Genomic DNA, 55,139 nt, shown 5'->3' on the forward strand with positions numbered 1-55,139 from the left:
CGTGGTGGCCTGCGCGGTCGCGGCGGCACGCATCCGCGCGGCGAGTTCCGCCGCGTCGGCGGCGCGCCGCTCGGCCTCGGCGCGCAGTCGCTGCTCGGCGCGGACCGCTTCGGCCAGCTCGTCACGGGCCTTCTGGGCGCGTGCCTCGGCGGCGGCCTTCTCCTGTTCGATGCGGTGGCGTTCGATGGCCAGGGCCGCGGTGCCGGCGAAGACGCGGGCGAGGGCGAGGTCGGTCTCCTGGGGGACGCGCGGCGTGCGGTGGTACATGGCGAACGTGCCCAGCAGGCCGCCGTCGCGGGCCAGGATCGGCATGGACCAGCAGGCGGCCACGCCGGCGCGGTCGGCCAGCGCGCGGAAGTCGTCCCAGAAGGGGTCGGTGGCGATGTCGGTGACGATGACCGGTTCCCGCCGGTGCGCGGCCGTGCCGCAGGAGCCGACGCCCTCGCCGGTGGCGATCCCGTCGATGGCCTCGTTGTAGAAGTCGGGCAGGCTGGGCGCGGCGCCGTGCCGCAGGTGCCGGCCGTCGGAGTCGGCGAGCAGGACGGAGACGAACAACTCGTCCGGAGCCAGGTTCTCTATGCAGCGGGCCATCCCCTCCAGCACCTCGGTCAGGGGCGCCTGGCGGGCGATCTGCTCCACGAGGGCGCGGTGTTCGACCATCAGCCGTTGGGCGTGCTTGAGCTGGGTGGTCTCCACGCCGAGCACCCGGATGCCGGTCACGATGCCGGCGGCGTCGCGGCGTGGCTCGTAGGTGAAGTCGAAGAAGGCCTCCCGCGTGTGCGGACCGGTGCCCAGCACGACCCGCTCGTCGCGGCCGATGTAGGGCTCTCCGGTCCGGAGGACCTCGTCCAGCAGCGCGATGAACCCCTGCGTGGCCAGCTCGGGCATCAGCTCCGCGATCGGGACGCCGGTGCGGGCCCGGTCCTGGCCGCCGATGGCGGTGAAGAACGCCGGGTTCGCCGCCTCCACCACGTGCGCCGGTCCCGTCAACGACGCGAAGACGGCGGTGGACTGGCCGAACAACGTCCGCAGGTCCTCTTCCGCCGTCCGTCCGACGACCGCCGGATCGGCAGCGGAGAGGCGCTGCCCTGATGTCGTCGTCATGGTCTGGTGTGCCTCTCATCTGCCATCGAGGGCGGGAGATCGATGACGCGCCGTCCGGGGACGGTGCGGTCGGGCTTCCTCGGCGGGGCCGTCCTGCACCTCGCCCGGGTGGCGCTCAAGGCCGCTGGTCTCCGGCTGCCTGGAGCGGGGTGTGGTCGTCGTGGTCGGCGAACACCGCGAGCAGTTCTTTGACGAGATGGTCGGCGTCGGCGGGGTGCCGGAACGGCCGGTCGGGGTGGACGCTGTAGTGGGTCCGGCGTCCGATCCGGGTGCGGGTGAGGTAGCCGCCGCCCTCCAGATCGTTGACGATCATCTGGGCGGCCCGTTCGGTGATCCCGATCGCGTCGGCGATGTCCCGCAGCCGCGACTCCGGGTGGCGGGCGATCATGACCAGCACGCGCGCGTGGTTGGTCAGGAACGTCCATGGCCGTTCGCCGGCGCGCTCGCCGCCCATGTGGTGTCCTCCCTCTCCGCTTCCCTGTTGCCGGGCCCGGACCGAAGCCCATTTACCGAATACTATTTCATGAAAGCTCGGCCGTGCACACTCCCCGCTTCCCGCACCGGGACCAGAACCTCTGTTTTGGCTCGGAGGGTGAACACGGACGGTCCGCCGACTCGGGAGGCATCCGGGCCGGCGGACTCGGCAGTGGTCCTCAGGGCAGGATCGGCGTCACGGGGCCGCGCGCCCCGCTCGGCGTATTTCGGGCACCTGCCGACCGCCCTAACCTTCCGGGTAGAAGAGGAACAACGTGCAGCCGTGGTGGTCTGCGGGACGTGCGAGGATCCGGCGGGCGCATGGATGAACGTCCCGGCCGGGTAGTCGCGTTCGCCGTCGTTGAAGGTGCCGGACACCACGAAGACCTCCTCCGGGCCCGGCTCGTGGACGTCGATGCCCTGCCAACTCGTGTTCGCGTCCATCTCCAGGACGGCGGCCTTCGCTCCGGCGTCGCCGGTCCAGAGCAGACGCAGGCGGATGCCGGGGAACAGCTCGCGGACCGGGACGTCCCGGAGGTCGGCCCAGGTGAAGGCGGAAGCGCCGTGTTCTGTCGTCATGCGGCCAGAGTGGCCGGTGGGGCGGTGTCCCGCCGAGAGTCTGAAATGACATCAAGCGGTACATTTCGGCCATGCATCAGGTTGTGGCGCTCGTCCGTACCCCGCAGTCGACGTTCGAGCTCGCGTGCGCGGCCCAGGTGTTCGGGATCGAACGGCGCGGCCTCCCGACCCGCTACGCCTTCGCCGTCTGCACGGAGCGTCCGGGGCCGGTGCGCACGTACGCGGGGTACGACATGGTCGTGGACGACGGGCTCGACGCGCTCGGCCGGGCGGACACCGTGGTCGTGCCGGGCTGGCTCCCCGCCCACGAACCGCCATCGGACACGGTCGTCCAGGCGTTGCGCCGCGCGCACTCGCGCGGGGCGCGCGTGGTCAGCATCTGCTCCGGCGCCTTCGCGCTGGCGCACGCCGGCCTGCTCGACGGGCGTCGCGCGACCACCCACTGGGCGCTGGCGGACGAGCTGGCCGCGCGCTTCCCTGACGTCCAGGTCGATCCGGACGTGCTGTACGTGGACGGCGGGGACATCGCGACCAGCGCCGGGGCCGGAGCGGGGATCGACCTGTGCATGCACCTGGTCCGCCGCGACCAGGGCGCCCGGTACGCGGCGCACATCGCGCGGACCATGGTGATGCCGCCGCACCGCGAGGGCGGCCAGCTGCAGTACTCCGCGCCGCCGAGCCCGGTGCAGATCGACGGGACGCTCGCGCCGCTGCTGGAATGGCTCGACGAGCGGCTCGGGGAGCCGGTGACCGTGGAGGACATGGCGGCCCGCGCGGGCCTGTCGGCGCGCACCCTGACCAGGAGGTTCGTCGACCAGCTCGGCACCAGCCCGGGACGGTGGCTGCTCACCCGGCGCGTCACCGCCGCCCGCGACCTGCTGGAGTCGTCCGACCTTCCGGTGGACGCCATCGCGCGGCGCGTCGGCCTCTCGTCGGCCACCAACCTGCGCAGGCGTTTCCTCGACGCCGTCGGCACCACGCCGGGCGCCTACCGCCGCTCCTTCCGCGCCTCGTCTCCGCAGCGCCCGGCCCCGGAACCGCTCCCCGCGTCGGCCACGTGACGGCGGCGCACCGCATCCCGGTCGCCGCGGCACGGTTGCAGCGGGGGCTTCTGGGGGTTGGCTACACCACGCGAACACGTGCCGGCCCGGTGTATCGGCCGCCCCTCAGTGCGCAGGCTGGACGGGTCAGGCTTTCCCGACCGAAAGGGACCACCCCGTGTCCGCTTCCACTTCCGTGCGCCGCCATCTGACGCGCGCCACCCTCCTCGCCCTGGCTGCAGGCGCCGCGGGCACCACCGTGATGGCCGGCAGCGCCGGCGCCATCGTCAACGGCACGGACGCCACGGAGCGCTACCCGTTCATGGCGTCGATCCCGGTGTCGGCCGACGAGATCCAGTTCAAGGGGGTCTGCGGCGGTTCACTGATCGCCCGGCAGTGGGTGCTCACGGCGGCGCACTGCCTGGTCGAGACGACAGCGGACGGCACCGTCCGCATCGGCAGCCTGAACCAGAGGACGGGCGGCACCGTCCGGGCCATCAGCCGGACGGTCGTCCACCCGGGATACAGGTCGGGCGATCCCGAGAAGGGCGTCCCGAACGTCGACGACGTGGCGCTGGTCCGCCTGGATCGTCCCGTCCGCGAGAAGCCCGTCCGCATCGCGCACGAGCCCGGACGGGCCGGCACTCCGACCAGGCTGCTCGGCTTCGGCACGGTCGTCGAGTCCCCCGACCCCGCCAAGTGGGTCTTCTCCGAGCGGCTCCAGCAGCTCGAGACCCGCAGGGGCTCGGTCGCCGAGTGCGCGCCCGGCTACGCCGACCGGACCAGGCTCTGCACGGTCAGCCGGGTGCCCCGGGCGATGGCCTGCAACGGCGACTCCGGCGGCCCGCAGATCCGGAAGGGCAGGGACGGGCGCTGGGAGCTCATCGGCGTGACGTCGGGCCCCGGCGTGCCCGGGGTGGCCTGCTCCCAGGGGCCGGGGCTCTACAGCAGCGCGCCGGCCTTCGCCAACTGGATCAAGAAGACCATCGGCAAGGACGGCTGAGCGCCCGCGTTCCCCGCGCCCGCCTTCACAGGCAGCACGGGGAACGCCTCTTCTGGCCGCGTGCCACAACGGACTCCGTGACCGTCGGCCCCAGGAGAACCGACCCTGCCGGACGCCTTGGGCCGGGGCGGTCAGCCGCGGGCGCCGTGCGGCGCGCTGATCAGGCCGTAGATGATCAGTACGGCCATCAGGATGTTGATCACCGACCAGACCGGATAGGCGGCGAGGAAGGTGAAGTGGCCGATCATCGCGAGCGCCGCGAACACGACGCCCGCGGCGCGCGCCCAGGTCTGGCCGGCCAGGATGCCGACGCCGACCGCGATCTGGATGAGGCCGACGATGAGCCAGATCCATCCCCAGGCGGTGAAGCCGAACACCAGCAGCCGGCCGCTGTTGGTGAGGAAGAAGTCCTTGTTGAACAGCGCGACCAGGCCGTCGATGACGTTGAACACGCCGAGCAGGACGCCGAGGACGCCCGCGAAGCCGAGCCAGCCCGAGTGGACGCCGTGCGGCGTCGGGCTCGTGGAGGTCGGAGTCCTGGGAGTCGTGGCCATGATGGCTCGCTTTCCCGCAGGACCGTCCGGGACCGGTCGTTCGGGCGGCGGAATCGGGGGGACGAGGCGCCGCTGGAGCGGCGGTCCGGTCCTGCGTGGTCGGTGGAGAACCGGACGTCGCGGTCCGCCGAAGCGACAGGCCGCGGTCTCTTATCTCACGGAAAGTCCCCGCTCCTCCGTTTCGGAAAACGGGATCGCCGCAGGCCGGGGCCGCGCTTGGCCGTTTCTTCAGCGGGACATTGCCCACCGCCGAGAAGGGCGATGGCCGTTGACCCGGTCCTCTCCAGCACTCATCCTGACATGAGGAACTACGCAGGGTGATCGGCGGCCGTCCGGCGCGTCACTCCGGTGGGGCTCCACGTCCGCCGGGGGGCTCCGCGTCCGCCGTCGAGATGCCTGCCCCCGACGGGTTCAGCGTCCAGAAGGAGGCCGTTCATGGGAGATGCCGACGATCACGCGATCGTCATCGGCGCGGGCGTCACCGGGGTGCTCGCCGCCAGCGCCCTGGCCCGCCGCTTCGCGCGCGTCACCGTCGTCGAGCGGGACACGCCGCCGGACGAGCGGGCGTTCCGTCCCGGACTCCCGCAGTGCCTCCAGATCCACGCGTTCTGGAAGCACGGCCTCGACTGCGCCGAACACCTGCTGCCGGGCCTGGTCCAGGAGCTCGTCGACCACGGCGCCCACCGGCTGACCGTCCCCGAGGACTTCCTGTGGCTGAGCCCGGTCGGCTGGTTCCCCCGGGTGGCGGGCACCGCCGACATGACGTGCAGCCGGGTCCTGCTCGACTGGGTCCTGCGCCGGAGGGCGAACGCCGATCCCCGCATCGAGGTCCTGGAGGCGAGCCGGGTCACGGGCCTGGTGCCCACGGCGGACGGCGAGGGCGTCCAAGGCGTCCGCGTCCGGACCGACGGAACCGCCGGACCCCGGACGCTCATGGCGAGCCTGGTCGTGGACGCCGCCGGACGCCGGTCCGAGGCCACCCGTTGGCTGACCGAGCTCGGCCATCCCGTGCCTCCGGTGGAGCGCTACGACGCCGGGTTCGGCTACTCCAGCCGGTACTACAAGCTGCCCGACTCGACCGGACGCGACTGGAAGGCGATCTACATCCAGACGAGCCCCGGCACACCGCGCGGCGGCGTGCTGGTCCCCATCGAGGACGGCCTGTGGATCGCCACCCTCCTGGGGTGCGGCGACCACGTCCCGCCCACCAAGGACGACGAGTACCTGCGCTACGCGCGCAGCCTGCGCAGTCCCGTGCTGCACGACGCCCTCCGCGAGGCCGAACCCCTCTCCGACGCGCAGGCGTTCCGCAACACCGCCAACGAGTGGCGCCACTATGAGTCCCTCGATCGCTGGCCCCGCGGCTTCCTCGTCCTGGGCGACGCCCTGTGCCGCTTCAACCCCGTCTACGGCCAGGGCATGACCGTCGCGGCCATGACCACCAAGGCCGTCGCCGACGCGATCGACGGCATGGATCCGGCGCGGATCCACCGCGACACGGCCCGCCTGCAGCGGGTCGCCGCCGCCCAGTCGGCCGACGCCTGGGGGCTCGCCGTTGGAGAAGACCTCCGTTTCCCCTGGACGCAAGGCCGTCCCCCGGGAGCGAAGGTCAAGTTCCTGCACCAGTACATGAACCACGTCGTGGCGGCCGGGAACGTCGACCCGGCCACCTGCCGGACGATCTTCCAGGTGTTCGGCATGACCGCGCCGCCCGCCGCGCTGCTCAAGCCGTCGGCCGTCGCCCGCGTGGTGGCCCGCTGGCGCGTACCGACGGACTCGCCGTCCGAGGTCTCCGCCCCTCCCCCGTCACCGGCCGGTTGAGCGGGGCGGGGGAGGGGCGCCGTCCGCCCTCCCCCGCGTCCGCCCTCCCCCGCGTCCGCGCTCCCCCGCGTCCGCGCTCACTGGATGCGGATACCGCGGGCGACGGCGCCCACGGCTCCGAGCCCGGCGATATCGCTGGAGGGGATGGAGACGTCGACCGTGCTCACGTCGGCCGGCGGCTTGAACAGGTTCCAGACCGTCACGCTCTCCCCCGGACGAAGCGTGTTCTTCATGCTGACGACGAACAGTGAGCATTCGCACTGTCCGTAAGAGGTGTCCAGGGTCCAGTAGCGCATCTTGGCGGCGGGATCCTCCAGCATCACGCCGCGGGTCGAGGGACCGCGCCACCCCGGGGCGCTTCCGTACCGGAGCCAGTTGCGGTCGAAGTCGAGGCTGCTCTGCACGGAGGTGCCGGCGTTCTTGATCGTCCAGACCAGGACGGCCAGGCCGTCGCCACTGCGGTACAGCCCGTTGATCTCGTACCGCAGCCCATGGGTACCGCTGATCTCTCCACTGCTGACCACCGTGGACGAGTCATAGTTGACCGGTTTCCGCTCGGCGGGCGCGGCGGTCTGCGGCTCCGGCGGCTTGGGGAAGGTGACGGTCACCCGCCGGTTGCGGCGGCGCCCCTCCTCGCTCCCGTTGTCGGCGATCGGCTGGGACGAGCCGTGCCCGGCGGGCTGGAAGGTGACGCCCTGCCGGGTCACCAGCGTCTTCAACCGGTCGGCGACGGCCTTGGCCCGCCGCTCCGACAACGGCTGGTTGATCGCGTCGTTGCCCGTGTTGTCGGCGTGCCCGTCCACCTTGATCGTCGTTCCCCTGGACGCGTCGATCTGCTGGGCGACCCTCCGCAGCACCGCGTCGGCGCGCGCGGTCAGATCCGCCTTGTCCACCGCGAACAGCACATCGGACTGCAGGTTGACCGCCCGCTGGTCCCCCTTGTCGTCCACCCCCATCTCCAACCCGGTGGAGGTCACCACCAAACTGGGAACACGGGGGCTTCCCGTCGGCGGCGTCGAGGCATCGACCGTCTGCCCCGGAACCGGCTGCACAGGCCCCGTCCCGATCGGAACATCCAGGATCGGAGCGGCCCCCGGCGAGGTCACCGTCACCCGCTGCACCTCGGCCGAAGGCGCCGGGAACACCGCGAACATCTCCTTGGTGGCCCCCGGCGCGATCTGGGCAGGCGCCTCCGAACACAGGCAGTCGTACCCCTTGGCCAACGGCATGTACATCTTCTGGTTCCTGGCGTCCACCAGCCCCAAGCCGCTCAAGGACAGGATGTTCCCCGCATCGGGATCGTTGAGCTGGTCACCGAGCGCGCCCGAGATGTGGATCGGGCCGTCCCCCTCGTTGACCACGGCGAAGCGGCCGGTCACCGTCGTCGGCGTCGTCCGGCTCAGCGCGTGCAACTCGAACCGCGCCTTCCCCGCCGCCAGGGAGAGGGGGACCGACCGCCGCCCCGAAGCGGCCGGCTGCGAGGACGGCGCCGGAGCACCGGTCGGGAGACGATCGACGATCGTCTGCTTGTCTTCGGAGCATCCGGTCAGCACCAGTGACCCCGTCAGGAGAAGAGCCCCCGCCGCAGCCCGGGGCGTCCTGCTTCGACTCCGTGACGCCACCCTTCGTCTCCTTCTCGTCGTGATCAAGAAACGAGAAACAGCCTAGGGCGCAGTGGAGAACAGAACACGCTATATCTGGGTTTTTCTCTTACGACGCTTCTGTCGCTTCGTCATCCGGGAGTTTCGAACCCGGTTGTCCCGTGTGTAATTGCTGGTCAACCGCTTTGGGGACGAAGCGAGGCAGCCGCGTGCCCGCCCGGCCGGTTCAGGACGGGGACAGGGCGCGGAGCTTTCCGTCGAGTTCGCTGCTGTAGAACTCGAGGAAGCCTTCCGGGTCGGGGCCCCAGTTCGTCATGACGAGGTGGTCGGCGCCCGCGTCCACGAAGGTCTGGGCGCTGGACACGTAGCTCGACGGATCGGACCCGCAGGTCATGGCCTCCCGCATGTCGTCCTCGGTGACCGTCTGCGAGGCGGCGTCGAAACTGGGCGGGTTGGGCAGTTCCGCCATGACCGGCCAGCCGCCGGTCGACCAGCGGGCCGCCTTGTGGGCCGCCGTGACGGCGGTCTGCTCGTCCTTCGCCCAGGACAGGGGCATCTCCGCGTAGTGGGGGCCGCTGCCGCCGTGGCTGCGGTACGCCTCGGCGAGGGACGGGTCGGGCTCGGTGGTGAACAGGCCGTCCCCGTGCTCGGCGGCCAGCCGCGCCGCGCGGGGGCCGCCGGCCGCGACCGCGATCAGCGGCGGCCGGTCCGGCAGGTCCCAGACGCGGGCGGAGGCGAGTTCGAAGTGCTTGCCCTGGTAGGAGCGGTAGCCGCCGTCCCACAGCATCCGGATGATCTCCAGCGCCTCGACCAGCATCTCGTGCCGGACCTCGACGGACTCGGGGAACCCGAAGCCGACGATGTGCTCGTTCAACCGCTCCCCCGAGCCGACGCCGAGGGTGAACCGGCCGTCCGACAGGACCGCCAGCGTGGCGGCGGCCTGGGCGATGATGGCCGGGTGGTACCGGACGGTGGGACACGTGACGCCGGTGGCCAGGCCGAGCGTGGTCGTCCTGGCCGCGATCGCGCCCAGCACCGTCCAGGCGAACGGCGAGTGCCCCTGCTCGTCCACCCACGGGTGGTAGTGGTCGCTGATCTCGACGAAGTCGAACCCGGCCTGCTCGGCACGCACCGCCTGCGCGACCAGGTCCTTGGGGCCGTACGCCTCGGCCGCGAGTTTGTAGCCAATCTTCATATCGGGCCGCCTACCCGACCCCGGCCAGGCCATACACCTCTCGCATCACTCATTACGATGCTTGTCGGAGTTTGGCCAATCTCGATGCGCCGATCGTGGCGCCGGGTCCAGGATGGCCGCAATCATGGAGCCCTGGGCACTGCTGGTGTTTTGTGCGTAATGTGTGCGGCTGCCGTTGAGCCGCGCAGGAGGTCGAAGATGGATTCGGTGACCGGTTCTTTCCGCACGTCCGGGGGCGTCACGCTCGGCGTCGAGCATTTCGGTGACGCGTCCGCGCCGCTCGTCCTGCTGGCGGGCGGGACGACGATGCTGTCCTGGCCCGACGCGCTCTGCGAGGCCCTGGCCCGCGGCGGACGCCATGTGGTGCGGTACGACCTGCGTGATTCCGGCGCCTCGACCACGGTGGACCCCGAGGCTCCCGCCTACACGCTGCGGGATCTCGCGGCGGACGCCGCTGAACTCGCGCGGGGACTGGACGAGCGTCCGGCGCATCTCGCGGGCGTCGGCGTGGGCGGCATGGTCGCCCAGGTCGCCGCGTTGGACCACCCGGACGCCTTCTCGGCGCTGACGCTGGTCGGCACGCGCCCGGTCGCGCCGGGCCCGGTCGACGCGGACCTTCCAGATCACGACGGCGCGGTGATGGGACGCCTGTTCTCCGTGCCGATGCCGGACTGGTCGGACCGCGCGGCGGTGGTCGCGTCCGCCGCGGCCAAGGCCGAGGTCCTGGGGAACGACCCCGAGGCGGCGCGCACGCTGGCGGGGCGGATCTTCGACCGGACGCCCGGCACCGGGCCCGCCGTCCAGATGGCGAACCAGATGGGGATGGTCTTCTCGCGGCTGGACTGCGCGCCGCGCTGGCGCGAGCGCCTGGCCGAGCTCGCGGTTCCGGCGCTGGTGGTGCACGGACGCCGGGACCCGTTCTTCCCGCTCGGCAACGGTGAAGCGCTCGCGCGGGAGATCCCCGATGCACAGTTGCTGGTGCTCGACGACGCCTCGACCGCGATCCCGGACTCCGCGGTCCCCGAGGTCGCCTCGGCCATGCTGGCGCTGTGATCCCGGGCCCCGTGCCGAGCGTCTTCAGAAGACGATCAGCTTCCTGTCAGGCGGTCGTCAGGCTCCTTGAGGCGGCGACGAACTCGCGTTGAGGGTGAAGATGAAGAACCAGTCCCCTGCCCAGGACTGCCCCGATCCCCGGGAGGTGAAGAACGCGGAAGAGTTCGTTGCGGCCATGAGGCGCTTGAGGGCCTGGTCGGGACTGACCTTCCGGCAAGTGGAGCGGAACGCCGCCGATGACGGCGTTCCCCTGCCGCACAGCACCCTGGTGACGGCCCTGCGGCGGAAGACCCTGCCCAGAGAGGAACTCGTCGCCGCGTTCGTTCGCGCATGCGGCTGCTCGGCCGACACCGTTTCCCTCTGGGTGACCGTTCGCCGTCAACTGGCCATGGAACAGGCGCAGGCCGCGACCGCTGCGGCTCCACCGCCTGCCGCGTCCCCGCAAAGTTCGCGGACTCCGGTCCCGGCTCCGACTCCGGCGCCGGCAGCGGTGGCGGAGGCGGGCGCCAACGTGCCTGCGGCAGCGACCGGTCGCGCGCGGCGCGTTCCGAACGGATGGCGCCTGCCGAACGCGATGCGCTTCCAGGGGGCACGGCTCACCAGCATTCGCTGGGTGCTGCTGCTCCTGGCGGTCGGGACGTTGCTCGCGGGAGCGAGCGCGCCGCCGGTTCCCACCGCCCCGGCGCTGCGGGACACGGCCGCGTCGGATCCCGCACGCCACACGTTCTCGGGGAACAGCCGCATCCGATCGGCACGGACGAACCGCTGCCTGTCGGCACGCCGGGATGTGGACGGCCGGATCTTCCCGATGCCGTGCGCCTACGCTTTCCCGTCGAGGTCGCTCCAAGAGCAGCCGGACGGCAGCTACGTGATCGCCACCCAGCACCCGGACCTCGGCTCGGGCTGCATGGGTGTCCGGCGCGTCGAGGTCCGCAGCGGAGTGGACGACGATTTCTGCGGACGTAAAGGCGCCAACACCGCTGACCGTTTCTGGCTCGTGCATTCCACGGCCCATCCCGGGGCGTTTCAGCTCCGCATCGCCCATACCGAGCTCTGTATCGAAGCACCCGCGAGTGCCGGTCGTCCCGTTTTCCTGGCCGCCTGCGCTTCCGGCAGGCTCGCGCAAGCATTCACGATCGAGGCCGATCCGCGCCCGGGCATCTAGCCGGCCGCGCTTCGTCCAGCACAGTCGTCCACCGCTCCCCCGGACGTAACCGCACGTCATCTGGGGTCGACCAAGATCGACCAAAGCCGACCACCGTCCCCTCTGGCCCGTCTCGGAGCGCACGGCCAAGCTGTTCCAGAGCGCAGCAAGGGGCGGCTTCGCCTCCTCTTCCGAATGGCCTAGGAGGAAATGTCGGCGTCCATACACATCCGGCACCGAAATGACATGTACGCATGCGGTCCGAAGGAGCACGAATGAGAACAAGGAACGTCTCCAGGCTCACCGGGTTCGGCCTGGCGATCACGACCACCGCAGGGCTTTTCACGGTCGCGGCTCCGGCCGCGTTCGCCACCCCGGACGGCTGCTGGTCGCGCATCACCTCGTCCGTCCGCGGACGCGGGGCGTGCACCGACATGTCCGACCCCGGCTCCTGGCGGCTGGGCATCCGCTGCAACGGCCAGAACTACTACACCCCGCGGAAGTACACCTCCACCCCGGCCAGCAAGGACTGCCCGTCCGGGACGACCATCAGCCACGTCTGGATCGACACCTTCCCGACATGAAAGTAGGACACATGCGAAAGCCGGCCCGACTCGGCATGCTCGCCCTCGTGGCGGCGGCCTCCGCGGCTCCGCTTCTCACGGCCGCACCGGCCCAGGCGACCGTTCTCGGCAACCCCACGGGGTGCCACGCCTGGAAGGAGAGCACGACCAGCGGCATGGGGGTGTGCACGGCGGCCAACCGCGGTAAGTGGCGCGTCGGCGTGTCCTGCACCGACCGCCACTACTACTACAGCCAGTGGACGGGGTACACGGAGCCCAGGAGGGCTCGCTGCGGCGGCGGCACGCTGACGCCGGGCGTCGACCCGTGGATCGACACCATGGAGACCTGACCCCGGTCGGTCGACACATCCCCAAGGGCTCCGACTCCGAGCGGGTCGGGGCCCTGCCCTGCGTCGCGCTCTCCGAACCGCCCGAAGGTGGTGCGGTGGCCGGAATGGTCACGAGGCCGTGAGCAGCTCGGCCGTGCCTTCTTTTCTTCGCCTGCTCGCGCGGGCACCGAGAAGGAGGAGGGCCAGCGCGGCCATGGTGGAGACCAGCACGCTCAGCGTGACGACCAGGGCGGCGTTGCCCGGCCCCTTGACTTCGGTGAGGGGGCCGACCAGCAGGAGTCCGACGGGTGCCAGGGCGTAGGCCGGAAGGATGCTCCAGCTGTTCACCCCGGCCAGCGTCTCGACGGGGATGGTCTTCTGAAGCCGGGTGATCCACAGCACGAGGCAGACCGCCTTGGCGACGCCCGACGCGAACATCCCCGCCGCGATGAGCACCGAGGGGCCCGCCGCGCCGATGACCGGCAGCGGCGCGGCAGCGAGGAGCAGCAGCACGACGGCGACGAGGGCGGGGTGACGGGGCGTCCAGCGGACGGCCAGCACCGCTCCGGCGAGGGCTCCGAACGCCTCGCACGCGCCGATCACGCCCCATGTGGTGGCGGTGCGGCCGTGCTCGGACATGAACAGCGGGCCGATGATCTCGGCGAGCGTCGCGGTGGCGATGACGGCGCTGGTGAACTGCAGCGTGATCGCCCACAGCCAGGGGTGCGCGGCGAACAGCCGCCAGCTGGCGGCGAGGTCGGAGATCGGCCCCGGCGGTCTCGTCCGGTGCCGGGGCACGCTGAGCCGCAGGAGCAGCACGGCACTGACCGCGCACATCACGGCCTTGAGGAACGCGGCCGACGGCGCGCCGAGTTCGCTCACCACCACTCCCGCGGCAGCCAGGCCGACCAGGGCGCCGACCGCCTCGGTCTGGCCGACGAGCGCGTTCGCGGCGTGCCGCTGCTCGCCCGGGAGGAGGTCGGCGACGATGGCGCGGACGGTCGGCATGAAGATGAAGTAGGCCGTCCCCGAGAACAGCGCGAGGACGCACAGCAGCGCGGCCGGCGCCCGGCCGTCGAGCAGGCACGCGCCGATGGCCAGCCAGGTGACGGTCGCGCCGAGCTCCGCGGCGGCCAGGACGTGGTGGCGCCGGAACCGGTCGCCGAGGACGCCGCCCGCGAGGATCAGCAGGGCCGGCACCGCCTTGCAGGCCGCGACCAGGGAGATCGCACCGGCGCTGTAGCCGTTGGCCCTCATCCCCCAGACGAAGGCCACCTGACCGAACCCCACCCCGGCCGACGAGATCACTCGTGCCGCCAGCAGCGGGGCCACGGCGCGGTTGGACAACAGGTCCAGCGTGGTCACCGGCACCCCCGCATGACGATCTGCTTGCTCGGAGTTGCGCAGCGTAACAGGACGCGCGAGGACGGGGCGGGGCGGTGACAAGAAGGGACGCGCCATCCGTCCGCCGCCTCGGAGAGACGCCTTGCGTCACCGCTCCCTCGGGCCGGTGGCCGGTGGCCGGCGGACGTTCAGGACGGCGGTGGCCGAGGCATGATCGGCAGGGCCGGGCCATCAGGTCCGACGCACACGCGGCCGGGCCCGCGTTGCCCATCGACGGTGCAGGGAGGACGGCATGACCGACGATGTGACCCCCTTCGAGCTCGACGTCCCGGAGGCCGCGCTGACCGATCTGCGCGAACGCCTGCGGAGGCCGCGCTGACCGATCTGCGCGAACGCCTGCGCGGCACCCGATGGCCGGAGGAGGCGACGGTGGACGACTGGTCCCAGGGCGTTCCGCTGGGCTACCTGCGCGAGCTGTGCCGGTACTGGGCCGAGGAGTACGACTGGCGGGCGACCGAGCGGCGCCTCAACGCCCTGCCGCAGTTCCGCACGTCGATCGACGGACTGGGCATCCACTTCCTCCACGTCCGGTCCCCGCACGAGGACGCGCTGCCGCTCGTCCTGACGCACGGCTGGCCGGGTTCGATCGTCGAGTTCCTCAAGGTGATCGGGCCGCTCACGGACCCGACGGCGCACGGCGGCGACGCGCGCGACGCGTTCCACGTCGTGTGCCCGTCCCTGCCCGGCTACGGGTTCAGCGACAAGCCGGCCCGTCCGGGGTGGGGCGTCGAGCGGATCGCCGGGGCGTGGATCCGGCTGATGGGACGCCTGGGCTATGACCGGTTCGGCGCGCAGGGATCCGACTGGGGCACGACCGTCACCGCGCTGATCGGCCAGACCGCGCCGGACCGCGTGGCTGGCGTCCACCTCGTCCCGCCGCTCGCCCCACCGGACCCGGAGACGTTCGACGACCTCACCGACGCGGAACGCGCCGCCCTGGCCGCGCTCGAGCAGGCCCAGAAGTGGGAGGACGGATACTCCCTGGAGCAGTCCACCAGGCCGCAGACCATCGGCTACGGACTCGTCGACTCCCCGTCGCTGCTGTGCGCCTGGATCATCGAGAAGTTCCGCTCCTGGACGGACTGCGACGGCCATCCCGAGAACGCGCTCACCCGCGACGAACTCCTGGACAACCTCATGTTCTACTGGCTCCCCGGCACCGGCGCGTCCGCCGCGCGGCTCTACTGGGAGAGCTTCGGAGCGGTCCAGCGGCTCTTCACCACCGAGGCTCCGGACCTGGTCACGGTGCCGGCCGGATGCTCGGTCTTCCCCAAGGAGAACCCGCGCCCCTCCCGCCGGTGGGCCGAGAAGCGCTTCACCGACATCCGGTACTGGAACGAGCCGGACAGGGGCGGCCACTTCGCCGCCTTCGAACAGCCCGACCTGTTCGTCGGGGAACTCCGCGCGTTCTTCCGCCTCGTCCGCTGACGCCGGAGACGGGTCCAGGATTGACAGGATGCTGTCGTAATGACAGCATCCTGTCATGCCAACCAAGATCGTTCATGTGGCCGTCTACGACACGCTGGCCGACTGGGAGGTGGGGTACGCCACCGCCCACATCCGCAGTGACCTGGGACAGCACCGACCGGGACGGTACGGGGTCCGGACGGTGGGAGAGACCCTGGAGCCGGTCACCACCGCGGGAGGCGCCCGCATCCTTCCCGACGTCCTGCTGGACGAGCTCACCCCCGAGAGCAGTGCGCTGCTGATCCTTCCCGGCGGCGGCATGTGGTTCGAGGGCGGCCACGCCTTCGCGCGCAAGGCCCGCGAGTTCCTGGAGGCGGGCGTGCCCGTGGCGGCGATCTGCGGCGCGACCGCCGGGCTGGCGCGCGAGGGCCTTCTGGACGACCGCGACCACACGAGCAGCGCGCCGGAGTTCCTCGCCATGACCGGCTACGACGGCGCGGCCCGGTACAGGGACGTCCCCGCGGTCACCGACGGAGACCTCATCACGGCGGGACCCACGGCCCCCGTGGAGTTCGCCCGCGAGATCCTGGCGAAGCTCGACGTGTACGAGCCGGAGGTCCTGGACGCCTGGTACCGCCTCTTCGGCGAGCAGGACGCCGCCGCCTACGCCGTCCTGGCGGGCGTCCGATGAGCGAGCACCCCGGTCCCCTCATGGCCCGGACCGCCGTCGCCGTCTTCCGCCTCAACGGCCAGTTCCTGCGGGTGGCGGACGACCTGGCCGGTCCGGCCGGGCTGACCGCCGCGTGGTGGCAGGTGCTCGGCGCCGTCCTCGACGAACCGCTGCCCGTCGCGGGGATCGCCCGTTCCATGGGCATCACCCGGCAGAGCGTCCAGCGGATCGCCGACCTGCTGGTCGAGCGGGGGCTCGCCGAGTACCGGCCGAACCCCGCGCACAGCCGGGCCAAGCTGCTCGCCCCCACCCTCGACGGGATCGCGGCCGTCGAACGCGTCGTTCCCGCGCAACGGGTCTTCGCCGAACGGCTCGCCGACCGGCTCGGGCCTGAGGAGCTGCGGAACGCCCTGGCGGCGGTCGAGCGACTGTCGGATGCATTGGAGGCCCTTGATGCCGAATGACCTCATCGTCCCCTACCGCGTCGATGTCCCCCAGTCCGCGCTGGACGACCTGGCCGAGCGGCTGGACCGCGCCAAGCTCGACGAGGTCGGCGCCGAACGGCTCGACGGGCTGCTCGACCGCTGGCGCGACGGCTACGACTGGCGCGTCTGGGAGTCCCGGATCAACGCCCATCCGCAGTTCACGACGGAGATCGACGGGCTGGACGTCCACTTCCTGCACGTCCGCTCGCCACGGCCGGACGCGTTCCCGCTGATCCTCAGCCACGGCTGGCCGGGCTCCGTCGTGGAGTTCCTCGACCTGCTCGTACCGCTCGCCGCGGACTTCCACCTGGTCGTCCCGTCGCTGCCCGGGTTCGGGTTCTCCGGCCCGGCCGACGGCTGGGACCGCCACCGCACCGCCCGCGCCTGGGCCGAGCTGATGCGCCGTCTCGGCTACGACCGGTACGGCGCGGTCGGCAACGACCTCGGCTCGACGGTCTCCCTGGAGCTCGGCCGGACGGCGGCCGACCACGTCACCGGCGTCCTCGTCACCCAGATCTTCTCGATGCCGGCGGGCGCCGACGAGCCGCTGACCGAGGACGACGCCGACCGCCTCGCCCACTCCCAGCGCTTCATCCAGCGGCACGGCGCCTACCTCAGACTGCACGCCACCCGGCCGGACCTGCTGGCGCCCGCCCTCACCGACTCCCCCGTCGGCCTCGCCGCCTGGAACGCCCAGCTGCTGGACGCGGTCGACCCCGACTTCGCCCTCACCAACATCACCCTCTACTGGCTGACCGGCACCGGCGCGTCCTCGATCCGCTTCTACGCCCACGACGCCCGGGCCGTCCACCCGACCACGCCCACCACCACGCCGGTCGCGCTCTCGGAGTACACCGGCGACTACTTCCGCTCCGTCCGCCGCTACGCCTCGCGCGACCACTCGGCGATCGTCTCCTGGACGACCCACCCAGGCGGCGGGCACTTCGCCGCGCACCAGGCTCCGGACGCCCTCCTGAACGACATCCGCGCCTTCTTCGAGGTCTACGGGGACCGGACGCCCCGTCCATAACCCCTTCATGCCGACTCCAGAAGTCGCCGCGACGGCCGAATCCGTGTCGTCGCGGCGACGCTATATTCGCCCCGCGCGCGTCCCGCCGTAAAAGCGATCAATAACGCTTGTTCCCATGCGGTCGAATGGTTCGCAGTGGGCCGTCGCGGCGTTGTTCTCCCGCCTGCCGGGTGCCAAGATGGCGTCCAGTGCCAACCCGGCAGACCGGCCTCGCGCCGGTATTAAGGAAAGGCGCGATGCCCGAAGCTCTTCGTGCCGTCAGCGGAACCGAGCCGGTGGTCGGCAGAGCTGGGGCCCGGGAGCCGCGGCGTGGCGACTTCGTCGGCGGGAAAGCGGGTCCGCGCCTCGGAGGCCATCCCCGGTGGCAGGACGGTGAGGACCTGATGCCTTCGGCCACGCCGCGGCCCCGTCATCGATCAGGACTCGCCCGATCGGTGCTCAGTGGTCAGTGCTTGCCGTTGTAGCGGTCCCACAGAGCCTGCATGTGGCCGGTGTAGACCACGATGTTGCCGTCGTTCTGAACGGCGAGCCAGGTGTTCTTGCGCCAGGTGTGCGTGGACCAGAGCGCCTTCTTGCTCTTGCTGTACACGACCAGGTTGCCGTCGGTCTGCATCACCGTGTACGCGCCCGGGTTCCCGGACGTGCGGGTGTGCCACTGGAGCTTGCCGTTGCGGTACAGCACCAGGTCGCCGTTCGGCTCCTGGCGGAGCTGGTAGGCGAAGTTCTGGGAGACGACCTTCTGGTACGGGTAGAGCGTCACGCCGTTCGACAGCGTCGAGATCCACTGGTAGCTGGACCAGAGCGTCTTGCCCTTGTAGACGACCGCGTTACCGTCGTTCCGCAGGGTGAGGTAGGCGCCCTTGTTGCCGTCGGTGTGGCTCCTCCAATACGTGTGGGTTCCCTTGGCGACGGCCAGGTCACCGTTGGTGCGCATGGTCGCGGCCGAGCCCTTGACCCAGGTGTGGGAGCTCCAGATGGACTTTGAGCCCTTGTAGACCACGAGGTTGCCGTCGGCCTGCATGACCAGCTTGTAGCGGCCGTCGGTCGAGCGCAGGTACTGCCCGGCCTTGAGGGTCTGGCCGGGCTTGAGCACGGAGCGCACAGCGCTCGCGTCGGCCTTGGCGCCGGAGTCCGCCGCGGTCGCCTGGACCTTGCTGTCGGACGAGGCGAAGACGGGCACGGCGGCCGCGACGGCGGCCGTCGCCAGCCCGGCCGCGGCGAGCGCGGTCAGCTTGATCTTCATCTGTGAAACCTGGATTTCCCTTCTGTCACGTGCGCAGCGGATGCGCGCCGGCGGCTCCTGAGGGTCAGGAGAGCCGGTATTCAGTCGGCGACCTTACGGTCAAAACGCCCTGAGGGTGTGTGCATGACGTGCGGCTTCGCTGTGCGAGGCGTGCGGCTTCGCGGTGCGCGGCGTGCGGCTTCGCGGTGCGCGGCGTGCGGTCTCGGCGTGCGGTCTCGGCGTGCGCGGCGGGTGCCGATGCCCCCGGGACGGCCGGGGCCGCGTCGGTGCCGTCTTGTACCGTGCACCGCGTGCACAACGGGGTAGATGAGGCGTCGAAGGGACGGTGCGGCGGGGACCCCGCAACCGACTCGGCGGCGAACGGGGTCGATTGGTTCACCGAAGAGGTTTCCCGCGCGTTGATGCCGTCGGAGTTCAGTCCGCTGAACTCCGGCAGGTTCCACGCCGAGGGCGTCCAGCTGGACCTGGGGGCGGTCCAGGTGTCCAGGTTCGCCTACTCGCCGCTCCGCTCCCGCCGGACGATGCGGCTGATCCGCGCGGGCGATCCGGAGCAGTACCAGCTGGGCATGGTCCTCAAGGGGAGCGCGTGGTTCGCGCAGAACGGGGCCGAGGCGGTCCTGCGGCCCCGGGAGATGGCGCTCTGGGACACGTCCCGTCCCTACGAGTCGGGGTCGGGACTGGACGGCCGCACCGTCGAGGTCGTCGTCCTGCAGATCCCGAAGGCCGTGATGCCGCTGCCGTCCCAGCAGGCCGACCGGCTCCTCGCCCGCCGCGTTCCGGGCGGCAGGGGGCTGCCGGGCGTCCTGTCGGACTTCCTGCTCTCGCTCGCCGCCAACGCCTCCGACGCCGGGCCGGCGAGCCGGGCCGCCCTGGGGCACATGGCCGTCGAACTGACCGCCGCCGGCCTCGCCCAGCAGCTCGGGGACCGGCGGGAGGTGTCCGCCGAGATCCGCGCCCACTCCCTGTTCCGCCGGATCGACGCGTTCATCGACCAGAACCTCGGCGAGTCCGACCTGACGCCCCGGCTGGTCGCCGACCGGCACCACATCTCCCTCCGGACGCTCTACACGCTGTTCGAAGGCGAGGGCGAGGGGGTGGCGGCGTCGATCCGCCGGCGCAGGCTCGAACGCTGCCGCGCCGACCTCGCCTCCCCCGAGCTGTGCGACCGTCCGATCCAGGCGATCGCCGCCCGCTGGGGGTTCGGCAACGCGACGTCCTTCAGCCGCACGTTCCGCGCCGCCTATGGCATCAGCCCCTACGACTACCGCCGGCAGGCACTGGGCGACCGGTGCACCAGGCACTGAGGGCTGGGGCCGAGGGGCGGGCCGGCGCACCGGCGGCGGGGTCGGACCGCCACTCTTCGTGGTCCCGCCCCGACTCCTCGGAGTCGTCGCCGCTGCCCGCGGGACGGCGGCGGGCGCGTCCGGTCCGAGCCCGCCGGGGCGTCCGCACCCCCGGCCGCCCGGTCCTTCCGCCTGGCTAGACTCGGAGCATGCCGGATACGCAATATGAAGACCTGCTCCGCCATGTGCTCTCCACGGGGACCCGCAAGGAGGACCGCACAGGCACGGGGACGCGGTCGGTCTTCGGGCACCAGCTGCGCTACCGGCTCTCGGACGGCTTCCCGCTGATCACCACGAAGAAGGTCCACTTCCGCTCGATCGCCTACGAGCTGCTGTGGTTCCTGCGCGGCGACTCGAACGTCGGGTGGCTCCAGGAGAACGGCGTCACGATCTGGGACGAGTGGGCGGCGCCGGACGGCGACCTCGGCCCGGTCTACGGGGTGCAGTGGCGGTCGTGGCCCACCCCGGACGGCGGGCACGTCGACCAGATCGGCGAGGTCCTGCGCACGCTGCGGGAGAACCCGGACTCCCGGCGGATCATCGTGTCCGCGTGGAACGTCGCCGACATCCCGCGGATGGCGCTGCCGCCGTGCCACGCGTTCTTCCAGTTCCACGTCGCGGACGGCGAGCTGTCCTGCCAGCTGTACCAGCGCAGCGCGGACCTGTTCCTCGGCGTCCCCTTCAACATCGCCAGCTACGCGCTGCTCACGCACATGATCGCCCAGCAGGTCGGCCTCGGCGTCGGCGACTTCATCTGGACCGGCGGCGACTGCCACATCTACGACAACCACGAGGAGCAGGTCCGCACGCAGCTCGCGCGGGAGGCCAGGCCGTTCCCGACGCTGAACCTGAAGCCGGCCGACAGCCTCTTCGACTACACCTACGAGCACTTCACGCTCGACGGGTACGACCCGCATCCCGGGATCAAGGCGCCGGTGGCGGTGTGATCGGGCTCGTCTGGGCGCAGGCCGCCGACGGCGTCATCGGCCGTGACGGCACGCTGCCGTGGCGCCTGCCGGAGGACATGAAGCACTTCCGCACCCTGACCGCGGGCGCGACGGTGCTGATGGGCCGCCGGACGTGGGAGTCGCTGCCGCCGCGGTTCCGGCCGCTGCCGGGCAGGCGCAACCTGGTGCTGTCGCGCACGCCGCAGGAGGGCGCGGAGACGTTCCCCGACCTGGAGCGGGCGCTCGCCGCCGCGACCGGGGACGTGTGGGTGATCGGCGGAGCGGCCGTGTACCGGGCGGCGCTGCCGCTGGCGGACCGGATCGTGGTCACCGAGATCCGCGAGTCGTTCGACGGCGACACCTACGCGCCGGACGTGGGCCGCTCCCCCGACTCCGTCGGGCCGTGGCAGGAGTCGTCCACCGGGCTCCACTACCGGTTCCTCACCTGGGGCTGAGCTCCAGAGCCCGGACCTGCGCCGGAGGCGGAACCTGTGCCGGTCTCCGGGTTGACCAGTGGCAGCCGGGTGCGGCGGGCCCGCTCCAGCTCGGCGATCTCCGCCTCCCGGTGGCGGCCGAGCTTCGTGTTCTCGATCTTGTCGTGCAGCTTGACGATGGCGTCCAGCAGCATCTCCGGACGGGGCGGGCAGCCGGGCAGGTAGATGTCGACCGGCACGATGTGGTCGACGCCCTGCACCACGGCGTAGTTGTTGAACATCCCGCCGGAGGACGCGCACACGCCCATCGCGATCACCCACTTGGGCGCGGCCATCTGGTCGTGGAGCCGCCGCAGGACCGGCGCCATCTTCTGGCTCACGCGTCCGGCGACGACCATGAGGTCGGCCTGGCGGGGCGTGGCGGACGCGCGTTCCATGCCGAACCGCGCGAAGTCGTGGCGGGGGTCGCCGACCGCCATGAGCTCCATGCCGCAGCAGGCCAGGCCGAAGGTCATCGGCCACACCGACGACTTGCGCGCCAGCCCGGCCATGGTCTCGACGGTCGTCAGCAGGAAGTCGCCGGGGAGGTGTTCTTCGAGTCCCATAGTGCTTCCAGGCTGGTCGCGCGGGGGACCGTGATCTATCACCGGTTCCGCCATGATCGTTTCGTCCGGCGACACAATGGGCGCATGGAGATGCGCGAGATCGAGGCGTTCCTGGAGGTCGCCCGCGAACTGCACTTCGGCCGCGCGGCCGACCGGCTGCACGTGTCGGCGCCCCGGGTGAGCCAGGCGGTGCGCGCGCTGGAGCGCCGGGTCGGCGCCCCGCTGTTCGAGCGGACGACCAGGCGGGTGCGGCTGACCCCGCTGGGCGAGCGGCTGCTCGCCGACCTCGCGCCCGCCCACGAGCGGATGGAGCGGGCCCTCGACGAGGCACGCCGTGCCGCCGGGACCAGGGTCCTGCGCGTGGGGGTCGCGACCAGCCTGCCCACGGGCGTGGTCGAGGAGGGGATCCAGGCCTTCGAGGCGTCCCACCCGTCCTGCGCGGTGGTGCGTTCCGCGCACCCCAACACCGAGCCGTTCCGGTGGGCGGACGACTGGCCGGTGGACGTGTTCGTCGGCTGGCTTCCCAGCGACCCCGCGCCGATGGAGGCCAAGGGCTTCCACGTCGGCCGGGCGTGGCACCGCGAGGAGCGGGCGGCCCTGCTGGCGGCCGGCCATCCGCTGGCGCGGCGCCTCGCCGTCGATGTCGAGGAGCTGGCCGGCCACGACCTGCTGTACCCGAGCAACATGCCGCCCGACCTGGCCGACCTCTGGATACCGCCCGTCACGCCCGGCGGCACCCCGCTGCGCCGCGTGCCCCGGCACCGGTCCGCGGCCCTGGAGGAGGCGGTCATGCTGGTGGCCGAGGGGGACGTGATCCACCTGACGATCGCCTCCGTGCGCCCGGACAACCCGCACGTCGTCACGGTGCCCGTGTCCGGCCTCCCCCCGATGGTCTGCGCCCCGGTCTGGCCCGCCGCCGCGGACGAGGCGCTGGTCCACGACTTCGCCGAGGCCGCCGGGGACCTGGGCGGATGAGGCCGTAGCCGACCCGCCCGGCCGTCCGGGCGCCTGGACGTCCGGGCGCCTGGTCGTCCGGGCGCCTGGACGTCCGGGCGCCTCCCCGAGGGGGTCTCGGGGTGCTTCAGGGTCATGATCAGGGTCATCCCCGATGGGCGAGGGGCCGCCGGTCGCAGGAGGGTTGACGCCGTCAATGATCCGATCGAGCCGTTCCGGAGAACCCATGCGAACCCGTCGCACCGCCGTCCCCGTCGCCCTCGGCTGCGCCCTCGCCGTCAGCGCGGCGGTCCTGCCCGCCTCCGCCTCCCCCTCGCCGAGGATGTCCCAGGCCCGGTCGGCCGGGCCACCGTCCGTCCAGGACATCCTCGACCGCCTACCCGACGCCGTCGTCGCGGGAGCGCTGGTCAGGAGGGACGGGGTGGAGGCGACCGCCGGTCCGGTCCCCCGGGACGCGTACTTCCGGATCGGAAGCGTCACCAAGATGTTCACCAACACGGTGGTGCTCCAGCTCGTGGCGGAGCACCGGATCGGCCTGGAGGCACCGGCGCGGAAGTACGTCCCCGACGTGCTGCCCGAGGCGTACGGCGGGGTGACCGTCCGCCAGTTCCTCGACCACACCAGCGGCCTCCCCAAACCCGCCGCGACTCCGGGTCCGCAGGACGGTCCGGGCTGGCAGCTCCGGTCGGTGTCCCCCGCGGAACTCCTGCGCAGATCGTTCGCCGAGGCCCCCGGCGCGGGTCCCGGGACCGACCCGGTGCAGCAGTACAACGGGCTCAACTCCCTGGTGCTGGGCCTCATCGTGGAGAAGGTCACTGGGCACTCCTTCACCGGCGAGCTGAAGCGCAGGATCCTCCGGCCGCTGCGTCTGCGGCACACCCTGCTGCCCGCCCCCGAGGACACGGTGATCCCCTCGCCGCACGCGGAGGTGTACGTGGACGGCCAGGACGTGACCGAGCAGAGCCCCTACCCGTGGGCCGAGGGCGGCATGATCTCGACCACCGCCGACATGGACCGCTTCACCACCGCGCTGTTCCGGGGCCGGCTGCTCCCGCCCGCCCAGCAGAAGCTGGTCTTCCGGGTGCCGAACGTGGCCGGGGGAACGGAGAACACGAACTGCCCGGGAGGGATGGCCTGCTACAGCATCGGCGGGCTCATGCGCTACCGGCTTCCGAGCGGTCAGGAGGTCTGGGGCAAGACCGGTTCGCGCCCCGGCTGGGACAACGGAGTCTTCGCCACCCGCGACCTGCGGCACCGGGTGGTGTACTCCCTGAACCCGACCGGGGCGGGCGACGACCTCCCCTACATCAAGGCGCTCATCAGCGCGGCGGTCACCGACGGGTGACACGGCCGCCGATCCGTCCCTGACCGGGTGCGGGGAGGGGCCACCGCGCCCCTCCCCGCACGACGCCGTCCGACCGGCCGCCGCTCGCGGGGGCGGCGGCCGGGCGGACGCGGGCGTCGTTGACCAGGGGTCAGGCCGCGTGGACGGGGGTGGGGACGGCCTCGTCGTCCGGTGCGGCGGTCTTCCGCGCAGGGGCCTTGGCGTTCAGGAAGACGCCCGCGACGGCCGCGGCCAGGAGCAGGATCCCCCCGGACGTCCAGGTCGCGACGGAGAACCCGTGGACCGTCGCCTCGGCCAGCGCCGCCTTCACCTGCGGCGTCCGCTGGGAGAGGTCGATCCGGTGGTCGGTGAGCCAGCCGGTGGTGGCGCTCGCCGCGATGGTGTTGAGCAGCGCGGTCCCGACCGAGCCGCCCACCTGCTGCATGGTGTTGAGGGTCGCCGAGGCGGCGCCCTGCTCGTGCGGGGCGACGCGCGCGGTGGCCGTGGAGATGGCCGCCATGAAGGTGGCGCCCATGCCGAGGCCCATCATGCAGATGCCGGGCAGGACGTGGCCGAGGTAGGTGGCGTCGACGTCCATGGACGCCAGGAAGGCCAGGCCGCCGGCGGCCAGGGTCAGGCCGGGCATGATCAGGACGCGGGGCGGGACCCGGTGCAGCAGCCGGGCGGAGATCTGCGTGGAACCGACGACCATGGAGACGGTCATGGGCAGGTAGGCCACGCCGGTCCGCAGCGGTGACCAGCCCTTGATGCCCTGGAGGTAGTAGGTCAGGAAGAGGAAGACGCCGAACATGGCGATGGTGATCAGGGCCATGGTCAGGTATGCGCCCGCCCGCTGCCGGTCCCGGACGACGTGCAGGGGCAGCAGCGGCGTCCGGGCGCGGGTCTGCCACAGGGCGAAGAGCCCGAGCAGGACCGGTCCTCCGGCCAGCAGGGCCAGCACCAGCGGGTCGCTCCAGTCGCGGGACTCGGCCTCGCTGAAGCCGTAGACGATGGACAGCACCCCGGCCGAGCCGAGCACCGCGCCGAGGACGTCCAGCTGGGCGCCGGTCCTGCGGCCGGGGTCCTTCAGCAGCACGACCGCGCCGGCCACCGCGAGGGCGGCCACCGGGACGTTCACGTAGAGGCACCAGCGCCAGTCGAGGTACTCGGTCAGCAGTCCGCCGAGCAGCATCCCGATGGCGCTGCCGGCGCCGGCGATCGCGCCGAACACGCCGAACGCCTTGCCGCGCTCGCGCGGGTCGGTGAAGGTCGTGGTCATCAGGGACAGGGCGGCGGGCGCGAGCAGCGCGGCGAAGACGCCCTGGAGGGCGCGGGCCGCGAACAGCGTGCCGGGGCCGGTCGCGGCGCCGCCGAGCGCGGAGGCCCCGGCGAAGCCGATGAGGCCGACGATGAAGCTGCGCTTGCGTCCGAACAGGTCGCCGAGGCGTCCGCCGAGCAGCAGCAGGCCGCCGAAGGCGAGGGTGTAGGCGGTGACGGCCCACTGCCGGTTGCCGTCGGTCAGGCCGAGGTCGCGCTGGGCGGACGGCAGGGCGATGTTGACGATGGTCATGTCCAGCACGACGATCAGCTGGGCGAGGGCGATGACTCCCAGCCCCCACCAGCGGCGCGGGTCGGACGGCGGTGACGGCTCCGCGTCCGGGGCGACGGGACGTTCCGGGTGGGACATGGTGGCCTGCCTTCCGTTCGGGTGGTTCGGTGCGGTCGCGCGGCCCGCGGTCGACCACAAGACGTCGGCGCACCGCGTCCCATAACAGGACGAACGTGTGATGTAGGTCACTGATGGCGAGTGTTATGACCCCGCCCGGCCCGACGTCTTGTGTGCGGCAGTGGCCGAACCGACAGGCGGGAAACAGAGATGACCGAGGGCAGCGAACGCGGCGCCGACACGGCCGGACCGCTCGAGCACGCGGGCTCCGCGGCCGTCACCTCCGGGGAGGGGGTGGACGCGGCGACCGGGGCGTTCGTCCTGCACCGCAACCTGCTGTTCACGGTGGCCTACGAGATGCTCGGATCGGCCGCCGACGCCGAGGACGTCCTCCAGGAGACGTGGCTGCGCTGGGTGGACGTCGAACCCGGCACGGTCCGGGACGAGCGCGCCTACCTCGTGCGGATCGTGACCCGCCAGGCCCTGGACCGGCTGCGCGCGCTCGGCCGCCGCAAGGAGTCGTACGTCGGGCCGTGGCTGCCCGAGCCGCTGCTGACCGCGCCGGACGTCGCCGACGACGTCGAACTGGCCGAGAGCGTCTCGATGGCGATGCTGATGGTGCTGGAGACGCTGCAGCCGACCGAGCGGGCGGTGTTCGTGCTGCGCGAGGTGTTCGAGCTGGACTACGACGAGATCGCCGAAGCGGTCGGCAGAAGTCCGGCGGCGGTCCGCCAGCTCGCCTACCGGGCGCGGGCGCACGTCTCCGCGCGCCGGTCGCGCGCCGTCGCGTCCCCGGCCGAGAGCCGGGCGGCGCTGGCGGCGTTCCAGCGGGCGGTCGAGACCGGGGAGCTGCAGAGCCTGCTGGACATCCTCGCGCCGGACGTCGTCGCGCTGAGCGACGGCGGCGGGGTGAGGCACGCCCTGCTGCGGCCCGTGGTGGGCGCGGCGAAGGTGGCACGGCTGCTGGCCGGCCGCTGGTGGCGGCGGGACGCGGCCAGGACGGCCGAGCCGGTCCAGATCAACGGCGGCCCCGGACTGCTCGTCCGGGTGGACGGCGAGATCGACGGCGTGGTGGCGGTGCGGGTCGAGGACGGCCTGGTGACCGGGGCCTACCACGTCCGCAATCCCGAGAAGCTGTCGCACGTGGAGCGAGAGACCCTGCTGAGCCGCTGAACGACCGGGCCGCCGGGTCGGAGAGCGGGCGGGAGCCTATGATCAGGTCATGCCCCTGACGCTGGATGACGTCGACCGGTTCGAGATGGCGCGGCCCCGGCTGGCGGCCATCGCCTACCGGCTGCTCGGCTCGGCGCAGGAGGCGGAGGACGCCGTCCAGGAGACGTTCCTGCGCTGGCAGGACGCCGACGTCGAGCGCGTCGAGGTGCCCGAGGCCTGGCTGACGAAGGTGCTCACCAACCTGTGCCTCAACCAGCTCACCTCGGCGCGGGCGCGGCGTGAGACCTACGTGGGGCGGTGGCTGCCCGAGCCCCTGCTCGCGGGCGACCCGATGCTCGGCCCGGCCGACACCGCCGAGCAGCGCGAGTCGGTCTCGTACGCGGTCCTCACCCTGATGGAGCGGCTGTCCCCCAACGAGCGGGCCGTGTACGTGCTGCGGGAGGCGTTCGACTACGGGCACCGGGAGATCGCCGAGATCCTGGACATCACCGAGTCCGCCAGCCAGCAGCTCCTCCACCGGGCGAAGAAGCACGTCGCGTCCGGGAAGGCGCGCGGCGACATCGACGCGAAGGCCGCCCGGCGGGTCGTCGAGGAGTTCATCGCCGCCGCCTCCAGCGGGCGCACCGACGAGCTCGTGCGCCTGCTCACCGACGACGCCTTCTCCGTCGGCGACGGCGGCGGGAAGGTGCCGGCGCGCACCACGCCGTTCGAGGGGGCGGCGGCGGTCGCGAGGTTCGTCAAGTCGCTGTTCACGCCGAGCGAGGCCAAGCACGCCCTCGTCGGCGGGGCGTCCGGGGTGTACCTCTGGACGGCCAACGACGGGCCCGCCGTCGTGGCCGTCGTGGACGGGCGGGTCGTCGCCGTCATGTGCCTGGAGGTGACCGCCGAGGGCATCACCGCCTGCCGCACCCAGGCGAACCCCGACAAGCTGGAACGCGCGAGCGAGCTGTGGGCGGCGGCCGACCACGGGGAGCCCCTGGTCGTCGTGTGACGCAGGTCACGCCCAAGACCTGTCAGGAATCGGCGGGCCGTCCGGTTCAAGGTGCGAATCCGAACCGGACAGCGAAGGAGCCGACGATGAAGGTGCTGGTGGCGGGAGCGACCGGGGCGATGGGCACGGAGCTGGTGCCGCGGCTGGTCGAGGTGGGGCACGAGGTGTTCGCGATGGTGCGCGGCGAGGCCGGCAAGGCGAAGGCCGCGCAGTGGGGAGCGGTGCCGGTCGTCGCCGACGCGCTGGACCGGGCGCAGGTGGAGGCGGCCGTGCGCCAGGCGGCGCCCGACGTGGTCATCAACCAGCTGACGGCCATCGGGCACATCGACACCCGCCACTTCGAGCGCAGCTTCGCCCCCACCGACCGGCTGCGGACCGAGGGCAACGACAACCTGCTCGCGGCGGCGCGCGCCGCCGGCGTGCGGCGCTTCATCGCCCAGAGCAACGGCGCGTTCACCTACGAGCGGACCGGCGGGCCGGTCAAGACCGAGAGCGACCCCCTGGACCGCGCGCCGGTCGCCCCGATGGCCTCGATGATCGCCGCGGTCCGGCACCTGGAGAAGGCCGTGCTGGACGCCACCTGGACGGAGGGGATCGTGCTGCGGTACGGCGCGTTCTACGGCCCGGGCACGTCCATGGCGCCGGGGTCGGAGCAGCTCGAGATGATCCGCAAGCGCAGGTTCCCGGTCGTCGGGGACGGCGGCGGGGTGTGGTCGTTCGTGCACGTCGCCGACGCCGCCGAGGCGACGGTCGCGGCGGTGGAGAAGGGCGGACGCGGGGTCTACAACATCGTGGACGACGACCCGGCGCCGGTCGCCGAGTGGCTGCCGGAGCTGGCGGCGATGCTGGGGGCCAGGAAGCCGATGCGGGTGCCCCGGTTCGTCGGGCGGCTGGCCGCGGGCGAGGCGGGCGTCGTGCTCATGACCGAGCTGCGCGGCGCGTCCAACGCCAAGGCCAAGCGCGTGCTGGGCTGGAAGCCGGCCCACCCGTCCTGGCGCGAGGGGCTCAAGGTCGCGTGAGGTGACCGTCCGAGCCCGGTGCGCGCGGGGTTCGGCGTGGCGGGAACCCGGCGAAGGGCGGCCGTCCGGTTGGGACGGCCGCCCTTCGGGCTGTTCCTTCCGCGCGCCGGCCCGCGTTCAGCGCGGCGGGCCGGGACGGAGGGTCACCAGCGCCACTCGCGCCGGCCGTACAGGTGCTCGGAGCGGACCCCGTTCTCCTCGCACCAGGTCTCGAACTTCGCGATCTGCTTGAGCTGGTAGGAGTCCTCGTTGTAGCTGGTGGCCATGACGTGGCCGAGCCACGGCTCCTCGCCCATCGCGTAGACGTACGCCTCGTCGGCGCCCAGTTCGGTGACGATGGCGGCGGCCTGGGCCGCGTCCGATCCGGACAGCTTGCGGGACACGTTCATCTGGCGCGGGACGGGCTTGGTCAGCAGGGCCTGGTAGAGCCAGGTCAGGGGCGCGCCGTCGCACTCCATGCCGACGAACGCGACGTCCACCTTGCCGAGGTGGCCGCGGATGTGCCGGTAGAGCATCGGGTCCACGCCGGACGAGTCCGCGCCGATGAAGACCTTCCGGCCCGCGAGCTCGACCCAGTAGGTGGACTTGGCGCGGATGTCCAGGTCGGCGTGCTCGCCGAGGAACGGGGTGGCGGTCACGCGTCCGCCGGGGAAGGGCACCTCGTCGAACGAGTCGACCTCCACGACGGGGAAGCCCAGGGACGAGAGGTACAGCTTGAGGGACGGGTCGGCCAGCCCGCCGCCGGACGAGCGGGGCACGACGACCGCGTCCACCCGTCCGCGCAGCTGGAGGAGGGTCTCCAGCACCACGTGGTCCTGGTGGCCGTGGGTGAGGAGCACCAGGTCGATGCGGTCGGGCAGGTCGGCGAGCGTGTAGCGGTCGGTGGCCGTGCTGTCGGCGCTGATGAACGGGTCGGTCAGGATCGCCGCCTCGGGCGTCTGCATCAGCACGCAGGCGTGGCCGAGGTAGCGGATGCGTCCGCCGCCCTCGATGTGCCGGTCGGGGGCCTGGGACGGCGCGTCCGTGAGGAGCCCGGTCAGCTGCGCGGTCCCCGCGTCGTCCAGTTCGAGCGCTTCGCGCAGGGCGGCGAGTGTGGTCGGCCGCAGGCGGGCGCCGAACAGGGCGTCCAGGCCCTTGTGCCGGAACGGGATCCGCAGGTCGAGGACGTCGGGCGAGGACAGGCGCGGGGTGCTCAGGACGAAGGGCCGCTCGGTGCCCGGCTCGATGGACAGCTGCACCGACTGGCGGTCCTCGGTGAACGCCGGGCTGCGGTACACCAGCGGTTCCAGGAACCGCAGCGACGCCTGGTTGTCGGTGTCGTAGACGAGCTCGACGAGGCCGGCCAGCTCCGGAGGGAGCTTGGCGTACAGGGGGGTCAGGTCGTAGCCGGCGGCGTTGTCGCGCAGCAGGTCCTCGGCCTCGGCCACGGCCTCGGCGAAGCGCAGCATGGGGGCGCGGTCGCGGCGGACGGCCTCCAGCAGCGCGGCGACCTCGTCGGCGCGGTCCTCGTCGATGTTGACGAAGTACCCGCCGCGCAGGGCCGGGTTCCGGCTCGCCTCGGCGTGCGTCGAGGGGGATTCCAGATAGGACTCCAGAAGCGGCACCTGCAGGAACGCGAGGTTCATCGCGGCCTGGACGGGCGCCACCGAGTGGAACCACGCGGAGAACCCGTCGACCAGCGGCTCGATGATGACGTTCGGCCGGAGGAAGAGCTCTTCAGTGTTCATGGCCGCCAAGAATCGCGATCGCCGCTATAAAAGCCCTTCCGCCCGTATATACCGCCTTTATAGGGAAGATATGGTGCGACCACTTCCCATTTCCGCCGATCTGCTTAGAGTCGGCTGCCGTGAACATTCAGCAGGCGGTTACGGCGCAGGCCAGGCGGAACCCCGGCCGGGTCGCCGTGGTGGCGGGAGATCTGCGCGTCACCTACGAGGAGCTGGAACTGCGGTCCAACCGGATCGCCCACACGCTGCTGGCGCACGGCGTCCGGCCCGGGGAGGCCGTCGGGGTGCTCATGGACCGGGGCGCCGACCTGGTGCCCGCGCTCCTCGGCACGCTCAAGAGCGGCGCCTCCTACGTGCCGCTCGACCCCGCACACCCGGCCGACCGGCTGGCGTACGTGGCCGCGGACAGCGGCCTGCGTCACGTCGTCACCCTCCCCTCCCTGGCCGGACGGGTCCCCGCCGGGGCCTCGCCGGTGCCCGTGGAGGCCGGCGGACCGTCGGACGATCCCGCGGTGCCCGTCCTCCCCGGTTCCCCCGCGTACGTCATCTACACCTCCGGTTCCACGGGCAAGCCCAAGGGCGTCACCGTCGAGCACCGCAGCGCGATGAACCTGCTCGCCTGGCTGGGCGAGGCGTGGGCAGACGGGCTCGGCGGGTGGCTGGCGGCCACCTCGATCGGGTTCGACCCGTCGGTGATGGAGATCTTCGGGCCGCTGGTCCACGGCGGGACGGTCGTCCTCGCCGACGACCTGCTCGCCCTGCCCGCGCTGCCCGCCGCGGACGAGGTCACGGCGCTCGGCGGACCGCCGTCGGTGCTGGCCGCGCTGCTGCGCTCCGGGCCGCTGCCCGCCTCGCTGCGGCTGGTCTACTCCGGCGGCGAGACCCTGCCCGGCGACCTGGTCGCGCGGTACGCCGCGGCGGCGCCCGGCATCCGCTTCTTCAACTGCTACGGCCCGACCGAGTGCACCACGCAGTGCCTGGTGCACGAGGTGACGCCCGGGGAGAACCCGGTGCCGATCGGACGGCCGGTCGCCGGCGCTGTCGTCAGCGTCCGGGACGCCTCGGGGCGCGAGGTCGCGCCCGGCGAGACGGGCGAGCTGGTGGTGGCCGGGCCGGTCCTGGCCCGCGGCTACCTCGGCGCGGACCCCGGCGGCTTCACCGAGCTGCCGGACCTCGGCCGGGCCTACCGGACCGGCGACCTCGCGCGCTTCGAGGACGGCGTCTTCTGGTTCGCCGGGCGCTCCGACGCCCAGGTGAAGGTCCGCGGGCACCGCGTGGAGCCGGGCGAGGTCGAGCACGCGCTCACCGCGCACCCGGCCGTGGCGGAGGCGGCGGTGGTGGCCGTGCCGGACGCCGACGGCACGCACCGGCTGATCGGTTACGCCGTGGCCGACGCGTCCGAGCGGGACCTGCTCGCGCATCTGGCCGACCGGCTGCCCGCCGCGCTGGTGCCCGACCGGATCGTGCTCCTGCCGGCGCTCCCGCTCGGCCCCGCCGGCAAGCTCGACCGCGACGCCCTGCCCGCTCCGTCCGCGCCGGTCACACCGGGAGGACGGGCCCCCGAGACCGACACCGAGCGCCGGATCGCGGCGATCGTCGCCGACGTCCTGGGCCTTCCCGAGGTGGGCGCCGAGGACGGCTTCGCGTCCCTGGGCGGACACTCCCTGGCCGCCGCGCGCGTCGTCGCGCAGGTCGCCGCCGAACTCGGCGTCCAGGTTCGGCTGCACGAGTTCCTGGCCGCGCCGACGGTCGCGGGCCTGGCGGAACTCGTGTCCGCCGCCGCCCCGGTATCCGACGCGGTCCCGGTATCCGACGCGGCCCCGGCGTCCGACGCGGTCCCGGCGTCCGACGTGTCCGACGCCTCCAGCGCCGGTCACGTCCCGTCGCGCGGCGGGACGCATCCGCTGACGGAGATCCAGCGCGGGATGTGGGCGATGCGGCAGATCGACCCCGGGACGCCCGCCACCACCATCGGGCTGCGCCTGCGGGTGACCGGTCCGGTCACCGCCGCCGCCCTCCGCTCGGCCCTCGACGGCATCGTCGAACGCCACGAAGAACTGCGGGGACGCCTGGAGGTCCTGGACGGCGAGCCGGTCATGCGCATCGGCGCGCCCGCACCGGTCCCCTTCGCCGAACACGACCTGCGGTCCCTCGACACGGCACGGCGCGAGGACGAGGTGGCTCGGCTGGTCTCCACACTGAAGCCCTTCGATCTGACGGCCGACACGCCCCTTCTGCGCGCGATCTGCGCGTGGAACGGTCCTGATACCGCCGATCTGCTGCTGGTCACCGACCACATCGTCTTCGACGGCTGGTCCGAGCGCGTCCTGCGCGAGGAGCTGGCGGCCGACCTCGCCGGACGGACGCCCGCCGCGCCCACCGTGCAGTTCGGCGACCTCGCCCGCGAGGAGGCCGAGGCCCTGGGCGAGGACCCCTACTGGCGTACGGAGCTCGCCGGGGCCGTGGTGCCCTTCGACCTGCTCGGCGACCCGGCCTCCGCGCCGGGGCCGCAGGGGCGCCGGATCACCCTGCCGGTGGACCCCGCGCTGCTGGACGGCGTCCGGGCCCTGGCCGCGCGCCTCGGCCTCACCCCGGCGGCGGTGCAGCTCGCGGCGCTGGCGACCGTCGTCGGCGGCCTGTCCGGGCACACCGAGACCACCCTCGGACTGACCGCGACCGTCCGCGACCGGCCCGGCCTGGACCGCGTCGTCGGCCCGTTCCTCGAGGTCCTGCCCGTCCGCGCCGACTTCACCGACGACCCGGGCGTCGCCGACCTCGCCGCCCGGGTGGGCGAGCGGATCACCCGCGCGCTCGGCCACCGGGACGGGCTGACGGCGGCGGTCGCCGCGGCGGTCCCGCGCGCCCACGGCGCGAACCCGCTGCCGGTGGTGCTGGCGTTCCAGCCCGACGAGGACCCCGTGACGCGGGCCGGCGACGTCCGCGTCGAGCTGGTCGGCGAACTGGACCTGGGCGGCGCCGTCACCGAGCTCACCCTGCTGATGAACACCGGCGCGGCGGGCCCGGAGCTGGTGGCCGAGTACGCGACCGACCGGTTCACCGAGGCCGAGGCAGCGCTCGTCGCGGACGCCTTCCTGGACGCCCTCGCCCAGACGGTCGCCGACCCCGGACGCAGGGTCTCCTCGCTGGCCCTGGTCTCCGCCGAGGAGCGGGACCGGCTGCGGGCGCTCGGCACCGGCGCCTCGCTGGCGGGCGACGAGACGGTCGTGGACGCGATCCTGCGGGTCGACCCGGCGCGTCCGGCCGTCGCCTCGGCGAGCGGCGCGCTGACCTACGGCGAGCTGTTCGAGCTGTCGGGGCGGGTCGCGTCCGCGCTGGTCGAGGCGGGGATCCAGCCCGGCGAGCCGGTCGGTGTGAGCCTGCCGCGCGACCACCGGATGCCCGCGATCCTGCTGGGCGTGCTGCGCGCCGGGGCGGCGTACGTCGCCATGGACGCCGACCTGCCCGCCCGCCGGCTGGCGATGATCGCCGAGGACTGCGGCATCCGGCATGCGGTCGTGCTCGGCGGCCACGCGCTGCCCGACCTGGTGCTGCACGACGCCGAGGCGCTGCTGGCGGCGCCCGCCGACGGGTCGGACCCGGCGCCGCTGCCCGCGTCCGACCCGGCGCGGCTGGCGTACCTCATCTTCACCTCCGGCTCGACCGGGCGTCCCAAGGGCATCCAGATCCCGCACCGCGCGATCGCGTCCTTCGCGGAGGCGATCCGCATGGACCCGGGGATGACCGAGGACGAGGTGGTCGTCGCGATGGCGCCGCTGGTCTTCGACATGTCCTCGTTCGAGCTGTGGGCGACGCTGTCGGTCGGCGGCCGGCTGTTCGTCGCCGACTCCGCCACCGCGCGGGACGGCCGGGCGCTGGCCGCCCTGCTCGACGAGGTCGGCGCGACGCTGATCATGGCGACGCCGAGCCGGCTGCGGCTGCTGGTCGCCGAGGGCTGGGCGGGCCGTCCCGGCCTGCGCGTCCTGATCGGCGGCGAGGTCCTGGACGAGGCGCTCGCCCGGCAGCTCACCGAGCGGACGGCGGGCGCGTGGAACGTGTACGGCCCCTCGGAGGTGACCGTGGTCTCCACGGTGCACCCGGTGGCCGCGCCGCCGCACGGCCCCCAGGTCGCGATCGGCCATCCGATCCCCGGCGAGCGGCTGTCGGTCGTCGACCCGCTCGGGCGGCCGGTGCCGCTGGGCGTCCCCGGCGAGCTGTGGCTGGGCGGACCGGGCGTGGCGGACGGCTACCGCGGCCGTCCCGAGCTGACGGCGGCGGCGTTCGTCCGCGCCGAGGACGGCTCGACGGTCTACCGCTCGGGCGACCGGGTCGGCTGGCGGCCGGACGGGTCGGGCGGCCACGTCCTGGTCTTCCTGGGCCGCCGCGACAACCAGATCAAGCTGCGCGGCTACCGGATCGAGCTGGACGAGATCGACGCCGTCCTGCGCGACCACCCGTCGGTCACCGACGCGGCGGTCAACGCGGGGTCCGGCGCGGACGCCGCCCTGCGGGCGCACGTGGTGGCCCCCGAGCACATCCCCGACGAGACCCTGTTCGCCGAGCTGGAGGCCCATGCCCGGGACCGGCTCCCGGCCTACATGGTCCCCCGGACCTGGATCAGGCACGCCGAGCTGCCCCGCACCATCAGCGGCAAGCTGGACCGGCGCGCCCTGTCCCCCGCCACCACCGACAACACCGCCGACGGCCTCGCGGACGAGGGGCCGGAGCGGGCATCCGAAGGGGACGGTGGTCCGGCGTCGGACACCGGTGAGGGGACGCTCGTCGGACTCGTCGCGGAGGTCTGGGAGGCCGTGCTGAAGACGCGCGGCCTCGGCCCGGACGACGAGTTCTTCGCGCTCGGCGGCACGTCGCTGCTGGCCACGCGGGCGACCGTGCGGCTGCGCGAGGCGCTGGGGTGCGACCTGCCGGTGTGGACGCTGTTCGACCACCCGGTGCTGGCCGACTACGCCGCCGAGGTGGAGCGGACCGTCCTGGCGCAGCTCGCGGAACAGGAGGGCGGCGCGTGACCGAGGTCTCGCAGGACCGCGTGCGTGAACTGCTCGGCCGCCGCATCGCCGCCGCGCGCCGGCCGGAGGCCGGGATCCCGCGCGGGGCGGGCGACGGGCGGCTCTCGCCGGTGCAGCGCCGGATGTGGCTGGCCGGCGCCGCCGAACCCGACAACCCGTCGTACAACGTCCCGGTCGTGCTGCGGCTGCGCGGGCGGCTCGACGTGCCCGCGCTGGAGGCGGCCCTCGCCGACCTCGCGGCGCGGCACGACGTGCTGCACTCGCGGATCGTCGCGGGCGACGACGGCCCGCGGGCCGTCCCGGGCGGCGCGCCCTCGGTCGCGCACCTCCGGGCCGACGCCGCCGAGCTGGACGCGCGGCTGACCGAGCTCGTCCACCGGCCGTTCCGCCTCGCCGAGGAGATCCCGTTCCGCCCCACCCTGCTGCGGGTCGGCGACGAGGACCACGTGCTGGCGCTCGTCGTCCACCACCTGGCGGTCGACGCCGGGTCGCTCCCGCTGCTGGTGGACGAGCTGGCCGCGCTCTACCGGCACCGGACGGGCGACGGCCCCGCGCTCGACCCGCCGCCGCTGCGGTACGGCGACGCCGCCGCCTGGCTCGACGCCCGCGCCGAGTCCCCGGCGGCGGAACGGGCGCTGGAGTGGTGGACCGACCGGCTCGCGGGCCTCGACCCCGCACCGGTGCTGGCGCCGGTGCCGCGCACGGGCTGGACCGGCGCGGAACTCGACCTCGACCTGGACGAGGCGACGGTCGCGGCGGTGCGGGACCTCGCCCGCGGCGGCTCGGTCTTCATGGTGCTGCTGGCCGCCCTCCAGGTGCTGCTGGCCCGGCTCGGCGACCCCGATGTGGCGGTGGGGGTCCCCGAGGCCGGGCGCCGGCATCCCGACCTGGAGTCGGTGATGGGCTGCTTCATCGAGACCCTCGTCGTCCGGGACCGCGTCGACCTGGACGCGACCGGCCGCGAGCTGGTCCGGCGGGCGCGCGCGGCGGCGCTGGACGCCGTGGGCCACGCGGAGGTCCCCTTCGACCGGGTGGCCGAGCGCGTCGCGCCCGGACGCCCGCTGTTCGGCACGCTCCTCAACGTCGTCGCGCCGCCGCCCGCGCCCCGCGGGTTCCCCGGGCTGTCGGCGGAGTTCGTCGAGATCCCGATGACGGCGGTGAAGACCGCGCTGACCTGGACGTTCATCGAGGACGGCGCGGAGCTGCGCGGTCGCCTCGCCTACCGCGCCGACCTGTACGACACCGAGACCGCGCGGCGCCTGGCGGGCTGGTTCACCGCCCTGCTGCGCGGCCTGGCCGCCGATCCGGACCGGCCCGCCGGGTCGCTGCCGCTGGAGCCCGGAGCCGACCACGTGCTCGCCGCCCCGGCGGCCGCCCGGGACCCGCGCGCCGTCCACGAGCGCTTCCTCGACCAGGCCCGCCGCGTCCCGGACGCGCGTGCCGTGGTGGCGTCCGACGGCGTCCTCACCTATGCCGAGCTGGCCGACCGCTCCCGGCGGCTGGCCGGGCGGCTGCGCGCGCTCGGCGTCGGCCGGGGCGACCACGTCGGCGTCCTCATGGAACGCACCCGTGACCTTCCGGTGGCCCTGCTCGGCGTCCTCATGGCGGGCGCCGCCTACGTGCCCGTGGACGAGACCGCGCCGCCCGCGCGGGTCGCCCGGCTGCTGTCGGGCACGGGGACCTGCGTCGTCTCCCCCTCCCTCGCGGACCGCGTGCCGTCCGGGCCGACCGTCCTCTCGGTGGACGACGTCCCGGCGACGGACGGCACGGCGCAGGACACTGAGTCGGAGGGCACGGACACGGACGGTACGGAGGTCGCGGTCTCCTCCTCCGATCCCGCCTACGTCATCTTCACGTCGGGCTCCACGGGCACGCCCAAGCAGGTCGTCGTCAGCCACGGCAACCTCACCGCGTACCTGGACGCCGTGGCGACCCGGATCGGCGGCTCGTCGTCGTACGCGCTGGTGTCCACGATCGCCGCCGACCTGGGCCTGATGAACGTCTTCGGAGCCCTGACCACGGGCGCCGCACTCCACCTGCTGGAGCTGGCCGCGTCGACCGACCCTGCGGTGTTCGCCGAGCGCGTCCGGGGCGTGGAGACCTTCAAGTGCGTCCCCAGCCACCTGGAGGGGCTGGCCGCCCACGCGCCGCTCGACTCGCTCCTGCCCGGACGGCTGCTCGTGCTGGCGGGCGAGGCCGTCCCGTGGACGCTCGTGGACCGCGTCGCCCAGGCGCGTCCCGACCTGGAGGTGCAGGTCCACTACGGACCGACCGAGACGACCGTCTCGGTGCTCGGCTGCGTCGCGCGGGACGTCGCGCGCGGGTCGGCGAACGTGCCGCTCGGCACCCCCTTCCCGGGCGTGAGCTGCTTCGTCGCGGACGCGGCGGGCCGTCCGGTGCCCCACGGGGTGCCCGGCGAGCTGTGGATCGGCGGCCCGCAGGTCGCGCGCGGGGAGTGGCACCGCTCGGGCGACCGGGCGCGCGTCCGCCCCGACGGGACGGTGGAGTTCCTGGGCCGGATCGACGACCAGGTCAAGGTGCGCGGCCACCGGGTGGACCCGGGCGAGGTCGCCGCCGCCTGCCGCGCCGTGCCCGGCGTGGCCGAGGCGGTCGTGCTGGGCGTCCCGGACGGCCTGGCCGCCTGGCTGGTCGCCCCCGGCGCGGACGAGGCGACCGTGCGGCGGGAGCTGCGGCGCACGCTGCCGGACGCCATGGTCCCGTCCTCGTTCACCTTCCTGGACGCGCTGCCGCTGACGGTCAACGGCAAGATCGACCGGGGCCGGCTGCCGGACCCGGTGCGGGCCGTCCGCGCGGCCGGCGTCCCGTCGTCGGCCGCCGAACTGCTCGTGGCCGAGGTGTGGGAGGAGGTGCTCGGCGTCCCCGGCGCGGGACCGGGCGACGACTTCTTCGCCTTCGGCGGCGACTCGTTCTCGGCCGTCCGGGCGGCGGCGGCGTTCGCCGAGCGGTCCGGGACCGCCGTGCCGCCGCGGCTACTGTTCGACCACCCGGTGCTCGCCGACCTCGCCCGCGAGCTGGAGTCGCTGACCGGCGGCGCCGAGGAGCCGATCCCGCCGCGCGCGGGCACCGGCCCCTGGCCGCTGACGCCGCTGCAGCGCCGGCTGTGGCTGGCCGCCGAGATGGACCCCGAGTCGTCCGCCTACAACGTGCCGGTCCTGCTGCGGTTGCGCGGCGACCTCGACGTCCCGGCGCTGCGGGCGGCGGTGAGCGGACTGGCGCGCCGCCACGAGATGCTGCGCACCCGGGTCGTCCTCCAGGACGGCGAGCCGCACGGGATCACCGACGACCCCGCCGAGGTCCCGCTCCCGGTCGAGCCGGTGGACGACCTCGACGCGCGGCTGGCGGAGCTGACCTCGCGTCCCTTCGCGCTGGCCGGCGAACCGCCGTTCCGCGCCACGCTGCTCGCGCTCGGCCCCGACGAGCACGTGCTGGTCCTGGTGCTGCACCACATCGCCAGCGACGCCCGGTCCCGGGCCGTCCTGCTGCGGGACCTCGCCGCGCTCTACTCCGGCCGCTCCCTGGAGCCGCTCGGCGTCGGGTTCGCCGACATCGCCGCGTGGCAGCACGGCCGTCCGGCCTCCACGTGGTGGACCGAGCACCTGGCCGACCTCCCGCCCGAGCTGGACCTCCCGTGCGACCGCGCGCGGGAGGACGGCGCCGGAGCGGGTTTCCTCCGGCTGGAGCTCGGCGACGAGCTGGTGGCCGGAGTGCGGGGCCTGGCGGCCGACGCCGGAGCGACCGTCTTCATGGTGCTGCTCACGGCGCTGCAGACCACGCTCGCCCGCGTCTCGGGCGGCGAGGACGTGGCGGTGGCCGTCCCCGAGGCGGGACGGCGCCACCGCGACGCCGAGGACGTCGTCGGCTGCCTGCTGGACACCCTCGTCGTCCGCACCCGGCTGGACGGCGCCACGACCGGCCGCGCGCTGCTCGGGCGGATCCGCGGTGACGTGCTCGACGCGTTCGCGCACGCCGCCGAGCCGTTCGAGCCGCCGCCCCTGCAGGTCCTGCTGAACCTGTACCCGGCGCCGGGCGCCGTGACGGGCTTCGACGGCCTCGCGGTCGAGGCCCTGGAGACGCTGCCCACCACCGCGCGGTTCGATCTGAGCTGGACCGTGCAGGACGACGGGACGGGCCTGCGCGGCGGACTCACCTACCGGCGCGACCTGTTCGACGACGGCACGGCCCGCCGGCTCGCGGGGTTCTTCACCGCCGTCCTCTCCCAGCTCGTCGCGGCGCCGGACGCGCCGCTGGACGGGATCGTCCTGGAGCCCGGGGCCGACCCGGTCCTCACCGGACCGCCCGCGTCGCCGGGGGACGGGCCGACCGGCCTGCACGAGCGGATCGAGCGCCGCGCCGCCGCGACCCCGGACGCCACCGCGGTCGCCGCGTCCGACGGCACGTACTCCTACGCCGAGCTCGACGGCCGCGCCGGCGCGCTGGCCGCCCACCTGCGGGCCACCGGGGTCGGGAGGGGCGACCGGGTCGCGGTGCTCCTGCCGCGCTCGCGGGACCTGCCGGTCGCGCTGCTCGGCGTCCTGAAGGCGCGGGCCGCGTTCGTCCCCCTGGACGACGCCGCGCCCGCCGACCGCATCGCCGCGATGTGCGCGACGGCGGGCGTCCGCGTCGCCGTCACGGCCGCCGACCTCGCCGGGCACCTCCCCCGGGACGTGGCGCCCGTCGTCCTCGCCGACCTCCCCCCACTGGGTGAAACGGACGCGGCGGACGGTTCCGGCGGCGAGGAACGGACGGGAGAGGTAGCGGCGGACGACCTCGCGTACGTCATCTTCACGTCCGGATCGACGGGCACGCCCAAGGGGGTGGCGGTCGAGCACGGCGGCTTCGCCGCCTACCTGGACGGCGTCCTGCCCAGGGTCGGGACGCACCGGTCCTGGGCCCTGGTCTCCACGATCGCCGCCGACCTGGGGATGCTCAACGTCTTCGGCGCCCTCACGACCGGCGGCGCGCTGCACCTGTTCGACCGCGACACCGCCGCCGACCCGGAGGCGTTCGCCGCCCGGATCAGGGGCGTGGACTTCCTCAAGTGCGTGCCCAGCCACCTGGAGCTGCTGGCCTCGCACGGGGACCTGGCGTCGGTGCTGCCCGAGCGGCTGCTGGTGCTGGCGGGCGAGGCGGTGCCGTGGACGCTCGTCGACCTGATCGCCGAGGCGCGGCCGGAGCTGGAGGTCCAGGCCCACTACGGCCCCACCGAGACGACGGTGGCGGTGCTGACCTGCACCGCGCGGGAGGAGGAGCGGACCGGCCCGAACGTCCCGCTCGGCCGTCCGCTGCCGGGCGTGCGGTGCGTGGTCGCCGACGCCCGCGGGCGCCCCCGGCCGCACGGCCTGGCGGGCGAGCTGTGGATCGGCGGCCCGCAGGTCGCGCGCGGCTACCTCGGCGCGGACGGCTTCGGGGAGTACTACCGGTCCGGCGACCGGGTGCGCGTCCGGCCGGACGGCGTGGTCGAGTTCCTGGGCCGCATCGACGACCAGGTGAAGATCAGGGGCTACCGCGTCGAGCCCGGCGAGGTCGCGGCCGTCTGCCGCACCCTGCCCGGCGTCACCGCCGCGGCCGTCCTGGCCGTCGGAACGGGGTCGGCGCGGCGGCTGGCCGCATGGCTGGTCGCCGACGGGCTGGACGCGGCCGAGGCGCGCGCCGCGCTGCGCTCGCTGCTGCCCGACTACATGGTCCCCTCGACGATCACGTTCCTGCCGGAGCTGCCGCTCAACCCCAACGGCAAGGTGGACCGCGCGCGCCTGCCCCTGGACGCGCCCGAGACCGACTTCGCCGAGCCGGAGACGGAGGCGGAGAAGCGGATCGCCGCGATCTGGGCCGACCTGCTGGACCTGGAGCGCGTCGGAGCCGACGACGACTTCTTCGCCCTGGGCGGCGACTCGTTCCTGGCGGTCAAGGCCGTCCAGGCGATCGACCCCGCGCTGCGGGTCATCGACCTGGTCACGCATCCGACCGTCCGGGAGCTGGCCGCCACGCTCGGCACGGCCGGCGAGGCCGGGCTCCTGCACCGGCTGAGCGGCCCGCGGCAGGGGACGGCGACGGCCACGATCGTGTGCGTGCCCTACGGCGGCGGCTCGGCGGCCGTGTACCGGCCGCTGGCCGAGGCGCTGCCCGAGGGCACCGAGGTCCTGGCCCTGGAGCTGCCGGGCCACGACCCGGCCCGCCCGGACGAGCCGATGCGTCCGCTGGAGGAGGTCGTCGAGCAGTGCGTGGCGGAACTGGCCACGCGCACCACCGGCCCGATCGCCGTCTACGGCCACTGCGTGGGCTCGGCCCTGGCGACCGCCCTCGCCCTGCGCCTGGAGGAGACCGGCGTCGAGGTGACCGGCGTGCACGTCGGCGGCAGCTTCCCCACCGCCCGCCTGCCCGGACGCCTGTCCGCGTGGTTCAACCGGCGGCTCCCGGCCGACCGGTGGCTGTCGGACCGCGCGTACCGCGACGTGCTCCGGTCCATGGGCGGCCTGCCCGAGGACCTGGAGGGCGCCGCCGTGGAGACCGCCGTCCGCGCGATCCGGCACGACGCCCGGCAGGCGCAGGACTGGTTCACCCGCCGCCTCGCCGACCCCCGGCGGCTGCGGGCGCCGATCCAGGTCATCGTCGGCGAGAGCGACGGCGCGACCGACCTCTACCAGGAGCGCTACCGCGAGTGGGAGGCGTTCTCCCCGGACGTCTCGCTCGCGGTCGTCCCGCTGGCGGGGCACTACTTCCTGCGCCACCAGCCCGAGGTCCTGGCCTCCTTCCTCGCGGACCCGGCGTCCGCGCGGGAGACCGCGCCGCCGGAGGCGGGTCCGGCCTCCCCGGACGCGGCGACGCCCCCGCCGCTGGCCAAGGGCGGACTGCGCGGATTCCACATCGTGGCGGCGGGTCAGCTCGCGTCCATGGTCGGCAGCTCGCTCAGCTCCTTCGCCCTGGGCGTGTGGACCTTCCAGCGCAGCGGGCGCGTCCTGGACTTCGCGCTGGTCACGATGCTGGCGCTGCTGCCGGCGGTGCTCGCCGGCCCGCTCGGCGGCGCGGTCGCCGACCGCTACGACCGGCGCAGGGTGATGTTCGCCTGCGACGGGGTGAGCGGGCTGGCCATGGCCGCCGCGGCCGTCCTGCTCTGGCGGGACGGCCTGACGTTCGCGGCGGTCTGCGGCATCGTGACCCTGCTGTCGGTCGTGTCGGCCTTCCACCGGCCCGCGTACCTGGCGGCCGTCGCGCAGCTCGTCCCCAAGCCGTACCTGCCGCAGGCGAACGCGCTGGCCCAGGCCGGGCTCGGCCTCGGCACGCTGGTCGCGCCGCTGGCCGGCGGAGCGCTCATCGGCCTGGCCGGGCTCCCGACGGTCGTCGCGGTCGACGTGGGCACCTTCGTCCTCGCCCTGCTGACGCTGGCGGCCGTCCCCTTCCCCGACCGGATGTTCCGCCGCAGGGAGGAGACGTTCCGGTCGGCGCTCGCCGGGGGCTGGCGGTTCATCACCCGGCGCCCGCCGCTGCTGGTGATGGCGGTCTACTTCATGGGCGTCAACTACTTCACCGCCCTCACCCTCGCGGTCGTCTCCCCGATGGTCCTGGCGCGGGACGGCGCCGTCCAGCTCGGCGTCGTCACGGCGGCGGGCGGACTCGGCGCGGTGCTGGGCAGCCTGCTGATGATGCGCTGGGGCGGGATGCGGCGGCTCGCCGACGGCATGGTCGGCTTCGTGGCCGTCGCGGGCGTCGCGACCGTCGTCACCGGGCTCGCGGGCGTGCTCGCGGTCGTCCCGCTGGTCGCGTTCGGCCTCGCCCTGCGGTGGGGCTCGACCAGCGTCATCAACGCGCACTGGCTGGCGATCATCCAGTTGAAGGTGCGGATGGAACTGCAGGGCCGGGTCCTCGCGACCAACCAGATGCTCGCGACGGCCATGACCCCGCTCGGCTACCTCAGCACCGCGCCGCTCGCCGCGGGCGTCGGCGCCGCCACGGGCGCCGGGCGCGCCGCGTCGCTCGGCTGGCTGCTGGCCGGGATGGGCGTCCTGCTGACGGTCTGGGGCGTGGCGGGGCTCCGGCTGCGCCGGCTGCGGCACATCGAGGATCTGCTGCCGGACGCGCTGCCCACCGCGGAGACCTCCCGTGACCTGGACGAACTGCAGGAGGAGGCGGACAGATCGCTCAGCGCCGACCGCCCGTGACGGTACGGCGTTACGCGCACAGCGGACGACGGCGCGTTTTTGATCTTCGAGCGTACGCTCGGCGAGGTGAACGTCAGCCTGCTCGGCGAAATCGAAGCGCGGGTCGCGGGCCGCCGCCTGCCGCTCGGCGGCCCGCACCGCGTCGCGCTCCTCGCCCTGCTCGCCCTGCGGGCGGGAAGCGTCGTCCCCGTCTCGGAGCTGATCGAGGCGCTGTGGGACGGCGCCCCGCCCCGCAGCGCCCTCGCCAACGTGCACGGCCACGTCAGCGCGCTGCGCAACGCGATGAGGGCGGCGGGCCTCCCGGACGCCCCGGAACGGGTCCTGGTCACCCGTCCGCCCGGCTACCTGCTCGACCCCGCGCACTGCCGGACCGACCTCGCCCAGTTCGAGGAGCTGCGCGAGCAGGCGTGGGCGGTGCGCGCCGACCCCGCCGCGTCGGCCGGCCTGTACGCCAAGGCGCTGGCCTGCTGGCGCGGCCCCGCGCTGCTGGACGTCGGCAGCGCCTTCCTGCGCCGCCACGCCGAGCACCTGGAGCACCGCCGCCTGCAGACCGTCTGCGACATGGCCGAGGCGCAGCTCGAACTCGGCCTCCACGACACGGTCGCGCTCGAACTGCGCCCGCTCGTGGACGCCCATCCCTACGACGAGCGCCTGCGCGCCGTCCTGATGCTGGCCCTCTACCGCGGCAGCCGCCAGGCGGAGGCGCTGACGGTCTACCGCGAGGGGCGCCGCGCCCTCGTCCAGGACCTGGGCCTGGAGCCGGGCCCCGAGCTGCGCCAGCTGGAGGCGGCGATCCTGACGCAGGAGCCGGTGCACCCGGCGGCCGTCCCGCCCGTCCTCGCGACGCTACGGCCGCGCCAGCTCCCGCCCGCCCCGCCGCTGCTGATCGGACGCGCCCCCGAGGTCGAGGGCCTCCGCACCGCGCTGGCGACCACGTCCCCGACGTCCCTGCCCGTCCTCGCCATCACCGGGCCGGTCGGCGCGGGCAAGTCCGCGCTGGCCCTGCACGTGGCGCACCGCCTCCAGGAGACCCATCCGGACGGGCAGCTCTACGCCGACCTGACCGAGGATCCCGGCCGGATCCTCGTCCGCTTCCTCAGCACCCTCGGCGTCCCGCGGGAGGCGGTCCCCGAACCGCTCCCCGACCGGATCGCCATGTTCCGGACGCTGACCGCCGACCGGCGGCTCCTGCTCCTGCTGGACGACGCCGCCGACGAGTCCCGCGTCCGCCCGCTGCTGCCGGGCGGCGCGACGTGCTCGGTCATCGTCACGGCGCGGCGTCCGCTCACCGCCCTGGACACCACCGCCACGATCCGGCTGACGCCGCTGTCCGACCAGGACGCCACCGGTCTGTTCACGGCCCTCACCGGCGTCGCGCCGGGCCGGGCCGTCATCGGGTTCTGCGACGGGCTGCCGTCCGCGGTCCGGGCGGCGGCGGCGCTCCTGCAGTCCCGGCCGCACTGGCGTCCCGCCGACCTGGCCGCGTGGCTCGCCGACGACCGCCGCCGCCTCAACCTCCTCACCACCGGGGACCAGAACCTGCGGACGTCCTACGCGCGCGTCACCTCCGCCCTCCAGATCCCGGCCCGGCGGGCTCTGGCGGTCCTGGCGGACGGACCCGCGACCCCGGCCCGCGTCGCCGAGGTCCTCTCCCTCCCCCCGGCGCACGCCGAAGAACTCCTGGAGCACCTCGTCGAGCACCACCTGGCCGTCCCCCGGCGCACCGGCTCCACCTGGACCTACGCGCCGCCTCCGCTGCTCCGCCTCCACCTCGTGCACTTCCCCGGCGACTAGCGCTCAGGCTCCTCCGGGGACCGGTGCCCGGCGCGCGGTGCCGGCGGCCTCGGCCGCACGGCGGCGGCGGTAGTAGTGGACGGTGAGGACGGCCAGCAGCGGTCCCCAGGCGGCCAGGGGCCAGTAGGCGGTGTAGAAGACGAGGGCCCGCCAACCGTGCGGCCGGCTGGCGGCGCCGACGGTGCCGTCGATCTTGTAGCCGAGGCTGATCATGGTCATCGCGTACGGCCAGAGCAGGGTGTTGGCCGCCGCGCCGAGGCCGGCCGGGACGACCGCCGCGAGGACCGGGATCCGGCGACCGCCGAGGCGCGGCACCCACCGGGGCCACGTCTCGCCCCACTGGCTGACCAGCCCGACCGCCAGGAACGCCAGGGCCTCGCTGACCACGCTCAGCGCGATGACGTACCACCACTCGCCGCCGAACCACGCCGGCGGCGGACGCCCGTCACTCGGCGCCTCCATGAGCGGCACCCGGAAGTCGACGCTCAGGACGCGCCACAGTCCGGCGGGCAGCACGGTCAGGCTGGTGGCGTAGGCGGCGCGGACCGCCCAGCGCGGCACGCCCTCGGCGGTCCGGCCGTGCAGCCGGACGGCGAAGCCCGGCCCACGGCCGGTGGTGGGCCCGCCCTGCTTCCGGCGGACGGTGGGCCCGCCCTGCTTCCGGCGGACGGTGGGGCCGCCCGGCTTGCGGCGGGTGCGCGGACGGGGTTCGGTCGCGGTCACGGTGAGACTCCTCGGGAACCGGCGCCACCCGGCTCGGCGGCGCCGCGACAAGCCTCGTCCGGCCCGGAGCGCCCGCGCCTCCCCCGCGACCATGATCCGTTTCCCCCGTGAAGGGGAACCCCGGCCTGCCCCCTCGTCCGGAAGAGGGACCGCGGTCACCTCCAGCGCGGTCACCTCCACCGCAGCCGCCTCCGCCGCGGCCAGACGGCATCGGTTCGTGGGCGTGCGGGGGCGATGAGGTCAGGGGTCCCGGCGGACGATGACCATGGCGACGTCGTCCTCGCGCGGGCCGAACTCGGCGATGATGCGGTCGCTGTAGGACTCCAGGTCGTCGTCCACGTCGAGCGCCAGGATCCGCAGGCGTTCGAGGTTGTCGACCAGGGGGACGCCCCGGTCCTCGATCAGGCCGTCGGTGATGAGGATGACGGCGCCGCCCGGCGGGACGGTCGTCTCCTCCATCGCGACCACGTCCGCGGGGAAGCCGAGCAGCAGGCCGCCGCCGCCCCGGTACTCCGCCCGGTCGCCGGCGATGTGCAGCGGCGGCAGGTGCCCGGCGTTGGCGATCCGCAGGGCGCCGGTGCGGGGGTCGAGCCGCATCAGGCACATGGTGGCGGTCTGGTCGTCGTGGTAGCGCTGGATGACGCCGTTGAGCAGCCGGAGGATCGCGGCGATGTCGTGGCCCTCCTCGGCGAACGCGCGCAGCGCGTGCCGGAGCTCGGCCATCACGGTCGCCGCGTGCAGCGAGTGCCCCTGGACGTCCCCGATGGCCACCAGGACGTGGTCGCCCCGGTCGATGACCTCGTAGAAGTCCCCGCCGACCTCGGCCTGGTCGCTGGCGGGCTCGTACCGGACGGCGAACGTCCAGCCGGGCAGGACGGGGTGGGAGGTGGGCAGCAGGCTGCGCTGGATGGTCAGCGAGACCTGGTGCTCCTCGGCGTAGGAGCGCAGCGCCTCCATCGCCAGGGCGAGGGTCTGCCCGAGCTGGCGCAGCAGGTTGACGTCGTCCTCGTCGGAGTGGTCGGGGCACTGGATCGCGATGCCGACGGGCGGCCGGCCGCGCTTGATCCGGGAGGTCACCAGCAGGACGTCGGAGGTGGGCGTGCTGTCGGGGAGGATCTCCAGCCACTCCAGCGGGGGGATGCGCGCGACCCGGGTGCCGGTGAGGTCGTCGAGGCCGCTCATCTCGGCCAGCCGGGCGGGCAGGCCCGGCGAGGCCTGCCGGCTGGAGGGCCCGTGCCCGTAGTTGATGCTCCGCCGCGCCCGTCCGTCGGGCGGCAGGATGTACACGGCGGCGGGCTCCGCGAAGATGTCGACGGCGCCGCGCACGGTGGCCGCGCCGAGCTCGTCGAAGGTCTGCGCGGCGTTGATCGCCAGGGAGGTGCGGGTGAAGGCGGCCAGCCGCTCGGCGATGCGTTCGGCGCGGCGGCGGGCGCGGTAGTAGCGCAGGACGGCCTTGGCGGTCGCGATGAACTCCCCCGGATCGATCGGGTCGGTCATGTAGGCGTCCGCGCCGCGCTGCAGCCCGTCGGTGCGGTCGGCGACCTCGACGGCCGTGGCGGAGATGTGGATGACGGGCAGCGAGGCCGTGGCGGGCCGCGCCTTGATCTGCTCGCAGACCTCCATGCCGTTGGCGTCGGGCAGCCGGACGTCCAGGATGACCAGGTCCACCTCCCGCTCGGCCAGCAGCTCCCACGCCTCGGCGGCGGAGGCGGCCTCCACCACGGTGTGGCCGGCGCGGCGCAGCCAGCTGCCGATGATGTACCGCTTGGTGTCGTTGTCGTCGACGACCAGCGTCGTGGTCGGTGGTTCGGTGGGGTTCATCTCATCGTGCCTTCGAGGCCCGCATCGCCCGGGACACCGCGTCCGCGAGCATCACCGGGGCGAGCTGGGCGTGGTCCAGTACGGCGTCGGCGCGTCCGCGCCCGGCCTCGTCCGGGGTTTCGGAGGCGACCAGCACGACGGCGACGGCGGGCGGGAGGTCCGCCATGGTCGCGGCGGCGTCGTCCGGCGACAGGGCCGCGCCGACGATCACCAGGTCGGGCGGGTCGGTGCCGACGATGTCGCGGACGGCCCGCGGCCCGTCCGCCTCGCTGAGGCGTCCGGCGATGTCGGAGAGCATCCCGCGCAGGAGCCGGCGGCCGTCCTCGGACGCGTCGGCGACCAGGACATGGGTGAGGCCGAGCTCGATCAGGCTGCGCGTCCGGGGCAGCCTGAGGGTGACGGTGGTGCCGACGCCCGGTTCGCTGTCCAGCGACAGGTCGCCGTCCAGCGCCACGGCGAGGCGGCGCGAGTAGGTCAGGCCGAGTCCCGTCCCGCCGGGCTTGGTGCCCGGCACCTGGTAGAACTCCTCGAAGACGCGCTCCTGGTCGCCGGGCGGGATGCCGACCCCGGTGTCGGTCACGACGAACTGCAGGAAGGAGGGCGTGGGGCGGACGGTCAGCCGCACCTCGCCCCGCTCGGTGAACTTCAGCCCGTTCGCCAGCAGGTTGCGCAGGATGCGGGTCAGCATGACCTCGTCGGTCACCAGGACGGCGTTCGGGGCCTCCCCGGCGTCCATCCGCAGGCTCACGCCCGCCTGCTGGGCCATCGGCGAGAGCAGCTCCGACAGCTGCGACAGCAGCGGCTCCACCTCGACCGGGGCGCGGCGCGGCGCGAGCCGCCCCTGCTCGGCCTTGGCCATGTCGAGCAGTTCGTTCACCAGGGACAGCAGCGTCTCGCCGGCGCCGACGATCAGGGAGATCTGGTGCTTCTGCTCGCCGGTGAGCGGGTCGGCGGCGGGGTCCAGCAGCAGCCGGGCGAGTCCGATGACGCCGTTGACCGGGGTCCGCAGCTCGTGGCTGATGTTCGCCCAGAAGCGGTTCTTGGCCGCCCCCGCCTCGCGCAGCTGCTCGGACTTCTCCTCCAGCTCGGCGTACAGGGCGACCACCCCCCGGTTGGTCTCCTCCAGCTCGGCGGACAGCTCGTTGTAGAGCGCCATCACGCCCTGGTTGGTCTCCTCCAGCTCGGCGTTGAGCGAGCGCAGTTCCTCGCTCTGCCGCCGCAGGTCCTCCAGGGCGCGGATGAGCTCGGCGTTGTGGGTGCGCAGCTCCTCGAACGCGGTGACGGGCTGCAGCCGTCCGACCTCGGCGCGCACCTCGGCCGCCAGCCCGCCGGGCAGGGCGGCGAGGGGCAGGTTCTTGCGGAGCCGGACGACGCGTCCGGCCGGGGTGCTCGTCTCCTCGACCGCGTCCATCAGGCGGGCGGCGGCGGTGTCGCCCTCCCTCGGACGGTCCGCGCCGTCCGAGGGGGTGAAGGCCAGTTCGACGACCAGGGCGGGCGCCTCGCCGCGGTCGAGGGAGAAGAGCACCGAGACGCTCCCGGAGTGGGAGAACAGCTCCCGACCGATCTCGCTGAGGGCCGTGGCGACGCGCACCTGGTCCTGCCCGTCCAGTCCGGCGGCGGCGGCGACCTGCCGGCCGATCTGCCGCACGGAGAAGACGTCCTGCTCGTCGGTGAGTCGCAGGCGCAACAGCTCTTCGGTCATGGAGCGGTCACCTCCGGCCGGACGTGGTGACGGTGAGGACGCACCGGTCGTCGTGGCGGACGCCGGCCCCGCGCATCAGCTCCGCCGAGACCAGCAGCGGGTCGCGGTCGAGGGCGGGCAGCGACGCGCCGTCCCACTTGTCGGTCAGGCCGTCCGAGTGCATCACCACGGCCCCGCCCGGGGGCAGGTCGTAGACGTGCTCGCGCAGCGGGCGGCGGCCCGCGCCGGCGATGCCCGGCACCGAGATCATGCCGCGCCGGCGGTCGCCGCCGAGGACCCATCCGGCGACGTTCCCCAGCCCCGCGAAGCGGACCGTGCCGGCGGACGGCTGCACGGCCGCCACCGCGACCGCGCCGCCCCGGGTCGAGCCGAGCCGGTCGTGCACCTGCCGCAGCAGGTCGGCGGGGGCGGCGGGCAGCACGGCCTCGCGCATCACCCGGACGGCCTCCTGCGCGGCACGCGCCGCCAGCGGCCCGTGTCCGAGGCCGTCGCACACCATCGCGTAGACCGTCCCCTCGTGGAGGCGCGCCGCGTAGGCGTCGCCGCACTCCTCCTCTCCCTCGATGGGCCGGGTGAGCCCGGCGAACGGAGGGTCGGTGACCGTGGCGGCGCCGTCCGGCTGGTGGAACCGGGCGAACAGCACCGTGCCCGCCTCGGAGGCGGAGTAAAGGCCGCTGGCGTCGGCGATCCGCTCGATGGCGCCGAGCCCGACGCCGAGCGTGCCGCTCGTGGAGTAGCCGTCGAGCCGGGCGCCGGGCACGTCCGCGATCCCCGGTCCCCGGTCGAAGCAGACGAACTCGATCGCGGCGTCCCCGCCGCGCCGGGACACGCGCACCAGCATCTCGCCCCGCACGGCGTGCTTGACCAGGTTGGTGGCCGCCTCGGTCACGGCGAGCTGGACGCGTCCGAGCCGCTCGCCCGTGAAGCCGAGCTGTTCGGCGAGTCCGGTGGCGCGCCGACGGGCCGCGGCGACCGCGCTCTGGTCCTCGACCCTCATCCAGACGGCGTCGCCGCCGACCGGGCTCGTCGTCCAGTCGATCCCCGTCAGCGGATCCACTTGGTCACCGTCACCGTGGTGCCCTCCCCTGCCTTGGTGTCCAGTTCGAACTCGTCGGCCAGGCGCCGGGCGCCCGGCAGTCCCAGGCCGAGGCCGCTGCCGCTCGTCCAGCCCTCGGTGAGCGCCTTGTCGATGTCGGGAATGCCCGGGCCGTTGTCGGTGACGACGAGCCGGACGCCCGCGCGCCCGCGCGCGTTGACGACCGACTCCACCCGGGCGCTGCCGCCCCCTCCGTGCACGAAGGTGTTGCGCGCGAGCTCGCTCGCCGCGGTGACGATCTTGGTCTGGTCCACCAGGGACATGCCCGCCTCCGCCGCGACCGCGCGCACGAGCTGCCGCACGCGCACCACGTCCTCGTTCGAGACGATGGGGAGCTCCACGTCCTGAGCGGTCACGAGGTCCCCGGCCTGACGGCGGGCAGCGGCGCGCCCAGCACGCGCATCCCCTTCTCCAGGTCCAGCGCGGTGCGGACGCCGCCGAGCGAGAGTCCGAGCTCCACCAGGGTGATGGCCACGGCGGGACGCATGCCGACCACGACCGTCTCGGCGTCCATGAGCCGGGACATGGAGGCGATGGTGGCGAACATCCGGCCGATGAAGGAGTCGACGATGTCCACGGCGGTGATGTCGATGATCACGCCGCGGGCGCCGGTCTTGACGATGCGGTCGGCCAGGTCCTCCTGGAGCGCCAGCACCGTCTGGTCCTGCAGGTCGATCTGGATCGACACCAGCAGGACATCACCGATCTTCAGAATCGGGACGCGGTCCATCAGGCCTCCGTCCGGCCGGTCACCTGGATGCCGCTGCACTCCAGCGCGTAGGCCAGGGCGTCGGCCAGGCTGGCCTTGGTCGCGATGTCGCCGAACTCGATGCCGAGCGCGACGATCGTCTGGGCGATCTGCGGCCGGACGCCGGAGATCACGCAGTCGGTGCCCATCAGCCGGGCGGCCATCACGGTCTTCAGCAGGTGCTGGGCGACCTCGGTGTCCACCGCCGGCACGCCGGTGATGTCGATCACGGCGAACTGCGCGCCCGTCTCGACCAGCCGCTCCAGCAGCGTCTCCATCACGACCTGCGTGCGGGCCGAGTCGAGCGTGCCGACCAGGGGCACGCCGAGGATGCCGTCCCACAGCTTCACCACCGGCGTGGACAGCTCCAGCAGCTGCTCCATCTGGTCGGCGATGACCTGCTCGCGCGCGGATGCGTAGGTCTCGAAGGTCACCAGGCCGAGGTCGTCCACCCACGAGGAGAACTCGATGAACTCGGCGTACGCCTGCATGTCGGCGGTGGCCGACACCTGTTCGAGCAGGGCCTGCTTGACCGCGAACACGCTGACGGCTGTCTCGCTCGGGCTGAAGCCCTGCCGGGCCCGGCTGCGGGAGATCTCCGCCAGCGCGGCCCGCAGCTCCCGCCCCGCCTCCTCGTCGCCGCCGGCGACCGCCCGCTCGATCAGGGCGTAGAGCTCGGTCAGTTCGGCCTTCAGCTCCCGCTCGGTGATCCGGCCGCGGACCCCCTCGAGCACGACCTCCAGCCAGCGATCAAGCACGGCCTCCCGACCAGAGCGCAACAGCTCCGGAAGATGTGCCTTGCCCGCGCCATCGCTCATCTAGCGTGCTCCTCACGAAAACGTGTGTTCCTTGGATGAATCCGCCGACCGTACCGCTGAGTAGCGTACAGGTACGGATGACTCGGAACTCGACGGATTGTCAGCGGATTGACCAGCGACGACGAGCCCTTCCCGGGTCGAAGCCGCCCGCCGGCCCCGCCTGAACCCACCCGGCCCCTCAAGGCCGGCCCCGGACGGCGGCACCCTTCCTTCTGCCGCGTCGGCCCGCACGGCGGGAGCGGACGCGATCGACGCCTCCACCGTATGTCCCGCTCGCCTCTCCCCGGCCACGCTGCCACAGACCGGCGGCTTTTCGAAACCCCGTTCGACCGACACCCGGGTCCCGGAGACAAGGTGTGCCAAGCACGGGCCGTGAAGATTGCGGGATACCGCCAGGTTGTCGCGGACGTCCGATCGCTATCGTGTCGCCTTGCCCTCCAGAAGATAAGGAAAGTGAAGACATGGCTGATGCGGGGAACGAGTACGGTCCGTCGCCGCGCTGGTGTTCGTGCCGGGTCCCGGACGACGCGGAGCGGTCGTCCGGTGTGAGCCGCCGGAAGGTCCTCGGCGGGCTGACCGCCGCGGGCGCGCTGGCGCTGGCGGGCTGGCCCGGATCGGCCCAGGCGGCGGCCCCCGGCAAGGACAAGTCGGTCACCATCACCGTGATGGGCACGTCCGACCTGCACAGCCACGCGGTGAACTGGGACTACTACACCGACGCCGCGTACGCCGACAGCGCGGGCAACGTCGTGGGCCTCGCCCGCGTGTCGAGCCTGGTGGAGCAGATCCGCGCCGCGCGGGGACGCGACCGCACGCTGCTGTTCGACGCCGGCGACACCATCCAGGGGACTCCGCTCGGTTACTACTACGCCACGGTCGAGCCCATCACCAAGACCGGAGACGTCCACCCGATGGCACGGGTGATGAACGCCATCGGCTACGACGCCGTGGCGCTCGGCAACCACGAGTTCAACTACGGGCTGCCGCTGCTGGAGAAGTGGATCGGCCAGATGGACGCGCCGGCGCTCGCCGCCAACGCCGTCCACGCGGGCACCACGCGGCCGGCCTTCCAGCCGTACGTCATCAAGCGGATGCACGTGCCGGGCCACCCGCCGATCAAGGTCGGCCTGCTGGGCCTCACCAACCCCGGCGTCGCGATCTGGGACAAGGCCAACGTCTCCGGCAAGCTGGAGTTCCTCGACCTGGTCGAGACCGCCAAGCGCTGGGTGCCGGTCATGCGCGCCCAGGGCGCGGACGTGGTGATCGTCAGCGCCCACGCCGGCGACAGCGGCCTGTCGTCCTACGGCACCGACCTCCCGGTGGAGAACGCCTCGGCGATGGTCGCCGAGCAGGTCCCCGGGATCGACGCGATCCTGTTCGGGCACGCCCACCTCGACGTCCCCGTGCGGTACGTGACGAACACGACCACCGGCCAGAGCGTCGTGATGAGCGAGCCCAAGTGCTGGGGCGAGCGGCTGTCGGTCTTCGACCTCACCCTCACCCGCGAGAAGGGCCGCTGGACGGTCACCGGGAAGTCCGCCACGACGGTGAACACCAACACCGTCCAGGAGGACGCGGCGATCGTCGGGCTGGTCAAGAAGCAGCACGACGCCGTCGTCGCCTACGTCAACCAGAAGGTGGCGACCTCCACGCAGGCGCTGTCGGCGGCCGAGTCCTGCTGGAAGGACACCGCGATCCTCGACTACGTCCAGCTCGTCCAGACGGCGAAGGTCACCGAGGCGGTCGCCGGGACCGAGTACGCGTCGCTGCCGGTGCTGTCGATCGCCGCGCCGTTCAGCCGGGCGGCGACCTTCCCCGCCGGACAGGTCACCATCCGCGACATCGCCGGACTCTACATCTACGACAACACGCTGCTCGGCAGCGTCCTCACCGGCGCGCAGATCAAGGACTACCTGGAGTACTCGGCGCGGTACTTCAAGAAGACCCCCCCGGACGCGCCCGTGGACCCGGCCGCCTGGACCAACGAGGCGAACCGTCCCGACTACAACTACGACCAGTTCTCGGGCGTCGACTACGACATCGACATCTCCAAGGACGCCGGTTCGCGCATCGCCAACCTGACCTACAAGGGCGCGCCGGTCACCCCGGAGCAGAAGTTCGTCGTGGCGGTGAACAACTACCGGCAGTCCGGCGGCGGCGGCTTCCCGCACATCAGCACCGCGCCGGTGGTCTACAACGCCCAGGTCCCCATCCGCGAGGCGATCGTCGCCTACGCGTCGGCGTCCGGCACCATCGACCCGGCCGGCTTCCACACCGTGAACTGGAGGCTCGTCCGCAACGGCACGCCGGTCTTCTGATCCGGGACGGGACCGGGCCGGACGCCGCGCGGCGTCCGG

At 73.4% G+C, this 55,139-nt stretch carries 41 protein-coding genes; 23 read left to right on the forward strand and 18 right to left on the reverse strand.

From position 1 onward, the window contains the following. From DZF91_RS19110 to DZF91_RS41220, 3 genes are all read right to left on the reverse strand, one after another. The coding region (locus tag DZF91_RS19110) for a GAF domain-containing protein (protein ID WP_117358850.1) at positions 1-1,104 on the reverse strand (1,104 nt) is incomplete at its 3' end. 115 nt (positions 1,105-1,219) lie between these two features. Continuing rightward, on the reverse strand, positions 1,220-1,558 hold the full coding sequence (locus tag DZF91_RS19115; protein ID WP_117358817.1) for a helix-turn-helix transcriptional regulator: 339 nt from the start codon (positions 1,556-1,558) through the stop codon (positions 1,220-1,222). 62 nt (positions 1,559-1,620) lie between these two features. Continuing rightward, complete coding sequence (locus tag DZF91_RS41220) at positions 1,621-2,157, reverse strand: cupin domain-containing protein (RefSeq protein WP_199486734.1); 537 nt, start codon at positions 2,155-2,157, stop codon at positions 1,621-1,623. Positions 2,158-2,228: 71 nt separating this feature from the next. On the opposite strand from DZF91_RS41220, the gene DZF91_RS19125 reads away from it, so the two are divergent. After that, the gene (locus tag DZF91_RS19125) at positions 2,229-3,218 is read left to right on the forward strand and encodes a helix-turn-helix domain-containing protein (RefSeq protein WP_117358818.1); all 990 of its coding nucleotides are present in this window, start codon (positions 2,229-2,231) and stop codon (positions 3,216-3,218) included. 157 nt (positions 3,219-3,375) lie between these two features. Continuing rightward, positions 3,376-4,200 (forward strand): S1 family peptidase, encoded by an 825-nt coding sequence (locus DZF91_RS19130; protein ID WP_235834411.1) that lies wholly within the window; start codon positions 3,376-3,378, stop codon positions 4,198-4,200. A gap of 131 nt (positions 4,201-4,331) precedes the next feature. Here the strand turns inward: DZF91_RS19130 and DZF91_RS19135 are convergent, their stop codons facing one another. Next, on the reverse strand, positions 4,332-4,754 hold the full coding sequence (locus DZF91_RS19135) for a DUF7144 family membrane protein (protein WP_117358819.1): 423 nt from the start codon (positions 4,752-4,754) through the stop codon (positions 4,332-4,334). Between the two features lie 435 nt (positions 4,755-5,189). Here DZF91_RS19135 and DZF91_RS19140 point away from each other — a divergent pair, with 435 nt between their 5' ends. Beyond that, a complete protein-coding gene (locus DZF91_RS19140) occupies positions 5,190-6,575 on the forward strand; it encodes an NAD(P)/FAD-dependent oxidoreductase (RefSeq protein ID WP_117358820.1) in 1,386 nt (461 codons plus the stop codon). Between the two features lie 77 nt (positions 6,576-6,652). On the opposite strand, the gene DZF91_RS42140 is transcribed toward DZF91_RS19140, so the two are convergent. Beyond that, the gene (locus DZF91_RS42140; protein WP_235834412.1) at positions 6,653-8,128 is read right to left on the reverse strand and encodes an OmpA family protein; all 1,476 of its coding nucleotides are present in this window, start codon (positions 8,126-8,128) and stop codon (positions 6,653-6,655) included. A 274-nt stretch (positions 8,129-8,402) separates the two neighbouring features. Next, positions 8,403-9,371: a TIGR03557 family F420-dependent LLM class oxidoreductase gene (locus DZF91_RS19150; protein ID WP_117358821.1), complete on the reverse strand. Its 969-nt coding sequence runs from the start codon at positions 9,369-9,371 to the stop codon at positions 8,403-8,405. 207 nt (positions 9,372-9,578) lie between these two features. Here DZF91_RS19150 and DZF91_RS19155 point away from each other — a divergent pair, with 207 nt between their 5' ends. From DZF91_RS19155 to DZF91_RS19170, 4 genes are all read left to right on the forward strand, one after another. Then, positions 9,579-10,424, forward strand: coding sequence for an alpha/beta fold hydrolase (locus DZF91_RS19155; protein ID WP_235834413.1), 846 nt, complete (start codon positions 9,579-9,581; stop codon positions 10,422-10,424). A 100-nt stretch (positions 10,425-10,524) separates the two neighbouring features. Then, positions 10,525-11,589, forward strand: coding sequence for a helix-turn-helix domain-containing protein (locus DZF91_RS19160; protein WP_147341218.1), 1,065 nt, complete (start codon positions 10,525-10,527; stop codon positions 11,587-11,589). A gap of 254 nt (positions 11,590-11,843) precedes the next feature. Further along, the gene (locus DZF91_RS19165; RefSeq protein ID WP_117358824.1) at positions 11,844-12,152 is read left to right on the forward strand and encodes a hypothetical protein; all 309 of its coding nucleotides are present in this window, start codon (positions 11,844-11,846) and stop codon (positions 12,150-12,152) included. 11 nt (positions 12,153-12,163) lie between these two features. Then, positions 12,164-12,481, forward strand: coding sequence for a hypothetical protein (locus tag DZF91_RS19170; RefSeq protein WP_147341219.1), 318 nt, complete (start codon positions 12,164-12,166; stop codon positions 12,479-12,481). 108 nt (positions 12,482-12,589) lie between these two features. Here the strand turns inward: DZF91_RS19170 and DZF91_RS19175 are convergent, their stop codons facing one another. Continuing rightward, positions 12,590-13,825, reverse strand: a complete 1,236-nt coding sequence (locus DZF91_RS19175) for an MFS transporter (protein WP_158587982.1) — start codon at positions 13,823-13,825, stop codon at positions 12,590-12,592. A 375-nt stretch (positions 13,826-14,200) separates the two neighbouring features. Here DZF91_RS19175 and DZF91_RS19180 point away from each other — a divergent pair, with 375 nt between their 5' ends. The 4 genes from DZF91_RS19180 to DZF91_RS19195 are packed head-to-tail and all read left to right on the forward strand — an operon-like array spanning position 14,201 to position 17,456. Beyond that, positions 14,201-15,292 carry an epoxide hydrolase family protein gene (locus tag DZF91_RS19180; RefSeq protein WP_235834416.1) on the forward strand — a complete coding sequence of 364 codons (1,092 nt, stop codon included), beginning with the start codon at positions 14,201-14,203 and terminating at the stop codon, positions 15,290-15,292. Positions 15,293-15,347: 55 nt separating this feature from the next. Continuing rightward, positions 15,348-15,962 carry a type 1 glutamine amidotransferase family protein gene (locus DZF91_RS19185; RefSeq protein ID WP_117358828.1) on the forward strand — a complete coding sequence of 205 codons (615 nt, stop codon included), beginning with the start codon at positions 15,348-15,350 and terminating at the stop codon, positions 15,960-15,962. Further along, a complete protein-coding gene (locus tag DZF91_RS19190; protein ID WP_117358829.1) occupies positions 15,959-16,405 on the forward strand; it encodes a MarR family winged helix-turn-helix transcriptional regulator in 447 nt (148 codons plus the stop codon). The genes DZF91_RS19185 and DZF91_RS19190 overlap by 4 nt, the downstream gene beginning before the upstream one ends. Next, positions 16,395-17,456: an epoxide hydrolase family protein gene (locus DZF91_RS19195; RefSeq protein WP_117358830.1), complete on the forward strand. Its 1,062-nt coding sequence runs from the start codon at positions 16,395-16,397 to the stop codon at positions 17,454-17,456. Before DZF91_RS19190 ends, DZF91_RS19195 begins: the two co-directional genes overlap by 11 nt. Positions 17,457-17,901: 445 nt before the next feature. On the opposite strand, the gene DZF91_RS19200 is transcribed toward DZF91_RS19195, so the two are convergent. Continuing rightward, a complete protein-coding gene (locus tag DZF91_RS19200) occupies positions 17,902-18,699 on the reverse strand; it encodes a hypothetical protein (protein ID WP_117358831.1) in 798 nt (265 codons plus the stop codon). Positions 18,700-18,989: 290 nt separating this feature from the next. Here DZF91_RS19200 and DZF91_RS19205 point away from each other — a divergent pair, with 290 nt between their 5' ends. From DZF91_RS19205 to DZF91_RS19215, 3 genes are all read left to right on the forward strand, one after another. Continuing rightward, complete coding sequence (locus tag DZF91_RS19205; protein ID WP_268915956.1) at positions 18,990-20,003, forward strand: AraC-like ligand-binding domain-containing protein; 1,014 nt, start codon at positions 18,990-18,992, stop codon at positions 20,001-20,003. A gap of 188 nt (positions 20,004-20,191) precedes the next feature. Then, a complete protein-coding gene (locus tag DZF91_RS19210; RefSeq protein WP_117358833.1) occupies positions 20,192-20,989 on the forward strand; it encodes a thymidylate synthase in 798 nt (265 codons plus the stop codon). Beyond that, positions 20,986-21,444, forward strand: coding sequence for a dihydrofolate reductase (locus tag DZF91_RS19215; protein WP_117358834.1), 459 nt, complete (start codon positions 20,986-20,988; stop codon positions 21,442-21,444). Before DZF91_RS19210 ends, DZF91_RS19215 begins: the two co-directional genes overlap by 4 nt. Here DZF91_RS19215 and DZF91_RS19220 read toward each other — a convergent pair. Further along, on the reverse strand, positions 21,420-22,028 hold the full coding sequence (locus DZF91_RS19220; protein WP_117358835.1) for an NADH-quinone oxidoreductase subunit B: 609 nt from the start codon (positions 22,026-22,028) through the stop codon (positions 21,420-21,422). The two genes, DZF91_RS19215 and DZF91_RS19220, sit on opposite strands and share 25 nt — an antisense overlap. Positions 22,029-22,112: 84 nt before the next feature. Here DZF91_RS19220 and DZF91_RS19225 point away from each other — a divergent pair, with 84 nt between their 5' ends. Together DZF91_RS19225 and DZF91_RS19230 are read left to right on the forward strand one after the other, a co-directional pair. Then, the gene (locus DZF91_RS19225; RefSeq protein WP_117358836.1) at positions 22,113-23,003 is read left to right on the forward strand and encodes a LysR family transcriptional regulator; all 891 of its coding nucleotides are present in this window, start codon (positions 22,113-22,115) and stop codon (positions 23,001-23,003) included. A 205-nt stretch (positions 23,004-23,208) separates the two neighbouring features. Further along, positions 23,209-24,327, forward strand: coding sequence for a serine hydrolase domain-containing protein (locus tag DZF91_RS19230; RefSeq protein ID WP_117358837.1), 1,119 nt, complete (start codon positions 23,209-23,211; stop codon positions 24,325-24,327). A gap of 130 nt (positions 24,328-24,457) precedes the next feature. Here DZF91_RS19230 and DZF91_RS19235 read toward each other — a convergent pair whose 3' ends face one another. After that, complete coding sequence (locus tag DZF91_RS19235; RefSeq protein ID WP_117358838.1) at positions 24,458-25,993, reverse strand: MFS transporter; 1,536 nt, start codon at positions 25,991-25,993, stop codon at positions 24,458-24,460. A gap of 189 nt (positions 25,994-26,182) precedes the next feature. On the opposite strand from DZF91_RS19235, the gene DZF91_RS19240 reads away from it, so the two are divergent. The 3 genes from DZF91_RS19240 to DZF91_RS19250 all read left to right on the forward strand — a co-directional run bounded on the left by DZF91_RS19240 (position 26,183) and on the right by DZF91_RS19250 (position 29,155). Next, positions 26,183-27,145 (forward strand): RNA polymerase sigma-70 factor, encoded by a 963-nt coding sequence (locus DZF91_RS19240; protein WP_117358839.1) that lies wholly within the window; start codon positions 26,183-26,185, stop codon positions 27,143-27,145. A gap of 49 nt (positions 27,146-27,194) precedes the next feature. Next, a complete protein-coding gene (locus DZF91_RS19245; protein WP_117358840.1) occupies positions 27,195-28,136 on the forward strand; it encodes an RNA polymerase sigma-70 factor in 942 nt (313 codons plus the stop codon). 86 nt (positions 28,137-28,222) lie between these two features. Beyond that, entirely contained in the window at positions 28,223-29,155 is a 933-nt protein-coding gene (locus DZF91_RS19250; RefSeq protein ID WP_117358841.1) for an NAD-dependent epimerase/dehydratase family protein, read from the forward strand. 143 nt (positions 29,156-29,298) lie between these two features. Here the strand turns inward: DZF91_RS19250 and DZF91_RS19255 are convergent, their stop codons facing one another. Further along, complete coding sequence (locus DZF91_RS19255) at positions 29,299-30,882, reverse strand: MBL fold metallo-hydrolase (protein ID WP_117358853.1); 1,584 nt, start codon at positions 30,880-30,882, stop codon at positions 29,299-29,301. Positions 30,883-31,001: 119 nt separating this feature from the next. Between DZF91_RS19255 and DZF91_RS19260 the strand changes: the two genes are divergently transcribed. The 3 genes from DZF91_RS19260 to DZF91_RS19270 are packed head-to-tail and all read left to right on the forward strand — an operon-like array spanning position 31,002 to position 45,874. Then, positions 31,002-35,906, forward strand: a complete 4,905-nt coding sequence (locus DZF91_RS19260) for a non-ribosomal peptide synthetase (RefSeq protein WP_117358842.1) — start codon at positions 31,002-31,004, stop codon at positions 35,904-35,906. Further along, positions 35,903-44,080, forward strand: a complete 8,178-nt coding sequence (locus DZF91_RS19265; RefSeq protein WP_117358843.1) for a non-ribosomal peptide synthetase/MFS transporter — start codon at positions 35,903-35,905, stop codon at positions 44,078-44,080. Before DZF91_RS19260 ends, DZF91_RS19265 begins: the two co-directional genes overlap by 4 nt. Before the next feature lie 39 nt (positions 44,081-44,119). Beyond that, positions 44,120-45,874, forward strand: a complete 1,755-nt coding sequence (locus DZF91_RS19270) for an AfsR/SARP family transcriptional regulator (RefSeq protein WP_117358844.1) — start codon at positions 44,120-44,122, stop codon at positions 45,872-45,874. Positions 45,875-45,877: 3 nt separating this feature from the next. On the opposite strand, the gene DZF91_RS19275 is transcribed toward DZF91_RS19270, so the two are convergent. The 7 genes from DZF91_RS19275 to DZF91_RS19305 all read right to left on the reverse strand — a co-directional run bounded on the left by DZF91_RS19275 (position 45,878) and on the right by DZF91_RS19305 (position 52,782). Beyond that, positions 45,878-46,597, reverse strand: coding sequence for a hypothetical protein (locus DZF91_RS19275; protein WP_235834414.1), 720 nt, complete (start codon positions 46,595-46,597; stop codon positions 45,878-45,880). A gap of 240 nt (positions 46,598-46,837) precedes the next feature. Continuing rightward, the gene (locus DZF91_RS19280) at positions 46,838-48,418 is read right to left on the reverse strand and encodes a fused response regulator/phosphatase (RefSeq protein ID WP_117358845.1); all 1,581 of its coding nucleotides are present in this window, start codon (positions 48,416-48,418) and stop codon (positions 46,838-46,840) included. A 1-nt stretch (position 48,419) separates the two neighbouring features. Next, positions 48,420-50,120 (reverse strand): ATP-binding protein, encoded by a 1,701-nt coding sequence (locus tag DZF91_RS19285; RefSeq protein WP_117358846.1) that lies wholly within the window; start codon positions 50,118-50,120, stop codon positions 48,420-48,422. A gap of 7 nt (positions 50,121-50,127) precedes the next feature. After that, a complete protein-coding gene (locus tag DZF91_RS19290) occupies positions 50,128-51,177 on the reverse strand; it encodes an ATP-binding protein (protein WP_235834415.1) in 1,050 nt (349 codons plus the stop codon). Beyond that, a complete protein-coding gene (locus DZF91_RS19295; protein ID WP_117358847.1) occupies positions 51,165-51,572 on the reverse strand; it encodes an anti-sigma regulatory factor in 408 nt (135 codons plus the stop codon). Before DZF91_RS19295 ends, DZF91_RS19290 begins: the two co-directional genes overlap by 13 nt. After that, the gene (locus DZF91_RS19300; protein ID WP_199486735.1) at positions 51,569-51,946 is read right to left on the reverse strand and encodes an STAS domain-containing protein; all 378 of its coding nucleotides are present in this window, start codon (positions 51,944-51,946) and stop codon (positions 51,569-51,571) included. The genes DZF91_RS19295 and DZF91_RS19300 overlap by 4 nt, the downstream gene beginning before the upstream one ends. After that, positions 51,946-52,782: an STAS domain-containing protein gene (locus DZF91_RS19305; protein WP_117358848.1), complete on the reverse strand. Its 837-nt coding sequence runs from the start codon at positions 52,780-52,782 to the stop codon at positions 51,946-51,948. The genes DZF91_RS19300 and DZF91_RS19305 overlap by 1 nt, the downstream gene beginning before the upstream one ends. Before the next feature lie 461 nt (positions 52,783-53,243). On the opposite strand from DZF91_RS19305, the gene DZF91_RS19310 reads away from it, so the two are divergent. Beyond that, complete coding sequence (locus DZF91_RS19310) at positions 53,244-55,100, forward strand: bifunctional metallophosphatase/5'-nucleotidase (protein ID WP_117358849.1); 1,857 nt, start codon at positions 53,244-53,246, stop codon at positions 55,098-55,100. The last annotated feature ends 39 nt before the right edge of the window (positions 55,101-55,139 follow it).

Origin of the sequence: Actinomadura logoneensis, from assembly GCF_003428695.1 — a bacterium.
GTDB lineage: Bacteria > Actinomycetota > Actinomycetes > Streptosporangiales > Streptosporangiaceae > Spirillospora > Spirillospora logoneensis.

Bases quoted from the DNA above. Each gene is read 5' to 3' on its own strand.
- DZF91_RS19115 (WP_117358817.1), bottom strand. From the start codon at position 1,558: ATGGGCGGCGAGCGCGCCGGCGAACGGCCATGGACGTTCCTGACCAAC.
- DZF91_RS41220 (WP_199486734.1), bottom strand. From the start codon at position 2,157: ATGACGACAGAACACGGCGCTTCCGCCTTCACCTGGGCCGACCTCCGG.
- DZF91_RS19125 (WP_117358818.1), top strand. From the start codon at position 2,229: ATGCATCAGGTTGTGGCGCTCGTCCGTACCCCGCAGTCGACGTTCGAG.
- DZF91_RS19135 (WP_117358819.1), bottom strand. From the start codon at position 4,754: ATGGCCACGACTCCCAGGACTCCGACCTCCACGAGCCCGACGCCGCAC.
- DZF91_RS19140 (WP_117358820.1), top strand. From the start codon at position 5,190: ATGGGAGATGCCGACGATCACGCGATCGTCATCGGCGCGGGCGTCACC.
- DZF91_RS19150 (WP_117358821.1), bottom strand. From the start codon at position 9,371: ATGAAGATTGGCTACAAACTCGCGGCCGAGGCGTACGGCCCCAAGGAC.
- DZF91_RS19160 (WP_147341218.1), top strand. From the start codon at position 10,525: ATGAAGAACCAGTCCCCTGCCCAGGACTGCCCCGATCCCCGGGAGGTG.
- DZF91_RS19165 (WP_117358824.1), top strand. From the start codon at position 11,844: ATGAGAACAAGGAACGTCTCCAGGCTCACCGGGTTCGGCCTGGCGATC.
- DZF91_RS19170 (WP_147341219.1), top strand. From the start codon at position 12,164: ATGCGAAAGCCGGCCCGACTCGGCATGCTCGCCCTCGTGGCGGCGGCC.
- DZF91_RS19185 (WP_117358828.1), top strand. From the start codon at position 15,348: ATGCCAACCAAGATCGTTCATGTGGCCGTCTACGACACGCTGGCCGAC.
- DZF91_RS19190 (WP_117358829.1), top strand. From the start codon at position 15,959: ATGAGCGAGCACCCCGGTCCCCTCATGGCCCGGACCGCCGTCGCCGTC.
- DZF91_RS19195 (WP_117358830.1), top strand. From the start codon at position 16,395: ATGCCGAATGACCTCATCGTCCCCTACCGCGTCGATGTCCCCCAGTCC.
- DZF91_RS19200 (WP_117358831.1), bottom strand. From the start codon at position 18,699: ATGAAGATCAAGCTGACCGCGCTCGCCGCGGCCGGGCTGGCGACGGCC.
- DZF91_RS19210 (WP_117358833.1), top strand. From the start codon at position 20,192: ATGCCGGATACGCAATATGAAGACCTGCTCCGCCATGTGCTCTCCACG.
- DZF91_RS19220 (WP_117358835.1), bottom strand. From the start codon at position 22,028: ATGGGACTCGAAGAACACCTCCCCGGCGACTTCCTGCTGACGACCGTC.
- DZF91_RS19225 (WP_117358836.1), top strand. From the start codon at position 22,113: ATGGAGATGCGCGAGATCGAGGCGTTCCTGGAGGTCGCCCGCGAACTG.
- DZF91_RS19230 (WP_117358837.1), top strand. From the start codon at position 23,209: ATGCGAACCCGTCGCACCGCCGTCCCCGTCGCCCTCGGCTGCGCCCTC.
- DZF91_RS19235 (WP_117358838.1), bottom strand. From the start codon at position 25,993: ATGTCCCACCCGGAACGTCCCGTCGCCCCGGACGCGGAGCCGTCACCG.
- DZF91_RS19240 (WP_117358839.1), top strand. From the start codon at position 26,183: ATGACCGAGGGCAGCGAACGCGGCGCCGACACGGCCGGACCGCTCGAG.
- DZF91_RS19245 (WP_117358840.1), top strand. From the start codon at position 27,195: ATGCCCCTGACGCTGGATGACGTCGACCGGTTCGAGATGGCGCGGCCC.
- DZF91_RS19250 (WP_117358841.1), top strand. From the start codon at position 28,223: ATGAAGGTGCTGGTGGCGGGAGCGACCGGGGCGATGGGCACGGAGCTG.
- DZF91_RS19255 (WP_117358853.1), bottom strand. From the start codon at position 30,882: ATGAACACTGAAGAGCTCTTCCTCCGGCCGAACGTCATCATCGAGCCG.
- DZF91_RS19280 (WP_117358845.1), bottom strand. From the start codon at position 48,418: ATGAACCCCACCGAACCACCGACCACGACGCTGGTCGTCGACGACAAC.
- DZF91_RS19285 (WP_117358846.1), bottom strand. From the start codon at position 50,120: ATGACCGAAGAGCTGTTGCGCCTGCGACTCACCGACGAGCAGGACGTC.
- DZF91_RS19300 (WP_199486735.1), bottom strand. From the start codon at position 51,946: ATGGACCGCGTCCCGATTCTGAAGATCGGTGATGTCCTGCTGGTGTCG.
- DZF91_RS19305 (WP_117358848.1), bottom strand. From the start codon at position 52,782: ATGAGCGATGGCGCGGGCAAGGCACATCTTCCGGAGCTGTTGCGCTCT.
- DZF91_RS19310 (WP_117358849.1), top strand. From the start codon at position 53,244: ATGGCTGATGCGGGGAACGAGTACGGTCCGTCGCCGCGCTGGTGTTCG.